This is a genomic window from Bartonella sp. B35(2025) (assembly GCF_053794465.1).
Genome location: NZ_CP200035.1, coordinates 57,672 through 115,342, shown reverse-complemented (window position 1 = coordinate 115,342; position 57,671 = coordinate 57,672). Strand labels below are relative to the sequence as shown.

Annotated in this window: 49 protein-coding genes, 1 tRNA gene and 1 pseudogene (2 of these 51 cut by a window edge); 8 read left to right on the top strand and 43 right to left on the bottom strand. The window is 35.0% G+C overall.

All coding sequences use genetic code 11. From position 1 onward, the window contains the following. Positions 1-118, top strand: partial view of a nucleotidyltransferase family protein gene (locus V4P56_RS00510; RefSeq protein ID WP_455482148.1) — the 3' end only. Its footprint begins 434 nt before the window's first position; the window shows 118 of its 552 coding nt (coding positions 435-552); the start codon falls outside the window, past its left edge; the stop codon is at positions 116-118. Positions 119-216: 98 nt separating this feature from the next. On the opposite strand, the gene V4P56_RS00505 is transcribed toward V4P56_RS00510, so the two are convergent. The 7 genes from V4P56_RS00505 to V4P56_RS00475 form a co-directional block, all read right to left on the bottom strand. Then, entirely contained in the window at positions 217-1,512 is a 1,296-nt protein-coding gene (locus V4P56_RS00505) for a helicase-related protein (protein WP_455482156.1), read from the bottom strand. Next, positions 1,509-2,153, bottom strand: a complete 645-nt coding sequence (locus V4P56_RS00500; RefSeq protein WP_455482155.1) for an SNF2-related protein — start codon at positions 2,151-2,153, stop codon at positions 1,509-1,511. The genes V4P56_RS00505 and V4P56_RS00500 overlap by 4 nt, the downstream gene beginning before the upstream one ends. 1,337 nt (positions 2,154-3,490) lie before the next feature. Next, entirely contained in the window at positions 3,491-3,799 is a 309-nt protein-coding gene (locus V4P56_RS00495) for a hypothetical protein (RefSeq protein ID WP_455482154.1), read from the bottom strand. Between the two features lie 529 nt (positions 3,800-4,328). After that, positions 4,329-4,889: a biotin transporter BioY gene (locus tag V4P56_RS00490; RefSeq protein ID WP_455482153.1), complete on the bottom strand. Its 561-nt coding sequence runs from the start codon at positions 4,887-4,889 to the stop codon at positions 4,329-4,331. A gap of 37 nt (positions 4,890-4,926) precedes the next feature. Further along, complete coding sequence (locus tag V4P56_RS00485; protein ID WP_455482152.1) at positions 4,927-5,541, bottom strand: energy-coupling factor transporter transmembrane component T family protein; 615 nt, start codon at positions 5,539-5,541, stop codon at positions 4,927-4,929. Next, on the bottom strand, positions 5,538-6,218 hold the full coding sequence (locus tag V4P56_RS00480; protein WP_455482151.1) for an energy-coupling factor ABC transporter ATP-binding protein: 681 nt from the start codon (positions 6,216-6,218) through the stop codon (positions 5,538-5,540). The genes V4P56_RS00485 and V4P56_RS00480 overlap by 4 nt, the downstream gene beginning before the upstream one ends. A 34-nt stretch (positions 6,219-6,252) precedes the next feature. Next, the gene (locus tag V4P56_RS00475; protein ID WP_455482150.1) at positions 6,253-7,686 is read right to left on the bottom strand and encodes an amino acid permease; all 1,434 of its coding nucleotides are present in this window, start codon (positions 7,684-7,686) and stop codon (positions 6,253-6,255) included. A 186-nt stretch (positions 7,687-7,872) separates the two neighbouring features. Between V4P56_RS00475 and V4P56_RS00470 the strand changes: the two genes are divergently transcribed. From V4P56_RS00470 to V4P56_RS00455, 4 genes are all read left to right on the top strand, one after another. Continuing rightward, positions 7,873-8,208 carry a hypothetical protein gene (locus V4P56_RS00470; protein WP_455482149.1) on the top strand — a complete coding sequence of 112 codons (336 nt, stop codon included), beginning with the start codon at positions 7,873-7,875 and terminating at the stop codon, positions 8,206-8,208. A 1,475-nt stretch (positions 8,209-9,683) separates the two neighbouring features. Then, a tRNA-Thr gene (locus V4P56_RS00465) sits at positions 9,684-9,759 on the top strand. A 569-nt stretch (positions 9,760-10,328) separates the two neighbouring features. Next, the gene (locus V4P56_RS00460) at positions 10,329-10,880 is read left to right on the top strand and encodes a nucleotidyltransferase family protein (protein ID WP_455482148.1); all 552 of its coding nucleotides are present in this window, start codon (positions 10,329-10,331) and stop codon (positions 10,878-10,880) included. Positions 10,881-10,924: 44 nt separating this feature from the next. Next, on the top strand, positions 10,925-11,227 hold the full coding sequence (locus tag V4P56_RS00455) for a HepT-like ribonuclease domain-containing protein (protein WP_455482147.1): 303 nt from the start codon (positions 10,925-10,927) through the stop codon (positions 11,225-11,227). A 479-nt stretch (positions 11,228-11,706) separates the two neighbouring features. Here V4P56_RS00455 and V4P56_RS00450 read toward each other — a convergent pair whose 3' ends face one another. The 13 genes and pseudogenes from V4P56_RS00450 to V4P56_RS00390 all read right to left on the bottom strand — a co-directional run bounded on the left by V4P56_RS00450 (position 11,707) and on the right by V4P56_RS00390 (position 26,585). Then, the gene (locus V4P56_RS00450) at positions 11,707-12,171 is read right to left on the bottom strand and encodes a DUF805 domain-containing protein (RefSeq protein ID WP_455482146.1); all 465 of its coding nucleotides are present in this window, start codon (positions 12,169-12,171) and stop codon (positions 11,707-11,709) included. A 141-nt stretch (positions 12,172-12,312) separates the two neighbouring features. Next, complete coding sequence (locus V4P56_RS00445) at positions 12,313-12,870, bottom strand: type ISP restriction/modification enzyme (protein WP_455481704.1); 558 nt, start codon at positions 12,868-12,870, stop codon at positions 12,313-12,315. Further along, the gene (locus V4P56_RS00440; protein WP_455481705.1) at positions 12,833-14,038 is read right to left on the bottom strand and encodes a type ISP restriction/modification enzyme; all 1,206 of its coding nucleotides are present in this window, start codon (positions 14,036-14,038) and stop codon (positions 12,833-12,835) included. The genes V4P56_RS00445 and V4P56_RS00440 overlap by 38 nt, the downstream gene beginning before the upstream one ends. Positions 14,039-14,049: 11 nt before the next feature. Further along, positions 14,050-14,451: a hypothetical protein gene (locus tag V4P56_RS00435; RefSeq protein ID WP_455481706.1), complete on the bottom strand. Its 402-nt coding sequence runs from the start codon at positions 14,449-14,451 to the stop codon at positions 14,050-14,052. A gap of 97 nt (positions 14,452-14,548) precedes the next feature. Beyond that, the gene (locus V4P56_RS00430) at positions 14,549-15,589 is read right to left on the bottom strand and encodes a hypothetical protein (RefSeq protein WP_455482618.1); all 1,041 of its coding nucleotides are present in this window, start codon (positions 15,587-15,589) and stop codon (positions 14,549-14,551) included. A 54-nt stretch (positions 15,590-15,643) separates the two neighbouring features. Further along, positions 15,644-17,190: pseudogene (locus V4P56_RS00425) on the bottom strand (restriction endonuclease); the annotation flags it as partial. 557 nt (positions 17,191-17,747) lie between these two features. After that, entirely contained in the window at positions 17,748-18,350 is a 603-nt protein-coding gene (locus V4P56_RS00420; protein WP_455482145.1) for a hypothetical protein, read from the bottom strand. A 256-nt stretch (positions 18,351-18,606) separates the two neighbouring features. Next, complete coding sequence (locus V4P56_RS00415; RefSeq protein WP_455482144.1) at positions 18,607-18,843, bottom strand: KTSC domain-containing protein; 237 nt, start codon at positions 18,841-18,843, stop codon at positions 18,607-18,609. Positions 18,844-20,203: 1,360 nt separating this feature from the next. Continuing rightward, on the bottom strand, positions 20,204-20,440 hold the full coding sequence (locus V4P56_RS00410) for a hypothetical protein (protein ID WP_455482143.1): 237 nt from the start codon (positions 20,438-20,440) through the stop codon (positions 20,204-20,206). A gap of 814 nt (positions 20,441-21,254) precedes the next feature. Next, positions 21,255-21,551, bottom strand: coding sequence for a hypothetical protein (locus V4P56_RS00405; protein WP_455482142.1), 297 nt, complete (start codon positions 21,549-21,551; stop codon positions 21,255-21,257). Between the two features lie 874 nt (positions 21,552-22,425). After that, positions 22,426-23,076, bottom strand: a complete 651-nt coding sequence (locus tag V4P56_RS00400) for a DUF3987 domain-containing protein (RefSeq protein WP_455482141.1) — start codon at positions 23,074-23,076, stop codon at positions 22,426-22,428. Between the two features lie 294 nt (positions 23,077-23,370). Continuing rightward, positions 23,371-24,519: an FMN-dependent L-lactate dehydrogenase LldD gene (gene lldD / locus V4P56_RS00395; protein WP_455482140.1), complete on the bottom strand. Its 1,149-nt coding sequence runs from the start codon at positions 24,517-24,519 to the stop codon at positions 23,371-23,373. 977 nt (positions 24,520-25,496) lie between these two features. After that, complete coding sequence (locus V4P56_RS00390) at positions 25,497-26,585, bottom strand: 2'-deoxycytidine 5'-triphosphate deaminase (RefSeq protein WP_455482139.1); 1,089 nt, start codon at positions 26,583-26,585, stop codon at positions 25,497-25,499. A 295-nt stretch (positions 26,586-26,880) separates the two neighbouring features. On the opposite strand from V4P56_RS00390, the gene mutL reads away from it, so the two are divergent. After that, positions 26,881-28,725 (top strand): DNA mismatch repair endonuclease MutL, encoded by a 1,845-nt coding sequence (gene mutL / locus V4P56_RS00385; RefSeq protein ID WP_455482138.1) that lies wholly within the window; start codon positions 26,881-26,883, stop codon positions 28,723-28,725. Between the two features lie 117 nt (positions 28,726-28,842). Then, the gene (locus V4P56_RS00380) at positions 28,843-29,079 is read left to right on the top strand and encodes a DUF2093 domain-containing protein (protein ID WP_455482137.1); all 237 of its coding nucleotides are present in this window, start codon (positions 28,843-28,845) and stop codon (positions 29,077-29,079) included. A 45-nt stretch (positions 29,080-29,124) separates the two neighbouring features. On the opposite strand, the gene lpxK is transcribed toward V4P56_RS00380, so the two are convergent. The 8 genes from lpxK to V4P56_RS00340 all read right to left on the bottom strand — a co-directional run bounded on the left by lpxK (position 29,125) and on the right by V4P56_RS00340 (position 37,712). Beyond that, complete coding sequence (lpxK, locus tag V4P56_RS00375; RefSeq protein WP_455482136.1) at positions 29,125-30,144, bottom strand: tetraacyldisaccharide 4'-kinase; 1,020 nt, start codon at positions 30,142-30,144, stop codon at positions 29,125-29,127. Then, entirely contained in the window at positions 30,137-31,456 is a 1,320-nt protein-coding gene (gene waaA / locus V4P56_RS00370) for a lipid IV(A) 3-deoxy-D-manno-octulosonic acid transferase (RefSeq protein ID WP_455482135.1), read from the bottom strand. The genes lpxK and waaA overlap by 8 nt, the downstream gene beginning before the upstream one ends. A gap of 826 nt (positions 31,457-32,282) precedes the next feature. Next, entirely contained in the window at positions 32,283-32,525 is a 243-nt protein-coding gene (locus tag V4P56_RS00365) for a DUF4170 domain-containing protein (RefSeq protein ID WP_455482134.1), read from the bottom strand. A gap of 45 nt (positions 32,526-32,570) precedes the next feature. Further along, positions 32,571-33,374 (bottom strand): 3'(2'),5'-bisphosphate nucleotidase CysQ, encoded by an 804-nt coding sequence (locus tag V4P56_RS00360; protein WP_455482133.1) that lies wholly within the window; start codon positions 33,372-33,374, stop codon positions 32,571-32,573. Further along, positions 33,361-34,692 (bottom strand): TldD/PmbA family protein, encoded by a 1,332-nt coding sequence (locus tag V4P56_RS00355; RefSeq protein WP_455482617.1) that lies wholly within the window; start codon positions 34,690-34,692, stop codon positions 33,361-33,363. Before V4P56_RS00355 ends, V4P56_RS00360 begins: the two co-directional genes overlap by 14 nt. Positions 34,693-34,904: 212 nt before the next feature. After that, on the bottom strand, positions 34,905-35,120 hold the full coding sequence (locus V4P56_RS00350; protein WP_455482132.1) for a hypothetical protein: 216 nt from the start codon (positions 35,118-35,120) through the stop codon (positions 34,905-34,907). Between the two features lie 653 nt (positions 35,121-35,773). Beyond that, positions 35,774-36,331, bottom strand: a complete 558-nt coding sequence (gene rsmD / locus V4P56_RS00345; protein ID WP_455482131.1) for a 16S rRNA (guanine(966)-N(2))-methyltransferase RsmD — start codon at positions 36,329-36,331, stop codon at positions 35,774-35,776. Continuing rightward, a complete protein-coding gene (locus V4P56_RS00340) occupies positions 36,312-37,712 on the bottom strand; it encodes a pseudouridine synthase (RefSeq protein WP_455482130.1) in 1,401 nt (466 codons plus the stop codon). The genes rsmD and V4P56_RS00340 overlap by 20 nt, the downstream gene beginning before the upstream one ends. Before the next feature lie 271 nt (positions 37,713-37,983). Between V4P56_RS00340 and V4P56_RS00335 the strand changes: the two genes are divergently transcribed. After that, positions 37,984-38,430 (top strand): nucleoside deaminase, encoded by a 447-nt coding sequence (locus V4P56_RS00335; RefSeq protein ID WP_455482129.1) that lies wholly within the window; start codon positions 37,984-37,986, stop codon positions 38,428-38,430. 861 nt (positions 38,431-39,291) lie between these two features. Here the strand turns inward: V4P56_RS00335 and ileS are convergent. The 15 genes from ileS to pstA form a co-directional block, all read right to left on the bottom strand. Next, positions 39,292-42,207, bottom strand: a complete 2,916-nt coding sequence (ileS, locus tag V4P56_RS00330) for an isoleucine--tRNA ligase (protein ID WP_455482128.1) — start codon at positions 42,205-42,207, stop codon at positions 39,292-39,294. A 254-nt stretch (positions 42,208-42,461) separates the two neighbouring features. Continuing rightward, a complete protein-coding gene (locus tag V4P56_RS00325; RefSeq protein ID WP_455482127.1) occupies positions 42,462-43,592 on the bottom strand; it encodes an outer membrane protein in 1,131 nt (376 codons plus the stop codon). Between the two features lie 137 nt (positions 43,593-43,729). Further along, complete coding sequence (locus V4P56_RS00320; RefSeq protein WP_455482126.1) at positions 43,730-44,584, bottom strand: outer membrane protein; 855 nt, start codon at positions 44,582-44,584, stop codon at positions 43,730-43,732. A gap of 137 nt (positions 44,585-44,721) precedes the next feature. Continuing rightward, a complete protein-coding gene (locus V4P56_RS00315) occupies positions 44,722-45,552 on the bottom strand; it encodes an outer membrane protein (protein ID WP_455482125.1) in 831 nt (276 codons plus the stop codon). Positions 45,553-45,684: 132 nt separating this feature from the next. Beyond that, the gene (locus V4P56_RS00310) at positions 45,685-46,530 is read right to left on the bottom strand and encodes an outer membrane protein (protein WP_455482124.1); all 846 of its coding nucleotides are present in this window, start codon (positions 46,528-46,530) and stop codon (positions 45,685-45,687) included. A 136-nt stretch (positions 46,531-46,666) separates the two neighbouring features. Next, entirely contained in the window at positions 46,667-47,500 is an 834-nt protein-coding gene (locus tag V4P56_RS00305) for a porin (protein WP_455482616.1), read from the bottom strand. Positions 47,501-48,741: 1,241 nt separating this feature from the next. Continuing rightward, positions 48,742-49,005, bottom strand: coding sequence for a hypothetical protein (locus V4P56_RS00300; protein WP_455482123.1), 264 nt, complete (start codon positions 49,003-49,005; stop codon positions 48,742-48,744). Between the two features lie 586 nt (positions 49,006-49,591). Further along, a complete protein-coding gene (locus V4P56_RS00295; protein WP_455482122.1) occupies positions 49,592-50,212 on the bottom strand; it encodes a ribonuclease D in 621 nt (206 codons plus the stop codon). After that, positions 50,213-51,601 (bottom strand): M20/M25/M40 family metallo-hydrolase, encoded by a 1,389-nt coding sequence (locus V4P56_RS00290; protein WP_455482121.1) that lies wholly within the window; start codon positions 51,599-51,601, stop codon positions 50,213-50,215. Between the two features lie 73 nt (positions 51,602-51,674). Then, positions 51,675-52,550, bottom strand: coding sequence for a bifunctional DNA-formamidopyrimidine glycosylase/DNA-(apurinic or apyrimidinic site) lyase (gene mutM, locus V4P56_RS00285; RefSeq protein WP_455482120.1), 876 nt, complete (start codon positions 52,548-52,550; stop codon positions 51,675-51,677). A gap of 47 nt (positions 52,551-52,597) precedes the next feature. Further along, positions 52,598-53,845 (bottom strand): aminopeptidase, encoded by a 1,248-nt coding sequence (locus V4P56_RS00280; protein ID WP_455482119.1) that lies wholly within the window; start codon positions 53,843-53,845, stop codon positions 52,598-52,600. 15 nt (positions 53,846-53,860) lie between these two features. Beyond that, positions 53,861-54,724 (bottom strand): cell wall hydrolase, encoded by an 864-nt coding sequence (locus tag V4P56_RS00275; protein WP_455482118.1) that lies wholly within the window; start codon positions 54,722-54,724, stop codon positions 53,861-53,863. Positions 54,725-55,927: 1,203 nt separating this feature from the next. After that, entirely contained in the window at positions 55,928-56,650 is a 723-nt protein-coding gene (phoU, locus tag V4P56_RS00270; protein WP_455482117.1) for a phosphate signaling complex protein PhoU, read from the bottom strand. A 21-nt stretch (positions 56,651-56,671) separates the two neighbouring features. After that, positions 56,672-57,430, bottom strand: coding sequence for a phosphate ABC transporter ATP-binding protein PstB (pstB, locus tag V4P56_RS00265; RefSeq protein WP_455482116.1), 759 nt, complete (start codon positions 57,428-57,430; stop codon positions 56,672-56,674). A gap of 41 nt (positions 57,431-57,471) precedes the next feature. Beyond that, a protein-coding gene (gene pstA, locus V4P56_RS00260) for a phosphate ABC transporter permease PstA (protein WP_455482115.1) crosses the window boundary here: on the bottom strand, positions 57,472-57,671 show its 3' portion. Its footprint extends 1,093 nt past the window's final position; only the last 200 of its 1,293 coding nucleotides appear in the window; its start codon lies off the right edge, out of view; its stop codon occupies positions 57,472-57,474.

The window sequence follows — 57,671 nt, the reverse complement described above, 5'->3', positions numbered from 1 at the left end:
TGAATTTATTGGCAAACTACAAGAAATGTTTGGGAAACGTCGCGTTGATGTAGTACGCCTTGAAATGGTTTATAAACGACTTAAAAAATCCATTCTTGATGGAGCAATTGAATTATGACCAAGCAAGATCCAAAGGCGTAGCAACGATACTAAGTTTTACTTTCTTACTGAAACCTTCTGCGAGCTTACTGTAATATTGTAGTATTCATGAATCTATCATTCTCTGCTATCCCAAGGCCTGCTGAGTGCATTTACGATATCATTACGCGAGAGAACAGTTTTACATTGCTCCCAAAGATTATCATCTGGATTTAGGGTATCCTGGTATTTAACAGAAAATGCATCCTGAGCCTTTTTACGCTCGTGTATATATTCGTCCATGTGTTTTTCTAGTTTTATCACATCATCGATCCACTCGTCTTTGATGGTATCCGGTAGACTGCCAAATATGTCGTAAACATCTCGAAATCGCTTAGATACCACGTCATAAATTTCTTCATCCAGCGTTTTGCAATACACGAGGTTAAGCAAATCCACAGATTTACGTACTTGACCGAAACGTTTGATTCGCCCAAGTCGTTGCTCTAACCGAGCAGGATTCCAGGGAAGATCAACGTTGATTAGTGTGCCGAGAGTTTGTAGATTTAAGCTTTCACATGCTGAATCAGTAGCCACAATTAAACGAATCTCACGATTCTTAACTCTAGATTTAATATCTTCACGCCCAACACTACTGAACTGCGCCTCTCTAAAAAAACCACTCTTACGCCCGCCTGCATAAACCGCCACCACTTCTTTTGTAAAGAATTTAGAAAGCTCTTTCGCTATCCATTCAACCGTATCGTAGTACTGATTAAAAATGATACAGCCTTGCTCCAGCCAAGTTTTTTCATCTGTTCTAAACTCAGATAAAAACCACTTCACTATATCGAGCTTTGTATCTACAGCCTCTGGTTTCGACAGCTGTGTTTTAATTTCCTCTAGACAAGCCACCTCTTCTAGCGTCATGTTCGAGAGAAGTGATTCACAATTTTTGACAATACCCTCCTCCTCCTCATCAGATATCGTATGCTGCAACATGTTCTGTATTGTTTTTAAGCCAGACGCAAAGCTAGAGCAGATTCGTCTCAGCATCAATGATTTTATAAAACCAGCATTTTTTGCACGACGCCGAAGTAATTTTGTAAATTCTTCGGCTTTTCTGTACGCTACTTGAAAAGGTGAATTGGTTAAAATACCAAGACCTGTAAAACGTCCCTCATACAGTGCAAGGTTTTTCTTCATTGGATGAATGTTAACCCCTATTTTTTCTAATAAGCCAATGTCTTCTAACTGCTTACGCTTTCTTAAAATTACATGACGAAGTACCGGATTTTCTTCTTTCAAGAAGTTATACTTCTGACATTCAGAGGTAAGAAACAATTGCGTCATGTCATCAAGATCTTTGAAGCGATAAGAACATTCAAAGGATTTCTCATCAATACCCAAATTACTACGCAGTGCCCCAATCATAGTATGTGTTTTCCTGGGAGGGAGCGGATTTTTAGCCAATCCAAGACCTCATCTGAAGTTAGTTGTGTTTTTCCAGTAATTATTTGAATGGCTTTCTCATGCTGATGCCACAAAGAATCTTGATCACCTAATACGAACATTGCGTTTTTGTTTAAAATTTCTAAAAGATCCCATAATTCACGTACATCTGTTTGGATTGGTGTTGCAGTACCCAATATCATGTGGCATGTACGCGCAGCTATCTTTTGCATGAAACGCATGAGACGGTTAGGTTTTAATTCTTGATTACCGGATACACGGTGAAAACGAGCTTTATGTGCTTCATCTAAGATAACGGTACCAAAGCGCTTCTTTAGAAGGAATCCCGATTCTTTCGTAAAATCTTCCCCCTCCCACTGATGTGTGATCAAACCTGTAGATACGATCGCAATTTGATAAGGGCATTTCTTGATGGAGGCCATATCACAACGAGGAGAAAGCTCCTGTCCTTCTACGCCTAACCAACACTTCTTTTGGGATGACCAAATGGCGGAAGGTATACCTAACTGATCTAGTATCTCGACTTGCCACTGAACAATAAGTGTGGCAGGAGCTAAAATCAAAATAGGAAAAGGAAAAAATGACCCAAAACGAACAATCAAACATCAATCTTCTGGGGTTCTTAGCTCATTTCGTGCTTAAAAAACTACCGTACAATCCCCATTAAAATACTTTTGAGGGATTTAAAGATTCTTATTTGAGAGCTTTTTATATTTTGACACAAATACGTTCATTGCGTCATACAGAAGATGAACATGAAAACAAAAAGTAAAAAGAAATAATCCTGACAAAAAGTGTATATGCAAGAAGCAAAGACAGTATGATCCCTTAATCTCATGTCCGGAATCTCGCTTATGTAGTGTGCACGCAACGTATACCTAAAACAAATGCTTGATCCCTTTCTTCCTATCTAAGATAGTGCGTGCTGCATCTAATATTCTTAAGAATATCGTTTGAGTATATCAGTAGCTGCTTTACGTAACTCTAGAAGGTTTTTGAAGATGATATTGCTCACAATCTTCGGATCAATATTATCTCCCAAATAATCATACATGATCAGGTTTTTAAAGCCTTTGGAGCCATTTACTGATATTACATACTTTTAAAAAAATAAAAATTACAGCGTATGATCTTTAACCTCTCTTCTATAGCATATTATGAATAAAAACTTCTTTTTGAGCTGTCTTAATACTCCAAAGTATTTTCATCACTAAAAAATAAAGCTTTTAATTTTTTTTGCCGTATCACAATCATTAAATATTAGTACAAACTTACTCTGAATATCTTTTAGGATGTATGCTATATTAATATTAATGAAATTATCTGCATTAAATTTATCTGTAAAATGATAATCGTTCTTGGAAAAACACGGTAAATCTAGATCAAATAAATCTTTGATGTATCCAAAAAAATCGACAGTATTCTCATAAAAAAATATAAAATGTTTGCATCAAACAGCTCTTCCTAATCTACCACATTCTCTTTCGTAAGTTTTACTAGATCAAAAATAGATTCCTTTTTTAAAGGATTTTAAACGCTTATAAACTTTATTCATCAGAAACAAAACAACATCACAAAAATAAAACCACACTGCCCTTTCAACTAAAGGCAAGTTGCTAGGATAATTTTGTACAAAATTAAGGAATAATTCTCCTGAGTAAACTGCTCCAATTATTGAACTAATATTGAGCTAAATCATCACAATTTCTGAATTTATTGAAAAATCTTGATGATCTTAACTACCGAAATCATTTACACTAATAAATAATTTCTGATATACTAAGTACTCAAATTACATATTCATACAACTGATAGCTGTATAAATAATCTATAAATTTTACCTTAATAATGAATATCCAAATTTCTTTTTTAAAAGTTTAAATGTATCGTAGGATATATTTTATATGTTACTATAAAAAATAATATGTACCCTATATCCCTACCAATTAAACACAGAAAATATGGAAGCATATAAATATTGCCCTAATTTAGTGTAAACAAGCTTCGCTTTCTGAAATATCGATGTTACACTTTTCCAAAATATGCCGTGATCGCTCGGATAAGCAGGTATGACAACTTCATTCAATAAAGAATTAACCTGTCTGTTAAAGCATGAATCTGTTTTAGAAACGGCAGAAGTAATTAAAACAGACGCTTCTTCATGAAGATCTGCACGATCAGATGCTTGCACGATAGAAGAAAAAATTAAAACAATAACATATATGATAAAAAAATACTTTATATTCATGACCTTATTTATATATATTTACCTTACTTAATAAAAACATGTATTGTATTTAACATAATATCATTATGTCTGTCTATAGAATAAATAATATAATTAATAAAAAATATTTTAATTTTTTATTAAAAAATCATTATGAATATAAACTATATTATATAATATACGGTTATAGATATATTACTCACCTCTAGCCAAAAACTCTAAATAAAATACAAGCAGAGAAATAATCGTTAATTTTCCTTCTTTATAAAGGTAATAAAAATTTACTTACAAAAGAATAACGATTTGCATGATTTTAATTTAATATGTTACCTAAATTTTAATAATACCATCATTTTTAATAAAACATAACAAAATAATCTATACAGCTTATCAATTGTAATATTTCTTATACTGTAATCAAATAATTTATACAGACTGTATGGTACTTCTCTTTAAAATGTTCCCCCAAACAACATGTAATAATTTTTTTATTTCACATTTTTCTTCTTTTTATTTTTAAATGTATCGCAATTATAAAATTTCATTCAAACTAAAAATTACCTTTTTGGGATAAAATAAGGGGAACAGATTTTCTAACAGTAAGTGTAATAGAGGATGCAAGCAATACTTTCAAAAAATCACCAATCAAAAAACCTAACGAACTCATTAAAGCTGTTAACAAAGAAACTTTAGTAAAATAAGCCATCCAAGGAACCCCGAAAAAATAAACAATCCCTATACCACCTACAGCATTGATAACAAATAATTTAAAAAAATTTAGTTGTTGCCAAAACAACTCAACCATCAAACCAATAAAAAATGCAGCAATTGGATAACCAATCATATAGCCACCACCAACCCCTAAAAAAACACCAATACCTCCACGCCCACCAGCCAATAAAGGCAACCCAATAGCAACAAGTACAAGAAAAAGAACTGATGCTAAAGCTCCTCTTTTCGCACCAAGTATAGACCCTGCTAACATTGGTCCCATAGATTGAGCTGTAATGGGAAGCCCAAGAAAAATAGGAAGATAAATAGGAGGAAAAAGGCCTAAGACTGCATAAATAGCTGCAAATAAAGAAATGTATGTTAGATCTTTTGTATTCATCAAACTATCCCTTTTATTATGAGTGTTTTTATCATTATTAGACTTTATCATTAGTATCACTATCGTACGAGCGTGCATCTAAAGCTTCGGCTACCTCTGAAGCTATCTTGATTGTTCGTATAATGAGAGGTATTGCAAGAGAAAACATGTTAGTATCAAATCCGCGTGCCTGCTGTGCTTCACGCACCTCGTGGAATTTCTCGCTAATAACTGGAATAAATCTGATTGCCATAGATAAAACCATACTAAATTTTGATGAATTTACCCCAAAATACTGAAGTGGTCTAAGACCTTTTTCAATTAAATTTACTATATCTGAAACTTTGGTTGTTAAAGAAATGAGTGAAGATAAAAAAATAAAAATGACCAAGCGTAATACAACTTCAAAACCTATAAACCAACTGTTAAAAACAACATGAAAAACAAATATAAGTGCTAAAAATAAACTTATTGATTTAAGTTGCTTTAATATATTACTAAAAGGAATCTTAGCAACTCCATACAATAAAGCTACAAATAATAAAAATGTTGAGAGAATAGGTATAGACGAAACTATAAATGTAATTGTTGTACATAAAGTAAAGAACAGCAGCTTAATTTCTGGTTTAAGCTTATGGATAAAAGTATCTCTAGGAAAATATAAACTGATCACAGCATTCTTCTTACATATTCCTTGATTGCAACAAAAGGTACATCATCAACGACTATTTTTCCTTTATCAAAAACAAGTACTCTGTCAAACTTTCTGAGAAATTCCAAATCATGTGATACAACAATCACTGTTTGTGATAATTCTTCTATAACTTGGGTAACACGATACTTATTTCGTAAATCAAGTAATGTTGTCGGCTCATCAAAAATAATATAATCCGGTTCCATTGCTACCACACCTGAAATAGCAACTAATTGTTTTTGCCCCCCACTTAATAAATGAACTGCATGATTTCTAAAAGCTTGAAGATCATAGCGCTGTAAAATTTCATCTACACGCTTCTTAATTTCATCCTTACCAAGTTTTAAATTTTTGAGACCAAAAGATAAATCTTCTTCTACTAATGGCAAAACGATTTGATTATCCGGGTTTTGAAAAACAAATCCTATTTTACGCTTTATTGCCTTTGCATCGCGCTTTGTGTCAAGCCCATCAACACTCACAACACCATTTGACGGTAATTGCAGCCCATTAATAAGGCGAACAAATGTACTTTTCCCAGAACCATTTGCACCAATAATTGCAATTCTTCTTTCCGTAAGCTGTACAGTAATATCCCTCAAAACGCACAAATCACCAAAGACCTGCGTCACCTTATCAAATTTTATGATTCCCAAGATTTATTCCAATCAATCCATTTATATTCCTCTTTTACCACCATTTCTTAAATCTATAGCTTAAAAATAAAAGCAAACACCATATGGGAGCGATAATAACTGCTAAACTCATATCAGGCATTTGCATAGGAATATATGATCTAATAAAAGTTACCCTTATCCCTGCCATATCGAAAAATTGAGACATTAATCCATTTTGCCTAAAACCACTTAAAAACATAATACAAAACAATAAAGCAAGAAAGATAAGGCAAAAATAGTTAGCATAAGGATATAAGCTAAATTTATAAATAAACGAACCTTTTTTTTCCTTATGTGCTTTTCGAAACTTTAAATGGACAATAACAATTATAGCCCAAGTAATAACCGCTGCCGCAGTTGCAAGAGCCATGATTCGCATAAATTTATTATCGGGGACAAAAGCATTAATAATAACAATTATTGCAGTGCAAGCTGATGAAAAAAGAATAGCAACGTACGGAACATGAAGAGTACTAAGTTTACTAAAAACATTTGGTGCATTTCTCTGCATAGCCAAACTATAAAGCATACGGCCATTAGAATAAATACTGCTATTATAAACAGAAATGGCAGCCGTAATAACTACAAAATTTAAAATATGACCAGCAGCTGGAATTCCTATAGATTCAAAAATCGTAACAAAAGGACTACCATTTTTCCCAATCATATTCCACGGATTTATCATCATAATAATGCTAATAGAACCAATATAAAAAATTACCAGCCTCCACATCACTTTACGAATAGCAGTTGGTATTGTTTTTTGTAGATTTGATATCTCTCCAGCAGCAATGCCAATAAGCTCTGTTCCACCGAAAGAAAACATCACCACACAAGTAGCAAAAATAATGCCTATTATACCATAAGGGAAAAACCCCCCATGATCCCAAAGATGGTGAATACTTGCTTGATTCTCACCCATTCCAGTAATAATGAGAAAAAGCCCCAAAATAATCATACCAACAACAGCAACTACCTTAATCAAAGCAAAACCAAATTCAAATTCTCCAAAAAAACGAACATCAAGTAAATTGATCAATGTAACCAATAAAAGAACGATAAAAGATGATTTCCAATGATCAATCAAAATCCAATGATCAAGATAAAATCCAATAACTGTAAGTTCGGTCATACTGACGAGAATATAAAGAAACCAATAATTCCATCCTGTTATGAAGCCAGCTAAATTCCCCCAATATTTATAAGCAAAGAAACTAAAAGTATCCGAAATTGGCTCTTCTACTAACATCTCACCAAGCATTCTCATAATGAAATATATAATAAGCCCACCGAAAAGATAAGCTAAAATAGCTGAAGGACCAGCTAATTGTATAGTTTCGATTGCCCCATAAAAGAGACCCGTTCCAATAACTCCTCCTAGAGCAATCATTTGAACGTGGCGATTTTGAAGATTACGCTTCAATTCATTGTACTTTTCTTCAGACATTATCCCCTCTTTATCATTATTTATTCTCATTGAATTTAAATTTTCACTGAGAAAATTCACTATAATTTTTGCGCATCTTTTTCAAAATTAACTATAAAAATGAATGTAAACGTATTCTTTTATAATAATGAAACTGTTTGTCTTTCTATACGTTATGCAAATATTCCATTAAATTAATAAAAAAATATGCTACGCTCTTTACTTAAATTAATTGCTTTTATTTTTGTTACGCTGACAATTATAGTACTAGCCATCGATATTGTGCACTCTGTGAGCACATCAAATTGGACAACAACGCCCCTAAACAAAATATTAGCAACCCTTCTGCAAACGGATATTTATAGTCTTAATCAGTCTATACATGATATTATTTCGCCCCCCTTATCATCAATTTGTATGACTTTGATTTGTTTACCAATATGGTCTATCTCTGGTGCTTTAGCAACAGTACTTTTTATCTTGAGTTACAAAAAACAAAAACCCTTTTATAATAGCTCTTATAGAAAAGAAAAATATGTTTGATGTTGATAAAATCTCTCTAAAACTTATTGTGTCATACAGACTGATATACCTTGGAGAAGCTTATTTTATTGAAATAACTGCAAAACTATTTTACGAATAAACACAATTTAAGAGTACCTCATGATAGACGTATATAGCTACCTCATAATCGCTATTAAGGAACTATGTAATGAGCTTATTTTGCTGAGCTAAAAGATATTTAATCACCAAGATTCAATCTTTAATTCTACTCACTCATGAGAAAAGTTTATATGTAGAAGCAGATATATTGAAAGTGGATAAAATTATTTACGATTGCTAATTTATCTTCTAAAAAAGCTCCTTGCTATCTTTTTTAATGCCTTTAATGCTATGATCGCATATTAAAAATGTACTTTAAAAAATAACATTAGCAATCTTTATAGAATAAAAACTTTTTAAAACAACAATGAAAATATGGGGAACACAAAAATTGTTTCACATATGTATTAATGTAGAGTGTGATGAGAGAATGATTATAATTGTGATAAAAAAATATTTGTATTACTGTAGTCTACTGTTCACTGTGTCTTGAAAAAACTGAGAGGATATCACAAGAAAAACTTGAGAGCTTCAATAAAAATATCGACTATATCATTGAAATAATTGACTTGGATAATATTATTTATGAATTCTGTTTGTAATGTTAATTTTCACTTTCATTGATAAGAAAATGATGCAACGATGACTTTAGAAAAAATTCCTTCTTCTAAATTTGAGTTAAAATATTAAGTTTTTGAATATTATATTTAAACTTTCCTACTAGTTAGTTCCCATACAAGAAAACTTTTTAATGCCATTTTCTTGATAAATTAGTTTAATTTTATTAGCTAATTTTCATCCGGTATAATATCTTATTGCACCTTAAATAGAAAAACATATCTGATTTTATTAAATGGCTTTTTTATCCTCATTCTTATAAAGCTGTAGTACTTAAAGATATGAATAAAGAGGCACATTCAGATATAAAGCTGTTCATGATTTAAATAGTTCTGACTATGCAAAAAATATGAAGTACCCTAAATTCTTCTAAAAAGCGCTTGTATAAATGCTTCTCTATTAATTGTATTCATCTTATATCTTTTTAATCAATAAAGACTTATAATATCTTTTTGTATCCCAAATAGTTCACCAAATAAATTTCCCTCTTTCTTAGAAAAACTATAAGTATCCTTATCTATATAAAGACATCTTGATATCATTTATTATTACAATAATGCATTTTTTATACCACCTCAAAGATTGAATACAATCATCAATTGAGAAAATATTTTATATGAACTTTATAGCATCAAAATCAAAAAACTATTCTTATCTTTGCTTCTGTATGCTATTTTTGTTACTTCAATGAGTACCTTACCTTTATACATCACCAAACAAAATGTACACTTGCTTTTGGATATTCTTTTAGTTATTACTCTGAAATTAATTTTTGTTTAATTAATGTATAAGCTTATGCCGCATTAGCTCAGTTGGTAGAGCACATCATTCGTAATGATGGGGTCGCTGGTTCGAATCTGGCATGCGGCACCATTTTATTTCTAATAATGCAATATAATCAATAATTTAGTCATTTTTATTATTTTTTAATCCACCTAACAATCCACCTCTTATTGCTTGATTAAAAGCGCTAAGCAGAACTCTAAACAAGCTATTGGAAATCTACAACTATGCTCTCTAAAAAACAATTGCTGGCGTAAAAGAAAGCCTTCCACACCAAAGATTCAAAATCTAATAATAATCCCATAAATAAAATATCAAATTTGCAAATCTGTATAACCGTATAGATAATTATTAAAAAATATCTGTTTTGGCTAAAATAAAAACCCTTTTGTCTAGAATACGAACCCTCAAAACCTTCAAAACTACTCTAAAAGGAGTTTTGAGAGTTTTGAAGGTTGCACTTTCAAAAATTTTTATAATTTTTTTGCACATCAAAGCAATTCTAAACAATAACATTTCGTGGATTCATTGATCTTTCTGCTTCAGCACAGCGGTTTTTCTTACTAGTGACAAACCATGTAGACTCACAGCTACTTTTCTTTCAAGTTTTAACATTACCTTATGAATAAAGGCATTGCTGAGAATCATTGAATCATTTCATGATCAAAAATATTAACAATTTTGCCATTTTAGCTACTTCTATAGAAATGGCACAAATTGAAAAGGAGCATTGTACTGTGCTTTCATTCACAGCAACAGAATTCTTCAGTAATCCAGGGCGACGCAATCAAGAAGTGCAAAGTGAACCAATTGAAGTAAAGAGTTATGGTAGGATAGTTGGCTATTACCTGTCACCATCAGAATATAATCGTTTAGTCAATGCAGCATGTCGTGCATCTGAGCCAGGGGCTTATAATTCGATCAAGGATCTTGTTCATGCACGCCGTCATGACATTCTATCTCTCGCCAAAAAATATGGAATAACCCGTATCCGATTATTTGGATCGGTTGCAAGCAGCGAAGATCAGCCACACAGCGATATTGACTTTTTGGTTGAATTTCCTGAAAACAAACCTTTTTCTGAAGATGATTTTGAATTTATTGGCAAACTACAAGAAATGTTTGGGAAACGTCGCGTTGATGTAGTACGCCTTGAAATGGTTTATAAACGACTTAAAAAATCCATTCTTGATGGAGCAATTGAATTATGACCAAGCAAGATCCAAAGGCGTAGCAACGCTATGCTGAACATATTTTGATTGCATCTGAGCGCATTGAACGATTCCGCGCAAAATATGAAACCGAAGACTCTGATGCTTTCAAGGATATTCTTTATCGGAATTTACATACAATTTCAGAGTCAGCCGATAAACTGCCAGATCACATCAAAAAGGAATATCCAGACATCGAGTGGTCTAAGGTGAAGGGTTTTAGAAATTTAATAGTTCATGATTATTTAGGTGATGATATTAACCCAAAGATTGTACGTAATATCGTATTCAGGAATCTTTCAGAACTACGCAACGCAGCAGCAGATATACTTAAACGCTATCCCTGAAAAAGCAGTTTTATAAAGAAGAAGAGCTTAGTTTGAGTATAGGGCTAATGATTTACCAAAAGCCTTTATTCAAAGCTCATTTATGTTACTACTTCAATAATATCATGAACCGATAATAAATGAGCTATATATGGCAAAAATCACACCATATTAATCAAGACCTGTTATAATAATAACAAGAAAAGCTCACTTAAATGGCTTTTACATCCGCTTCGATTTATTTTTATTATTCTCTGGAAGAGGTCTTTACTAATAATTTATTTTTCCTTACCGCTGGTAACGCTATAAAAAATTCTGAGGCTACATCAGTTTACTACATTGTAAAGTAATGATCTATTCTCAAAGATCATTTGCAGACCTTTCTTGCTATAGAAATAATAATCAAAGAAAACCAGCAGCGACCGATCTTGCTGTGCCCTTCCTTCGCAAAAGAACGGTCGCAAAACACTAACAGACACTCAAATCAAGGAATAAGTCTCTTACTTACTGTTTTGATTATCGCTATATCGATCAATTAAAACTTTCTTCGGATCCTCACCATATTTGTTGTCCTTGCGCTCTCCATCTTTGAAGAGAAGATAAAGCGACAAAGCAACAGTAAAAAATAATATGATTGCAAAAATAGCGGGCTCAGAAAATCCGCTTATTTGAGGCATTCCTTGCACAATGCTCAGAGACCCCATACAAAGAACCACCCAAAAACCTGAATGACCTAAATCATGCATCCGTCTTATAGACACAAATAAAATAGGTAAATAACATATCGCATAAATTATAAACCACACAAACCAACATAAGACCACAACAAATTCAGATGAATTTAACACTGCTAGCACCTGTAGTAGTAGAAAAATAGGCATCGTAATAAGATTAAATACAAACATGAACCAAAAATACTCAGCACGCATTGCACGTCCTTTCCATTGGAATGTCCGTGGTAGCACATAACAAAACCATCTAAATCCATTATACTATTTCAGTTTTTTCATTTTACTATCCTATATTTTAAAATCTGCGAATAACCACAATCACTTCAATAATTGTTTCTTTTCGCAACAGCTTACCGAATGAAGACGAAAGTTCTTTTAGACGACCAGCTTCAAAGGTATCTCTTTTTCTAAAAACTCTTCTTTGATATCTAATTGAGGAAGGTTCCGTACAATTTTGCATGTCTCCAAACTTACCGTGATCATTCGCAGGAATAATTCGAGCGGATAACGTGCATTACCCATAATCTCACAAGCCCAATCATTCGCATCATCCGCAATTCCAGAATTATTTTTCTTCTGCTTTTTTGGTTTGCTAGTTTGACAACCCATCACCTGTTCTAGAGCGGATTTTCCACCAACCACATATTCATAAGCTTCTTCAGGGATATTCTCGATAGTAATCCTACCGTTGTAAATAAGAGTTGTTTTATCATCGATACTCTTCCCTGTTTTGGGATCTTTTTTCTTGGCAAACTTCATTTGTTCAACACGAAAATCTGAATCATTCCCACCGATAACGCCTTGTTCTGTCAGTGCTAATCCCTCTAAGCGACTGACCAAACTAATACCTGTGTATAGAGGTACAGTTTCATAATTCAGATGGAGAGCAGCTAAATCACGACCGAGCTTGTGCGAAAGCAGAAAAATCCGCAAAGCTCTTTACACGCGGGATCCGTGGTATCTGCTTGTTGAGATTCTTGGCATAACGCTCTCGATATTCATCACTATGCAGCAAACCGTAAATGTAGTAAAAGAGGTCTTCTTTTCGGATTTTCTCTCCGGGATAAGCCTCTTGGAAGTGAGCCAATCCTTTATCGGTAATGGCATCTCTCCGTCGGTATTGCTCACCATTCTTGGCCCCTAAAGATAGCTGTCCTGAGGAATCTATAGGCTCATAAAGATACAATGGGAAACATTGACCCGATGAGATAAAAGAATAATCAGGAACTCCATCAACGATTAGCGTCGAAAATTTTTGTTTTGCCCCCAATCCTATCACAACAATCGCCCGATTTTCGCAGGACTCCTCTGGAAATACCTTTGGAATTTGATAGTGGCTCCAATTTAAGTTCTTATCAAAATACAGCATCTTTTTTATGAAGGGTCGATAAACAGATCGTCTCTCTTTGGGCTCATATTGGTGACATATCCCCTTCACAAAGCTCTTCTTCAATCGACCATCCCAGCTGATTTTTGTTGGATCGCGACTCACCACGTTATTAAATGTGTTTTCATTATTAACGGAAATCTTGTTTCGTTGAATTCTCTCCAACTCAGAGCTGTAGAAATCAATCATAAGCTTCATATTCTCACGTAACTTTTTGCGTGAGAAATTATAGCACCAGGAATCTCTGTTCGTCATAACCCCCTGTGAATAATTTTCAAAAATTGTGACAGAAGATTTATCTCTTTTTTCTCCCAAAGCAATATAGCTATTAAAATCAGTATCCCTCTGATTAATCCAATCGTTAAATTCATTGGGAATAATCCTTTCCCAATCTGCGATAGCCTTGATATTCCCAAGCTTTTTAATTTTATCTAATTTTTCCTCTGTTGTGAGATAGTCTCCTATATCCTTGAAATAAATTTTCCCCTTCTCTTGTGCCTCTGGGTTTTTGACGAGAATGAAAATGGCTATAGGCATTCGACTAGAATCTTTAAAGATTCCCCCGCCTTCTTTACGGCGCCTTTCCCCTGATGTATTGCAATCTCCACGCAAATGAAAAATATAGAGGCTGGTAAAGTCTTCCTTTAAACATGCCCTTAATCCATCCATCGATTTTGCATCGATAAAACTCGCATTTGTAACAAAACCAATCACACCACGATTGGCTATACGATCCGAGCTCCACTGAAAGGCACGAATGTAGGATCGTATAATGATCTCTTTAATCCCTTGCTTTGAGAACTTTTTATATACGTCTTTGCAATCCGATTGTCCAATTGGGGATATTTGAGATTCTTATTTCCGTCATTTTCACTCTTTTGTCCCGCAGAATAAGGAGGATTACCCACAATAACCGTAATCGGAAGATTAAATTGTCTCTTTCGTCGTTCATTATTTTCCGCTAAAATGCCCTCAAGACAATGACTATCTTCAGACAGCTGGAATGTGTTGGTCAAGCAAATCCCCTCAAATGGCGTATAAGAAAGTGACTCTGCGCTGATCCCATTACTTCCCCCCTGCTCTAAATGCTGTTCATTTACTAACAGCTTCAGGTGCATTTTTGGCATTTCTCTCTCTTTAAGCAGATTATGATAAACCGTTTCGATATTCACTGTAGCGATGTAGTAGGCTAACAAAAGAGTATCGTTGGCATGGATTTCCCGCTTATACTTCTGGGGGGAGTCTTTCCTCAGAGATAATGCCGCTTTGCAACAGCCGTGTAACGAAGGTTCCCGTTCCAACAAAAGGCTCTATGATATGGACATTATCCTCAGCCATACTGCTCTTAAATTCCGTTTTGAAAATATGCTCAACGGAATGCAAAACAAAATCAACAACTGGGATTGGTGTGTACGCAATGCCTAGTCGTTCAGACATTTTTGGGAAAGCACCTTGAAAGAATTTTTCGTAAAACTCCTTAATTAACTCCTGCTTTCCCTCAATATTATCGATCCCTTTTACCCGTTGTCTAACGGAATCATAAAATTTCTGCAAGGTATCACGCTCTTTCTCAAGACCATATTTATCAATCTGTTCGAGGATCTTTTGCATTGCTTGAGAGATCGGGTTTTTTTGAGAAAAATTATCTCCCTCAAACAAAGCATCAAATACAGGCCTTGTCACCAGATGTTGCCCTAACATCTCGATGACCTCCTCCTCACCAAGGCTTTCATTAATATTCTGCCGCATTTCTTTGAGGAATGTATCGAAAGTTGTTCTCTCTTTGACATTTTTCTCATTCTCTAGAATAGCTTTAATCCGATTAACATGGGTTTGTGCAATTTTTTCAATATCCTTGACCCAATCATCCCAATAGCGTTTATTGCCGCATTTTTCGACAATTTTTGCATAGAGAGCCCGTTCAAATTCCTCGCCAAAGAGATCCAGCACACCTTGTCCAACATGGGCAGCAACGCTAGAGATATAAGAATTTTGTCCATGATCTAATCCATCTCTGCAAGCCGCGCTTTTTCTATGGATTGTGTCTGTGACCGCAACAACTTCTATTTTGTCTTGAGCATAATCATTAAATTTAGCTTGATTCAATGTTGCATTAAAACGATCATCATGAGATCGCAAAGCATTCAAAACCTCCCAGACTACTCTATAAGAACTCTCTCTTAACAATTTATCTGGATCATATCCTTCTGGTACAACAACCGGCAAGATGACATATCCGAACTGTTTTCCTTCTGCTTTCCGCATGACACATCCCACGGCTTGAACGATATCTACTTTAGAAGAACGAGGGGTTAGAAAGATTACAGCATCGAGAGCAGGAACATCCACACCTTCGGAAAGACATCGCACATTGGTGAGAATTCTGCAGCAATTTTCATTTGGAGAGATTGGTTCTCTTAACCAATTGAGTAATTTTTCTTTGTCGTGAGCACTCATGGAGCCATCGACATGCTCTACTTCACACTCCATAGAGAGAACAGGATTTATTTTTGCAGCAGGATTATTTTCCAGTAAATCATGTTTTTCTTGTTTTTGATAGACTTCGACTACCCTCTGGAAATGTTTAGCAATAAGCTTTGAGCTGACCTTGTGCGTCTTAGTCTCCTTTTGAGGCTCAATTACTTGACAAAAAGCAACAGCACGGCGCATCGGATGAGAAGAAACAGTTTTCTCTTTAGAGATTCCATATTTTGCAAGAGCTTTCCAACAACCAACAATTTTTGCAGCATCATCGAGTTTGATCGAATTATTCGCATCTGCAAAAACTGACTGTAATGTTCGATTAATATGCCTTTCATCAACAGCTAGAATCATTACTTTATAATCGGACAACAAGCCTAAAGAAACAGCATCAGAGAAAGTCAGGGTGTGTAACGTCTCCCCATACCATGAAGGATCATCCATCGAATACAGTTCAACGTCATCCCTCTTTTTTGCCTTGTCTCCATAGATGCGTGGCGTTGCTGTCATGTAAAGTCGTTTCTTCGCAAGAATATAGTCATTATCGTGGACACGAACAAAATTAGAGTCTTCATCACCGAAATAAGTACACCCTGTTGTCCGATGTGCTTCATCACAAATAACAAGATCAAATTCTGGAAGAGGCTTCTTAGCATGATAGTGAGCCTGACGGATTACATCGATAGATTGATAGGTCGAAAAAATGACAGTCATTGCCTCATCATGATGCTGTGAAAACAACTCTTCCACCAAATCATCAGCACTCGTGGTTGCAGGATAGAAAAGCTCATGAGCCTGATCCACTTTTTTCTTCTTCCCAACAGTTTTATCTGAACAAACGGCAAAACTCGTCAGCGGAATACGCGCCTCTTGGCTCCATTCACGTAACGTCTGATCTAATAAAGCAAGGCTGGGAACCAAAAAGAGAACCCTTTTCCTCTTTCCGGCTAGTCGCTCAGCTATTTTGAGAGATGTAAAAGTCTTCCCTGTTCCACAAGCCATAATTAATTTACCACGATCAGAAACTTTTAATCCCTCGACAACATTATCAACCGCTGTTCTTTGGTGGGGACGAATCTCTTTTTGGGGTGTACGCTTGAGCCTGCCATCTTTAAGATACTGAGACCAATCAATAGAACTCTTCTCTAAATCCTGTAAGGTAATCTTCGTAACAGGAGGATTTTGTTTTTCCAGAGAAGCCTCAGCATTTTTAGACCAAGAAACATCTGTCGTTGTAACAATAATACGGTGCCGGAAATATTCCTTGCCTGACGCTGTAAAAAACTATCAATATCCCCTTTTTGAATGCTGTGATCTTCCCGATAATTCTTACACTGAATCGCATGAAACTGCTCATCACGCTTTGTAACAGCAACAAGATCAATGCCTGTATCTTGTCTCGATTCTATCCCAAGCCTCGCCCCATACTAATCAACCCAATCACTATAAAATAGGACCTTGCTGTAACGATTTTTGTAGCGGGGATCTTTCTGAAAATACTTCACCATGAGTTCCTAAAAAGCTCTCTCCCAATCATGTGGCTTATTTGAACGCTCACGTATTTTTGAAAGTATTTCCCTTAACGCACTCATAATGGCACCCATCTCTTATTTTCAGAATTATAAGAGGTGGGATATACAAAACGAACTTTATTTATTCAAATAAATAACAACTTAATATACAATTATTTTTACAATTTGATAATTTATTAAAGATAAGTTTTTGTTTTATAATGATAAATATCAATAACATAGTTATGTAACATATACAACTTTAGTTATTAATTATGTGTCATAATAATCATTTTGCATTAAAACTCATAACCACTACAAGAGTGCTCAAAAATATTACCACCATGAAAATAAGCAATTATTCTTAGAACGATTTTCAGTTCTGTATTTTTTATTAACCTGACGTGAGTCGATCAAAAAATCTTCTTTGTCTAGCGAATATCTTTTTTGGATTCCGGCATCATTATTTTGTGAACCTCTTTCATATCTAAACAAAAATTAGGATGCTTTCGAGCCCACTCTGGCTTGTGCTGCATATCATAAATCACACGACGTTTTTCATTTTCTACGTTATACCCTAAAGATACCATGTACTTTTCTACAGATTGCATGAGCTCTTGATCTTCTGAAATAATTGCGGTGCTTAGCCAATTAAAATGTAAATCTCTCCAACCAAAATCCCTGCGCAGAACCTTCCCTATATTAGTATTCAATATAGCTTGAGATATTTTGCATGAAAAAAACATTAAATGGCGATCTCTTGAAACATCATAAACTAAAAAATAGCTATTATGACCTCGCGCACTCATATACTCCCTCGCTATTTTTAGCTTCCTTGCATGTTCTCCTGGCGCATATTCCCTCTTTACATATTTTCTGTATACTTTATCATATTCTTCTAAACGTGGATCAGGTGTAGAACCATAAACAAAATAATGTGGAAGAAACTCATTTTCTACCTCTGAAGCACAAGCACTCCTTACGCTCAAACATGACACAAACGCCGTGGTTTGCGATATAATAGCTATAGCCAATAACACGTTTCGTAAGGGAAAATACATTAACTTTATCTCCTGAGCCTTCTTTCAAAGCAGCAATTTCAAAAATTTCTTTTTGATTATTATACAAATTTTCAAAACTCTTATTTAATTATTTTTAAATCCGCACTTAAGTCAAAAATAAATCTCCGTTATTTCGTTTTGAAGTTATAATAAGTTTATTTAATCACAAAAACAGCAAACAATTTTTTTATGGATATATTTCCTTTGATAATGGTATTTTACACATGAGTTAATTAGGTATTCCACCTAGCCGACAATCAAAATTACCCTTAATATTTCGAATATAAAATCTACCTTTTGAAGGTGAAACCAGCCAATTTTCTACGACATAGGAAGGAACTCGACAATAATGATAATAAGTGCTTTTCAAAAGCACCACGACATAATTTTGTTGCGGCTGATAACAAATACGGTGGACAAATGAACTAATTGTAGACTGGCACTGGAAATTATCTAAGTCCACCACCCCGTGGTATTTTACATGCACCGTTTCAGCCGAAGCAGCACTTGAAGCCAAGATGTTTCCTATCAAAATCGTTAAAACAAAAGATATTTTTTTCATATACTTCTCGAAGTAAAATTAAGAACAACTATTCCGTAAGTATTGATTCTTATTTTGAAGCTGATGCTCTAATTACGTGGTGTTAGCACCTTTTCACGAAAATGAGACAACGCCTCCATCAAATCACTTACAAATAGCAAATCCTGTTTATGATAATGAGTCATTCATTATCAAATAATATATTTTTATATAATACTAAATGGATTTATATTCACAATTTTATTTGAATATTTTAAAGCAGCAAAGCGTGAATAATAAGCTTTGTGCATGCCATAATTTTGCAAATTATATTAACTATTATGTATAGTAGTTATGAATTTGATTATAATGATGGAATGATTTTAAGATAGCTCTTTTAATAATTGATAAAATATTTCAATCCTATTTGGAGAGATAACAATGCTTTATTTTTAAGTCATCTCGTAAAAAATAAAGTAAGAAGAACAATAACGCTTCACATCAGTAGCGCCATTGTATTCTGAGTTTCTAGAAATTTAATTCATGGATCTCCTTATCGAGATCATGCAGTAACATCACTTCAATCAATCTAAATTCTGAAAAAAGCTTTTATATAATAAAAAGACATAGATGTTTCTTGTACACATTGAAAACGAAACACATGGTTCTCGATAAAAAACAATTAAAGATATTGTCAATGCTGTGGGTAGACTAGCAAAGCAAAAAAACTTAATTCACGAAAAAAATTCATGACTCAGATATCATGTATTTATTTATAAAAATTCTCTTCTACAGGATTACTTGATTAAATTTCTGCAATGAATTATGTGTAAACTCTGATCGTATTGTTCGATAAAATCTCAACTTTCTTAGTGAAATTGGATTCATAAAAGATTTTGTAGAATTTTGAAATAAGTAAAAAAAATTCACAAAACAACAGTTGAATCTTTGGGTTAATTTATATCATTGTTTTAAGATCAAATATTCACTCAAAATTATAAACAAAACATGAGAATTGAGGATATCTCAAAAAATAATAAAGATTGATGCTGATTTTTTCAGATTAAAGAACGAAACATCATAAAATTATACAATTTGATTTCATGCATCAATAATCTTGTAAAAACATGAAAAATATTTATGATAAGCTTCAAAATCAGTCCCTCTCCTAATTTAATTATTTTTGAAGGTTTTGAGGGTTCTTATTTTAGGTATTTTATAATTTTTTTTTAACCATATCTGAGAATAAAATCGATTTCAGCCTTTGAAAACTTAAGTATAATCCTGTCTCAAAGTTTTATACGCCTCACTGGTCTTTGTGCAGAGGCATTTGTGAAGTAAAGGGGAGAATCTTGATCTCAGTCACAGGTTGAGTCACTACTTTAAAAGCTGCTTCTTTATCCATCTTTTTTGCATCGATTTCCATGGCCTTAGCAAAAAGCGCAGCATAGACTGCTGGATGATCACGAGAAAGCCTTTGGAGCCATTTAAGTGTACCATCCTTCCCATTGCGTTCTAAAGCTTCTAAAACAAGCTTATACATCCCTCGCCTTGTGATGGGAGAACGGTCTCCTTTGGTACGACCAACTGGTTAATAAACCACCATTTCTTCCCAAGCGAAATCCTGATGGTATCGGTCTATGAGACTTATAGCTACTCTCCGCTTCGCAAGACGCGAGAATATCAACAGATTTAGAATTTTTTACCATTTTGTGAGAAGAATTATCTTTGTTCTGATTTAATTGAACACAAGGCAGAGCAACGATATTTTTAGGCATAAGCTATCCGTCAATTAAGGTTAAATTTACGCACTGTTCTGGGGAAAATAACCCCATCCTAGCGTAAAAAAATTATAATCAAATTTTTCTAGAAAAACCAGTATTTGTGTAAGATCTAACACGCAATATTTGCGTGACTTGAAAAAGGTTTGAAAGGGAGATAAACAAAATATTTGATAGAATATCTTAATATGATTATTTACATATGCTCTGAGCTATCAATCCAACAATTACGATACCTAAAAGGGCAAGTACCCCTTGAAAATTCCAAAAATAATAACTGAATCCCAACGCAAGAATAAATGATGCTCCACTACTTAAAATCACCGCAGTTGCTACCCAAGCTATTATTAAACCGATAACAGCAGCAATGATAAACAAAATAATAAAAATAATATTTTCAATGATACCTTATTTCGAGAACAATCCGTTGAAAATCATATTTAAAGTAAGATGTAAAACTATCTAATCAGCTAGTTTTTATTCGATTTTTTGTTTCTCTTCCTCGTAAACTATAAATCCAGACGATGATTACGATCACTATAAAGAGACCAAAAACACTTAAACCCCAGTTTTGGATTAATTTGTAAATACAACATCACTATTATTTGAAAGCACAACACAACCGGAAATCTTAGCATCACCGGAAATTTCAGCATTGTGACTAACAAAAGCATCGCCGTAAACCTTATCATCATTAAAAATCCAAGCACTGCCATCGTGGCTTAAATTGCTGCTTTTTTCTATCCAGCCCCCTATCGCTCCCTTGTCAACATATCTAAAATTTCTGAGAGCTTGAATTTGATACAGTTTGTAATACTTTCCGTTATCATAATGTGTTATTTGTTTACCAGTAAACCTATATTTATCCTGCATAGCTACAACCCTTTAATGCCAAACTTTAGTGAATTGTTTATGATTTTGTAGATTCTAAAACTGAGGGTGATAAGCTGTAAAAATACTTTCAACAGGCCACAAGCACTGCACAATATCCAAATTCATGGAAATCATTTGGTTTTCTTCTCAAATTTACTCATATAAATCTTTTTTACACTCATCAAAAGATATCATTAACTATCGTAATTTATATATAAATTGAATATTACATTAAAACATTATAGAGATTTATATCCACTGATTTTTGATATTTGATTAATTGTATTATTATTCATTACAAGCAATAACATTATGATTTCTTTAAAAGAATAATGCTCAAAAGTCATTTACAAGCTTTTCCTCTTACTTTTATTATTATCATAATAACAATTTTGATTAATATGAAATGACTGCAATCATATTCAGTATCTGTATTTCACCTTAAGAAGGAAAATAGCTCCATTCCTATTGCTGATAGTTTCCTTATTGAAATTGGGTTCATCTTATTTTAGTATGAGGGAAATGGTAAAATTCAATCCCTTATCTTTCCAGCCTTTATCGCTTTTTTCCTTGTATCGGATGGCTCCTCAAAGATTAGAGGTGTTATAAGAGAAAGTGCTCTTCGTAAAGATGAAACAAAATAATTTAAACAAGAATGAAGAGCAGATTTAAATAAAAAGTTTTATAAAAAATTATAAACATGCTTCAAATGATAACCCTCAAAATCCCATTTAGGTATTTTTGAAGGTTTTGAGGGTTCATGTAATAACCAAAAAGAGATTTTTTTCTGCTATCTTAAGCATGAAAGACAAAATAGCATTTGGCTCTTTTAAAACACATCTTTTTGGTAAGAACTTTTCTTAAGGAATAAAATCTACGCTGTATTATCATTATCACACAACATCGGATTCCATTCATAGTATACACTCGGTCGACCATTCATCAAGGTTTTAGTATCTGGCTTTTCGCGAATGATATTGAAATGATACAAAAGCTCCAAAGCATGTTGGACATCCTCATGTTTCACTAAATTGCTCCAGCCTCGCTGGTGAATATCCCACAAAGTAAAAACACAAGGAAGCTTCGTACGACGTTTCAGGATTAATCGTGCATTCTCTTCTATAAACATATTCCCTGATGCATAAAGTCGTTTTGCATGGCTCAACAGATACTTCTCCCATCGCAGAGCCTTCTCAAGGGAGACAACTTCAATTTTAGCACTCCCTCCTGTAACCAACTCAAAAATTAGTGAAAGACTTGCTATAGTCTTTGGTATTTTCAGTATGTGCGATTCCAGAGCAGAAGAGTATATTTCACTCTTCACTTTTTTATGAATGACTTGCATCCATTCACGAAAATAGTCCTGAGTTTTGGAGGAAAAACGCATAATATGGGGGTGTTCCGGAGAACCGAGTGGATTCTCATAAAAAGAACGAAACAGTGCCTCATAGGCTCTCCTTACCTCATTATCTGGTGCTCTATCAACCCATTCCCATTCTCCATGATCATCTGGCCACACCGTCATTTGTAAACGTTAAAGAAGACCGTCATCCCCTTTTTTGGAGAGGGCATTGTAGCACGAAGGGAATAATTCGTGATGGTTGAATCCCTCCAATCATCGATAAAATTGCATACTGAATATGAACAGTCCTGCACCCTATACGATAATAAGTAAATTGCCCATAACCATTAAAAGCATCATAAATTACTAAGGATGCTAAAAAAACAAAGTACCAAAAATTAGATTAAATTGTATTCTTTCTATATTCAATAAAAAATACTCCCTTTTCCGAAAAGAAAGCATGGGAACACTTCTTTATCAAACAAAAGCATCTGCACGTGCTAAATTTTCGTGGGTAATTTCTTTAATTGTGCGTACACCGGTTAATGTCATAGCTACCCGCATTTCATTAGCAAAAAGATCCAAGAGGTGTGCAACACCTTTCTCACCTGCTGCTGCAAGAGCATAAACAAAAGCACGGCCAATCATGACAGCATCTGCACCTTGTGCTATCATGCGTATAACATCAAGACCAGAACGAATACCAGAATCAACTAAAATAGCTAAGTCACCCTTTACAGACTCTGCAATTACTGGCAATGCTCGTGCAGTTGACAATACACCATCAAGTTGGCGCCCGCCATGATTGGAAACAACAATACCATCAGCACCAAATTGTACCGCTTCTCGCGCATCTTGTGGATCAAGAATACCTTTCAAAATCATTTTTCCTTTCCAAAAATCCCGAATCCATTGTAGATCAGACCAACCAATTGATGGATCAAAATTTGCACCAAGCCAACCAATATAGTCTTCCAATACAATCTTTTTTTGGAGATAGGTCGAAACATTTCCAAGATCATGTGGACGCCCCATAACACCAACATCCCAAGCCCAATGTGGATGAAGAACAGCCTGTAAAATACGGCGCAATCCAGCATACGGTCCAGACATCCCTGAATGAGCATCACGATAACGCGCACCAGGAACCGGCATATCAACTGTAAAAACCAATGTACGTACACCAGCTAACCAAGACCGCTCTAAAACATCACGCATAAATCCGCGATCTTTGAGAACATAAAGCTGAAACCAAAATGAACTTCCAACCTCTGCCTGCACTTCAGCAATAGGGCAAACTGAAACCGAGGATAGTGTAAAAGGAATGCCTTTTGCTACTGCTGCACGCGCAGCTTTTACCTCACCACGACGCGCATACATGCCGGTTAAACCAACAGGTGCAAGTACAATCGGTAGACCAAATATTTGATCAAAAAGCTTAATTGAAAGATCAACTTCACCAACCTGCTGCAAAATTCTTTGACGAAGTGCAAGTTTTTGAAGATCCGTACAATTACGCTGCATAGTTTCCTCAGCATAAGCTCCACCATCAATATAGTGAAAAAGAAAAGGGGGAAGACGACGTTTTGCTGCTCTACGGTAATCAAATGTTGAGGAAATAATCATGACGGTACCATTGTTCTTTAATGAAAAGCGAAAATATCATAAAATCAATAAACCCTAACCTGCACGCATCTTTATTAGATGCTCCAAAAGAAGATTCCATTCTGTAGATTCAAGTAAAAGCGATTGCAACTAAAAAAATTAACCAGTAAAAACAATGGCTTTATTTCTCTTTTTTAGATTAAAAAACTAATATTTCCCCACCTTAATCACCAACATACAAATACATACATTGTTAATATGTATCTAGAAGAATTGAAGTGTTCCCTTCATGATTGATTTTCTTTCAAGAAATATTGTTTTAGCCATTTTCTAATTTTTAAAGTTATGCCTTCCTGAAAAAATACCTCATATCACTGTTTGTAAAAGTATACTACCAATTATTAAACCCATACCATCTCCATTAAAACAAAAAAGGTAGATTCAATTAGAGATAACTTATTGAATGTATACATTTATCCTCTTACATCAGTATCCAAAACTTAGCAAATTCCCTGCTCAACAAATTTTAAAGACATATGTTTATGATTCGTGTAGGAAATTTAAAAAAGTCTTAAATATCAGTATGTATTAACATAAAAATTTCTACTTTGATTAAATAATTTTATAGATGCACTATAAATTAATTATATACACTGGAAGTAACCCAATAAACTTATCTAAAGTAACACTTTGGTCAAAAATTTGATATATTAAAAAAATCTATGAACAATGCTAAATTAGATTTTTTTATTTTTTTGAAAAATCCTGTTGCTTCACTGTAATTAAAAACCTATTTATCTGCGCTTTAATGATATTAATATAAGATAAAATTCATAATATTATCCACTGAAATTCTAAGAATAGAGCAAGCGATAGTACCCAACCTTACATATTAATTGGAAAAACACATAAACTGCTATGGTATCATATCCATGAAAAACTGAAGTACACCCCTCAACAGATATACTTTATCAAAATCAAAGCCAATATCCTTAAATTTACTTGAAATGCTTAGACAACTTTAATCCTTGTGCTTGATAGTGTGATCCAGCATCGTTCCCATAAAGTACCAACGGTTGATTAAGCATGTGCTCATATACTAAACGGCCAATAATTTGACCATGCTCCAAAATAAATGGAACTTCATGGCTGCGCACTTCTAAAACGGCTCTTGCTCCTTTTCCACCAGCCTCTATATGCCCAAATCCTGGATCAAAAAAACCTGCATAATGCACTCTAAATTCACCAACTAAAGGATCAAAAGGTATCATTTCAGCTGCATAAAGCGGAGGAACACAGATAGCTTCTCGCGAAGCTAAAATATAAAATTCATCAGGATCAAGAACTAATTCCCTTTGACCATGATCAAAAAGAGGTTCCCAAAAATCTAAAACATGAGCAACAGCACGTTTGTCAATATCAATAACACTTGTATGGTGTTTACCACGATAACCTACAAGCCCATTTTCATCACCTTCTAAATTAATGGAAATCCCAATACCACCATCACTAATATTAGGAAAATCATCCGATATCAACGCTTTTTCTTTATGTAAAGCGTGCAACTCGATTTCATTTAAATAACTTTGTCCTTTACGAAACCGAAGCTGAGACAAATATGAACCGGTACGCACCAAAATTGGGAATGTACGTGGGCTAATTTCAAGATAAAGTGGACCATGATAGCCTGCACAAATTTTATCAAATTCCCGAGCATTATCTGTAATCACACGTGTAAAAATATCTAATCGTCCCGTAGAACTTTTAGGATTAGCAACTGCAGATAAAATTTTTGGTAAAGCCAGATTTTCTAAAAGAGGAACAATATAAACACAACCTGTTTCTAAAACTGCTCCATCCTGCAAATCAAATTCGTGTAATTTTAATTGTTCAAGTTTATCCAAAACTTTTGTATTAGGCCCCGGCATAAAAGAAGCACGTACACGATATGCTTTATCTCCCAAACGAAGATCAAGACTTGCTGGTTGTATCTGATCCGCATCAAAAGGAAACAAAGCCTTAAGAATACCATTATCAATCAAAGCCTGTATATCGTTATCTGACAAAATACCGCTCGCACGCACCATCTATCTTACCTTTTATCTTTTCTTTGTTTCTTTTTTGACTCAGATAATTAATTGATACAAGCTGTTTTAAAGAAATAAAAATTATTCTTTATTGATCTTGCTAATCAATTTGCTATCATAATCAATAATAGGATACCATAAACAATGAAATGGCACTTGATAAAATATTATTTGAAAGTAAATTCAGCTTAAAGGTAATACTTTTCACACTCTCTTATCCTTGAATATTAAACAAATGATGTTATCATCATCTAAAGCTTCTTTATAGTACTCAAAAATTCCGTTAAAATTTATTATGATTATACGCCATCTCAGCGAAAATATTATTAATCAAATTGCCGCTGGTGAAGTTATTGAACGACCAGCAAATGTTGTTAAAGAGCTTGTTGAAAATGCTATTGATGCTAAGGCAACTCGAATTGAGATTGTTACAGCAAATGGTGGAAAAAACTTTATAAAAGTGATCGATAATGGATGCGGTATTCCCAAAGATCAGCTAACGCTAGCAGTGTCTCGCCATTGTACCTCAAAAATTACTGATGATATACATAATATCTGTTTCCTTGGTTTTCGAGGAGAAGCTTTACCCTCTATTGGTTCTGTTGCCAAACTTAAATTAACTTCACGAACACAGTATGCTGACAGTGCTACTGAAATTATCGTCACAGCAGGAAAAATTGTAGGACCAAAACCAGCTGCTGCCAATCCTGGCACTATTGTTGAAGTTCGTGACCTCTTTTTTATTACTCCGGCACGATTAAAATTTATGAAAACTGATAGAGCTGAAACAAATGCCATTACCGATATGATTAAACGAATTGCTATTGCATTTCCCCATATCCGCTTTTCTCTCTCTGGTTCAGATCGAACATCCATGGAATTACCTGCTACAGAAAATAATATGCAAGGACAATTACAACGCATTACACAGATTATGGGAAAGGAATTTGCTCCCAATAGCATCGCGCTTGATGCTGAATGCGAAGGTGTTCGTTTAACTGGATTTACCTGTTTACCATCCTTCAACCGTAGCAATAGTCTTCATCAATTTGCTTATGTTAATGGGCGTCCAGTACGTGATAAATTTCTCTGGGGAGCAATCCGAGGAGCTTATGCTGATGTCATAGCTCGGGACCGTTATCCTATATCTATTATTTTTATTAATTTACCACCTGCTGATGTAGATGTTAACGTACACCCAACCAAAGCCGATATACGATTCCGTGATCCAGGGTTAATTCGCAGTTTAATCATTAGAACAATTCATGAAGCATTGCACCATACTGGTGTCCGTCCCACTTCAAAAAACTCTGAAGCAATGCTAACTGCATTTCAAGCATCACAATCACTGAAAACTTTTAAGAGTACTCACCAGCCTTTTTCTTACGGCTTACAAAATAATCACTTTGCACCAGCAATCACATCAGAAGTTCACAAACCACTAAATATTACACACTCTCTTAATTTAAGAGAAAATAATACTCTTATTATGGAACATTTAGATACACCAAGTGGCGATGTACGTACTGCAAACACTATACCCTCATTGGAGGAATTACATTATCCACTAGGAGCTGCTAGAGCACAAATCCATAAAAACTACATTATCGCTCAAACTAAAGACAGTTTGATAATTGTAGATCAGCATGCTGCGCACGAAAGATTAGTCTATGAAGCACTCAAGAATGCACTTTATTCCAAACCGATTTCTTCACAATTGTTGCTTATCCCTGAAATTGTAGAACTCTCTGAAGAAGATGCAGTGTGCCTTTTAAACCACAAAGATACTTTGCAGAAATTTGGCTTAGGAATAGAATCATTTGGGCTTGGTGCAATCATCGTGCGTGAAACACCATCTATGTTAGGAAACACCAACGTACAAGCACTTATTAAAGATCTTGCAGATGAAGCAGCCGAATATGATACTACAAATAATTTAAAAGCAATGCTTGATTATGTTGCAGCAACTATGGCTTGCCACAGCTCAATAAGATCAGGTCGTCTTTTACATCCTGAAGAAATGAATGCACTATTACGGCAAATAGAAGCAACACCTAATACAGGTACATGTAATCATGGCCGTCCTACTTATATTGAACTTAAATTAGCTGATATAGAACGGCTTTTTGGTAGAAAATAAGCTACCATTTACCATTTAAGGAAAAAAATATTTTTTAATTTATTATCGACTTCATAAAGTATCTTATGGCATTCTGTTTGAATAATCTCTCATACCGATAGAAAGGAAGTATAAGGAATGTTTTTCAACGATGAACGCGAAGCAAAAATTCACTATTCCAGTAATGGATATAAAATTGTGAAATATGGAACCTATACCCTATGTGCTGTTAGCGGACAAAAAATTTCTATAGACGATCTGAAATATTGGAATCATCACCGCCAAGAAGCATATGCTAGCTGTGAAATTTCTTATAACCGCGAACTTGAATGTAATCCGTATCTCAGCCAATTGTTAAAAACACAAAAAAAATAACCAATTGAAAACTATACAGCTCAGTTTTTGCTTTCAAAATTCAAACTAAAGAGGGCATTCTCGTTTTACAAAACGAGCCATAACCTCCTCAAGTATCATACGACAAAAATCTTCTTGAACAAAATCGACTTTAACATCAAATACAACAAGATTTCTTAAGTTTTTTTGTACACTACTTGTTTGTATACGTGTATAATCCTTAGCAGTTGTAGCCAGCCATAAATTTTGATTTTTAGCTTTTTCTGAAAGATTTTTTAAATCCGTATCGGTAAAAAAATAGTGATCTGGATAAGAGTAAGCTTGCACAATATGCCCAGATAGCTCTTTAATTGATTTAAAAAATTTATCTGGGTTACCGATACCTGCAAATGCCAAAAATAACTTTCCTGCAACCTTATCAGACACTAATGGTTTCAGATAAGCACGATATAAAGGCTTTCCAGTACGAGCAACAAGAAAAGCGATATTATCATGAACCTCCGAATGACCAATCAACAAAACACTATCCATTAAAAAAAATTGTGTTTTTAACGATGTACGCAAAGGCCCTGCTGGAAAAACAGCTCCATTCCCAAATCCACGCATTGCATCCACAACAAGCAACGCATAATCCGTATAAAGACGACGACTTTGAAATCCATCATCCATTAAAATAAGATTACACCCTTCTTCCTTAAGCCGTTGTGCAGCAGCATAACGATTGGGCGATATAGCAACAAGAGCATGCCGTGCAAGCAAAAGTGATTCATCGCCAACATCACGGGCATTATCAAATTTTTCATTTACAAGATGTACTCCTTTAACCTTCCCACCATAACCACGTGATACAATGCCAGGTACTAAACCAAGCTCTTTAGCAACTTGAGCAAAAGCAATGACAACAGGCGTTTTTCCTGCACCACCTAATGTAAAATTGCCAACACACAAAACTGGTAGATCAATAACGGGAGGCTGATTTGCCATGCGACAACGTGAAAAATAACCATACACCCAAGAAATTGGCGTTAATAAAAGACTCAAAAAACTTTTACCTCGCCACCAAAAATGTAAGGCATTATTACGCATACCCACTCCGACGTTGACTTAAACTTGTCTGTATCACAAGTGGTTGTAAAAATGGATCAAGAAATTTTAATGTGCGCTCGAGTGCACCCGACATGCCTGTTGCTACTTTATGAGCTCTATCAACCATTTCTTGCCGTAATGTTTCATTTGTTAAAAGCTTATAAACTTGAATAGAAAGTTGCTTTGTATCTTGAACCATACATGCTGCATCATGTACTAGAAATTGCTCAAATATCTCTTGAAAATTTGAGACATTTGGCCCTGTCAAAATAGCTGAACCACATAAAGCTAATTCTAGTGGATTGTGTCCACCATATCCACACAACGACTTACCAATAAAAGTAACTTTCGATAAACGAAGAAAAAGTCCCATCTCTCCAATTGTGTCTCCCCACAAAATATCTGTATTCGCATCTGGAACAGTATTGTTGCTCCTACGAATAAAATGCAACCCCTTATTGCTGCATATCTTTATAAGATTTTCTGAACGTTCAGGATGACGAGGTACAATAATTGTCAATAAATCTGGCAAATAATTTTTAAGAATCTTATGAACCTCAAAAACAATCTGCTCTTCCCCCTCATGAGTTGAAACAGCAGCCCAAACCGGACGATTGCCAATAGCATTACGATAATGTGTGAGCAACGATTGATCTTCAAACAGAAAAACATCGGCCTTGAGATTACCAGAAAGTGCAACAGACTTTACCCCAAGCGTATGATAATACACCACATCTCTTTCATTCTGACCAATAGCCATATCAATATGCTGAAAAATATGTTTGGCAAGAACGTGCCATTTTTTCCAAGCTTTAAAAGAGTATTCAGACATATGAGCATTAACCAAAATCTGTGGAATATGCATTTTAGCAAGTTCTTTAATACGTAAAGGCCAAATTTCTGATTCACAAATCAATGCTAAATCAGGTTTCCAATGACAAATAAAACGACGCACTGCTAAATCTAAATCCAATGGAGCATATTGATGAATTAACCGATTCCCAAAATACTTTTTTACGAAAGAAGAAGATGTCACAGTATCAGTTGTCAATAATACATTGATTTTCAATGATAAAATATAATTAATGAGTGGAACAAGGGCAAGTGTTTCTCCAACACTAGCTGCATGAAACCAAATTAATGGGCTTTGTGGACGTGCTTTATGGCTTTTACCTAAACGCTCTTTTTGACGACCGCGCTCTTCTTTTCCACGTACAGAACGAAAAAATAAATAAAAAGGCACAACAGGACGTAAACAAAAGCCAACCATTCGATAAATTGAAAGAGCTGCACGTGCCTTTAGTTCCACCATTTAAAACCACCTCATTCACCTGTTTTAAGACTTCTGTAAATTTTTTTATTAAATAATTCATTATATCCGTCTTCTTTTAGTAAAACACCATGCCATATTTAGAAGATCAAAAATGCCTCACTCACAAAAACGATAAAATCTCCAAAAGAATGAAAAAATGTAATTGTATTTCGTATTTTTTTAAGAATTTTCTCCTATAGAAATCCATGTGCATAAAGTGTAATAGAGTAAGCAGATAATTTTGCTAACTAAATAATCTCTTCCCCAGTTTTATATATCTTTTTACATAAACCATCCTTAATTGTGGCTGCCTCTTTGCCAACTTTAAAAGCACTTTAAAGCGTACATAATGCTCACAATATCCTTATTTACATGATGCATTTTGCTTCATTTCCTTGAATCACCCATAATTGTAAATCTTAACTTTTTTGTAAATTATGTATTATTTATTTCTGTATTATCGGAATGAAAAAACATAGCAACAACTCCTCCACTCGAAAATGAAGAAAAAACCTAATGATATACCAACCATACAAAAAAGTGGTAATACATGGATTATCAATGCTATGTACCTTTGCAAGATTATTTAGGCTTTTCAACCATAGATTTGTTCAATAAATAACATGAAAATAACCCGCCATCACCCATACTATAAAACTTATGCAAATTACATTTTTATCAGCGAATAGAATTTCTTTCACCAAAAGCACTTTAAAGCACATTCCTCTTTTCTATATTATTTTACTCATCCTGATAATTAAGTCAGATAAATTCACTTTCACTGCACTAACCGTAACCAAGATAATGACCGAATGTTTAAACTTTATTATACTCCACCTGTTTCAGGGTCAAGAAGCCGATGTAAATCGACAATGTAATAGCGTTGTAATGCATTATCTACACTACTTTGTGCTTTTGCCCGCCATGCTTCTTGAGCTAACTGATAATTTGGAAAAATACCAACCACATCTAAATCATCAAGATTCTTAAATTGATTACTATTAAGATTTTTCAGCTCTCCCCCAAATACAAGATATAAATATTGTTTTTTTTCTTTAATTTCAGTCATATATGCCTCCATTTTATTAAGAAATTTTAACATGCTTTTATGTGATTAGACCAACTTTGTCTGACGAACAATATCTATTATATTTTGACAGCAATTATTTTTACCAGCAATTAAAAATCCATATTGATAAGGTTCAATCCTATAAAAAATAGAAGGGGCATCAAATGGCAGAAAACATCCACCGCATTCTTGCAAAATAAGATCAGCAGCAGCAATATCCCACTCATGACAATTCGGACGAACCAACACAACATCGATTTCATCCTGTGCAACAAGAACAATACGATACGCAAGAGAAGGAATATCACGGTAAAAACTAACTTGATTACAAAAATCTTCCGGCAATTTTTGAGCTATTGATTTATCAAGTGAAACTTTACATTTATGATTAATCTGAGATGCCAAAAGAGGAAGTTTTATGCCATTTAATGTCGCTCCTCCACCAGCAACAGCTGCATAAACATCCCCTTGAGCAGGACACTGTACAACACCCACGATAGGACGCCCATCCTCAATAATAGCAATTGAAATACACCAATAGGTATTGCCAGAAAGAAAACCACGAGTCCCATCAATAGGATCAACCATAAAATAGCGTTCATAAGCCTGTTGTTTCCGATTATCTTTTGTTTCTTCTGAAATCCATCCATAATTTGGACGCGCCTTTAGAAGTTTCTCTTTTAAAAAGCGATCAACTGCAAAATCCGCTTCACTAACCGGTGAATTACCATCTTTAATCCAAACATCTAACTCACATCCAAAATATTTCATGGCCAAATCCCCTGCTTCTCGACAAATATTAAGCAAAAGATCCAAATCAGAAGAATGATGTGTGTTATTTTCCTGCAAGTGTCATCCCTTCAATTAATAATGTCGGAGCAGATATACCATAACGCCGATCAATATCATTTGCAGGTGTTAAATGTGCTAACATATGCAGCAAATTAGAACCTAGCGTCACTTCACTCACTGGATAAGCAATTTCACCGTTTTCAATCCAAAAACCGGAAGCACCACGACTGTACTGCCCTGTAACAAAATCAATTCCATGCCCAAATAATTCTGTTACATAAAAACCACTCCGCAAATCTTTTATCATATCTCTAGGTAATATTAAACCTGGTTCAATAGCAAAATTGGTACTCGCTGGTTGAACCAATGATGCTGAACGTACACCATGACCATTGGTCTTTAGACCTAATTCACGGGCTGAAGATGATGAAAGAAGCCAATTTTTTAAAATCCCATTTTCAATAATATTTAATGTTTTCCCCTCTACCCCTTCTCCATCAAAAGGACGAGAAAAATTACCACGCAATCGCAAAGGTTGATCTGTCACATTCACATCAGGCTTCATCACTGCTTTACCTAAAAAATTTTGTAAAAGACTCGTTTTACGAGCAACTAATGCTCCATTAACCATACATGCGATATGCTCAGCAATTCCACGAGCTGTACGTGGATCAAAAATGACATCAACCATCCCTGTAGCTGCACGAACTGCCCCTAAACGTTGAACTGCCCTTAACCCCGCATTTTTTCCTACAATTTCTGCTGCCTCTAAATCAGAAAAATGTAAGGCAGTTGTATAATCATAATCCCGCTCCATCACAGAGCCTTTACTAGCAAGTGCGCTGCAAAAACGTGAAAAATAACTGGAACGGTAAGCCTCACAAAAATCATCGCTTGTTACAAGAATAAATCCACTATGGCCATAAACTGTTGTAGCTCCACCAGAATTACTTACCCCTTTAACATCAAGGGCGGCTGCCTCCATTTTCAAAGCATCTTCTGTTAAAAAATGACTGTGAGGAACAAAATTATCAAAAAGATCAAGATCTTTAGGATGAGTAACTAAAAACTCTTTATCTGCCAAACCTTCAAATAAATTATCTGGAGAAGCTTTAGCCATTGCAATAGCACGTTCTACTAATTCCTGCGAATAAGCTACTAAATTAGCAGAAACACTTGCAACTTTTTTACCAACAAAAACTCTCAATGTACAATCATCACTTTCTGAAGCTTCTATTGATTCTATTTTCCCTAAACGAACCGATACACGAGTAGAATGCGTGTGAATAATAACAGCATCAGCAGCATCTGCTCCAAAACACCTTGCAGTTTTAACTAATGATGCGGCTTTATCAACCTGGTTCTTATCAATCATCATGGGCTCCCTTTTATGATTCATCATCGGATAAGCAATTTGGCAAATTTACACAAAAATGTAACTCTTGTATGCCTATCGATAAAAATTACACATCATTAATGCACTCTTTTTTTCAGTGAATTGAGTAATTCTCTTTTGGCTTCTTCATGAAAAAATACCACGCGTTGTAAAATTTCTTTAGCTTTGAAAAAACTAAAATATGAGTATTATCAATAAAATGCTTCAATAAAAGATCCAACATTAAATACTGTAATGAGTACATTTTTTCCTCTAACAGCGGCAGCAATAAAGCTTTCAGCTACTGAAAAATGTCCGTTTCTATATTCAATTATTGGAAAACCAATAGTATCAATACCAATCGAAAAATCTACAAGATCAATAAAATGACCAAAAGGAAATGGATTACAAATAGCCCCGTTAATCAAAAAACTCTGATTGCGTAAAATAGGTTTAGATAAATCGAGAATAGCAAAAAAAACCGCTAAAGCTGAATGTAAATCTCCTTCCTAGATAACAACTGTTTTTGTGTTTGTAGCAATAGCATGAAAAGAAATTTTTAATGTACCAAAATTCCGTAGCAAATTATGTAGTAAAAATTCTCTAAAACTGGCTCTAAATTAAATTGAAAAAAGCGGAAACTGCACTCCCATAATTCTTTTTTCCATAAGGTTGGCGCCACAAACTATAAGTGATACAATACATTATTAAAATTAGAAAAAGCTGAAAGGTAATAATCTTTTCAATCTACTTCTATCATTCCGGAAACCAAACCTGCACCTAAAATCAAACCGATCGAAAACCCCGCAATAATATTTAGCTTTAAATCTAAATCATCAAAGACTCTGATAACCGAGAAATGGCCAGAATTGTGTACCTCTCTCCTCACTGAGCACTAAAAAAATTTTCATTTTCTCTCTCCTAGCTTATTCTTTTATCTCCCCTGAGAAAACATAAGGAGTGCTCATTCTTTGCTCAGAAATTTTTATAGTTATCAACAATGTATGAATATTTTAAACCTATATGAAATAATCTTTACTCTTCTATCAAATAGAATAAGAATCTCTCTTAAATTAAAAAATCATGATTGAAGTTTATAAATACGTATTACTGTATCACCATAAAAACGTTCATCATCCATATAAAATATATTAGGTAAATGAATAACCACATCTTTCTTTTCTTCAAGTACAAAGAGTGTATCAATTTTTGCCCACCCTCCCTTCAGAGCTTCCACAAAAGCACGTTCGCCTAAACAATGTCCATAAGGAGGATCCGCACAGATAACATCAAATGGAGGCATTGTCCCAATATTACCAAGCTTGGTTGCATCACGCCGCAAAACTCGTCCAATTGACTGTAATTCAAAAGATTCAAGATTTTTTTGTATCAATCCTCGTCCTTCAATTGAGTGTTCAACAAAAACTGCAGTCTTTGCACCACGTGAGAGTGCCTCAATGCCTAAAGCACCAGTACCAGCAAAAAGATCAAGAATACGCTTATTAATCCAAAATTGTTCTTCTCGGCTAGCAAGAATATTAAAAAGACTTTCTCGTGTACGATCGCTTGTTGGGCGAATTGATTGATCAATAGGAGCACACAAAATACGCCCCGCAAATTTACCGCCGATGATCCGCACGTGATCCTCTAAATAGTTTTGATTTTTTTGTCCTACCATTCGGTTTAGATTTTTTTATAGCATTATCATATAATTTCATTCCTTGCTTATTCTCAAAAGAATGCTTATTATGATTGCCTTTCATAGATTTTCCTTCTTTCTTTAGAAAATGATCCTTCTTGTTAGAAACACGCACCTCACCATAAAATGCTTTACCACATCTTTGATCAAAACTAATCTCTTTATCTTTTCGTAACTTACCTTCTTGTGGCTTCTTCTTACCTCTATGAAAAGATCTTTTTTCAGCTAAATCACTCTCATGATCATGAAGATTATCCTTACTATAGAATGACTTCTTATGTGTACTCTGTAGACGTGCACCAGGTGCCATCCAAACATTAGAACGGCGTGAACGTAGCAAAAAACGCTCTTCTTTTCCATATTCGCTCTTATCCTTACGCATAAATTTTTCATAAGGTTTTGTATTCAAGCGCACTGAACCATGCTCAATAAAACCGCCTCGCCGTCTGTGTTGCGTAGCTCCTCCACTCGAAGAAATCCAGCCATCATTCGCGACAAAAAGATTTTTGCTACTTTGTTTCTCCAAAATAACTGTAGAATTTGAAAACGGTTTAAGAATAGGAGCCTCAAAATCTGCATTAGCTTGCGCAATCAAACGCTCACCTAATTGATCACGTAACATTCGACTTTTTAATTCACGAACTGCTCCTCTTTCTAAGTCAGATAGCTGAAATGGACCATAAGATACACGAATTAAACGATTAACCAATAACCCTAGTGCACCCAAAACATTCTTTATTTCGCGATTTTTTCCTTCACGCAAAGCCACAGAAAGCCATATATTCGCTCCCTGTTCACGTTCAATCGATGCTTCAATCGAACCATAGAAAATACCATCAATTGCAATACCATTTTTCAAATTATCAAGCGCACTTTGTTTTATCTTTCCATGAGCACGTACACGATATTTACGCACCCACCCCGTTAAAGGAAGCTCTAATACACGTGCTAGACCACCATCATTGGTTAATAACAAAAGCCCTTCCGTATTAATATCAAGCCTACCCACAGAAAGAACACGAGGCATTCCTTTTGGTAAATTGCTAAATACTGTCGGCCTACCTGCAGGATCATGGTTAGTAGTGACAAATCCTGCTGGCTTATGATAAAGCCACAACCGCGTTCGTTCTATAGGAGATAAAGGTTTACCATCAACTGCAATAATATCAGAGCGAGTAACATTAAAAGCAGGTGTTGTCACAACTGTACCATTAACAACAACACGACCTGCAGTAATCATCATTTCTGCATCACGACGTGATGCAACACCAGCACGCGCCAATCTTTTAGCAATCCGCTCATTCTCACTATTTTCATTCATTTGCTTTTCACACCAACCTCTTCCTATACGCTCAGCAAATCATTCACACGTACTATACCTCTTATCCTGAAAAGGGGGAGTAGCACAATCGTTGATCATTTTCTATCCTTTGACAATAATAATACACCTGTTTACTTGCAAATTGATCTTAAACGCTCTAAAAAGTAATAATATCTCCTTTGTTACAAAATGGTAATAGCTCACTCACTTTGATAGCATCCTTCGATATGAAAGAACCTTTAACTCTCTACGATTCAGTAAAAAGAACATTATGACTTTAACTTTTATGGAAATAGCCCTTTTAGAAGCGCAATGGGCAGCAAAAAAAGATGAAGTTCCCGTAGGTGCCGTCATTACACACAACAATATAGTTATTGCACGTGCTGGTAACTACATAAAAACTGTATATGATCCTACGGGACATGCAGAAATACGCGTTATTCGTATGGCTTGTGAAACATTCCAAAATGAAAGACTTCCTGATTGTGACCTTTACGTAACGCTTGAACCTTGTGCTATGTGTGCTGCTGCCATTTCATTTGCACGCATCCGGCGCCTTTACTATGCAATAAGCGACCCCAAAGGTGGCGCCATCGAACATGGTCCACGCTTTTATCAACAACCAACTTGTCACCACAAACCTGAAATCTATTATGGTTTTAAGGAAAAAGAAGCTTTTCAACTGCTTAAAGATTTTTTTGTACAAAAGCGATATTAAAAATAATTCCTACGCTTGCTCACACATCTCCCCCATTCAAAGAATATCAAACCTCTTTTAAAAGGTAACTAATTCTTTCAACTAGAACCTGTTTCTGAAGCGCTTTTTCTCTCATACTTTTTTAATACTGTATCTTTATCCTGTTAACCAGCAAGTTCAATCCCTATCAGTTGACAACGGCTTAAAGGCAGCTCAGTAGAGATATAAATAATACTCTATACTTCTACTTTATTCCCTCTGCCGGCTCAAATATTTCTATTACTCCTTCATTATTTAACTATGTAATATCTTCCAAAATACTAATATTAGTATGTTAATTAACTGATGATACTTTAAAAAATAAGAATTTCACCACTATTAGGATCAAACTTCAATATCACAGTTCCACCAAGACGACCATCTTATGCTATATCTTGCTAAGGCAGCAATAAAACCACACATGAATCAAGTTCCGATACCACAAATTTTGAAGGAGATTTCATAACAAACTTATGATTGTTATTTATTAACCACAAATAAAGTAAGGTTAGCAAATATCTTACAGAAATTGTAACGAAGCTACTTTAATTTAATTTACACACTATTATAGGTAAGAAAAGGTGAATTACATCCTATTCAAACACAGCGCAGACCTAAGATACATATTAGAAATATTTTTACTTCACTTTTTTACTGCTTATCCATTTTTCTTAATATATGGCCAATTAATCTCTTCATAACTCATTAGAAATCATTTCCATACATAATAAATAGAATAATAGGAATTTGCCGCTATTATAAAAGATCACGCTCATCAATGACAGAACTCAAATGATAACAACGCTATTTACAATCCTGTATTTTCTCTCAGGATCCAAATTTTTAAATCTTACCAAGCATCTGTAATTCACGCAAAGCAGCCGCATCACGAGCAGATACATCAGGATAATCTGGATCGCTCCCAACATCTTGTGTGTAACGCCATGAACGAGCACATTTTGTACCTAAAGCCTTTCCTGGACACACACCAACACCTTCAACATCATTTAAAACAAAAGCATCCGAAGGCGGTGTATCTTGGACAATTGTGAGAGCACTGGTGATACAAATTTCTGCCATATCCAAATTTTCTAATGCTTCCAGCAAAACTGGATTAGAAATAAATACAATAGGTGCTGACTCAAGAGATGACCCAATATGCTTTTCGGCTCTCTCAAGCTCTAAAGCACCAGTTACAACTTTACGAACCTGCCGGACTTTTTTCCACCGTTCAGCCAAAACTTCATTCTGCCATTCTTTCTGTGCAAGCCGGAACTGCTCTAAATGCACCGAATGGCTTTCTGGATAACGCTCTAACCAAGCTTCTTCCATTGTAAAAGGCAACATTGGCGCTAGCCACGTAACCATTCGCTCAAAAATCTCACGGACAATCTGCAAAGAAGCCTTACGTTTTTTTGATGAAGGTGCATCACAATAAAGGGAATCTTTACGAATATCAAAATAAAATGCTGATAGCTCAATGATCGAAAAATCTAATAATGCACGCATAATCTTCTTAAAATCAAAATTATCGTAAGCTCGATTAACCAATTGATCAAGTTCAAAAAGCCTATGTAATATAAATTTTTCAAGATCAGGCAGCATACAATAAGATATTTCTTCTCCATCATCATGCGCTAGAATTCCAAGCATCCAGCGAATCGCATTACGCAGTTTACGATATAAGTCCACGTTTGTTTGCAGAATTTTTTTGCCTAAACGCTGATCTTCCCAATAATCAGTCGTCATTACCCAAAGACGAAAAATATCAGCACCGGATTTTTCAATAATCTCTTGCGGAACAATCGTATTCCCTAGAGATTTAGACATTTTCTTGCCATTCTCATCCAAAGTAAAACCGTGCGTCACCACTGCCTTATAAGGCGCACAAACGCGCGTACCACAACTTTCCAAAAGAGAAGACTGGAACCAGCCACGATGCTGATCAGATCCTTCAAGATAAATATCAGCAGGCCATTTTAAATCAGCTCTATCTTCTAGCACAAAACTATGACTTGCTCCAGAATCAAACCAAACATCAAGAATATCACGAACCTGAACCCAAGATTCATGCATACGTTCACCTAAAAAACGTTCACGTGCTCCTTCTGCAAACCATGCATCTGCTCCTTCCACTTCAAAAGCCCGCAAAATACGCTCATTTACTTTCTCATCTTTAAGAATGATGCCATCTTCATTCACAAAAATACAAATTGGAACTCCCCAAGCGCGTTGACGAGAAAGAACCCAATCAGGACGATCCGTTATCATGGAAGCCAAACGATTTTGTCCAGAAGGTGGTACAAAACGTGTCATCGAAACAGCTTCTAAAGCTCGACTACGTAAAGTTGAGCCATCTCCAAGATCTTTATCCATCGAAATAAACCATTGTGGGGTATTACGAAAAATAACTGGTTTTTTTGAACGCCAACTATGAGGATAAGAATGTTTTAAACGATCACGTGCAAATAATCGATCTGCTTTAATTAAAGCATTAATCACTTCCTTATTAGCATCACCCATTCTTCCATTATCATCAATAACACGTGCAGCTCCCCCTTCACGATCAGGCCCAAAACCAGGAGCATCTTTCGTATAAAAACCAGCATCATCAACGGGAAATGGTATAGATGAATCAATACCAGCCTGCTCTAATATAAGCTTAGACGCATTCCAAATTTCAAAATCTTCACGCCCATGGCTCGGTGCTGTATGAACAAAACCTGTACCAGCACTATCTGTCACATGTGAACCATCAAGCATAGCAATCTTATAATTATACCCCCCAGCTAAACCTTTAAATGGATGAGAAAGAACAAGGGCTTTAAGCTCGTCAGAAAAAACAGCACGTAAACGCTTCAAAACAAGTTTTGCTTTTTCTGCACAATTCATGGCCAGAGCATCAGCAAAAAGAAGTTTTTCTCCAACTTGAGGACCAAAATCATTTTCTGTACTTTCAACCTCATAAATACTGTAAGAAATCTGAGAAGAATAGCTCACTGCACGATTACCAGGAATCGTCCATGGAGTTGTTGTCCAAATTACGACATAAGAACCATATAAATCATTAGAACCCGCTTCAAAAACAGGAAACTTAACCCAAATAACTTCTGATTCATGATCATGATATTCAATCTCTGCCTCAGCCAAAGCTGTACGCTCAACAACAGACCACATCACAGGCTTTGAGCCACAATAAATCTGATCCGACATAGCAAATTTTATCAATTCACTAGCAATACGTGCTTCTACATGAAAATCCATGGTGGTGTAGGGAGTGCTAAAATCTCCTATAACACCAAGACGTTTAAACTCTTCACTTTGAACAGTTATCCAATGTTGTGCAAATTCACGGCATTCTTGACGAAATTTATTAAGAGGCACATCATTTTTATTTTTTCCTTGTGCACGATATTTCTCTTCAATTTTCCATTCAATTGGAAGTCCATGGCAATCCCAACCAGGTACATAATTTGCATTAAAACCGCGCATTTGAAATGAACGAACAATCACATCCTTTAAAACTTTATTCAAAGCATGCCCGATATGAATATTACCATTTGCATAAGGAGGACCATCGTGAAGAATATAAAGTGGACGATCTTTTGCTTGCTGACGTAATTGAGCATAAAGCCCCATATTTTCCCATCTTGCCATCAACTCAAGTTCTTTTTGTGGCAACCCCGCTCGCATAGGAAAATTTGTTTGTGGTAAATAAAGAGTTTTCGAATAATCCATTGTTTCATTTTTCACAGTCATTATGAAATATCCCTGTCCACTTTCATAATTTTATTGTTTACATAACTTCCTTAAACCCTGCAACTCTAGTTTTTTAATCCATGGGAAAAGCCGAAATAATCATTTGTATTAGGCAGTGATCAAGAAGACATATCATAATGTTTCGTGAGCTTTATCATGAAACTATTAAGAAAGAAAATCCCAAAATAACTCTATCAAAAGAATAAAGGCTCCATCCTAAATGGAGCCTCTTAGCAATTTGATCTTATAATAAATCAAAATTTATAAGCTACACCAACACGAACATCATTAGTTTTATACCTAACTTCAAGTTTTTCTTTTGCAAATTTCTTTTTACCAAAGTCTGAATAACGGTACTCCGCACGCACAATAACATTATCAAGTACTGCAAAATCGACGCCGCCTCCAAGAGTATAACCAACCATCATCTTTGTTTCATCTACTACATCCTTAGAGGAAACTTTTTCCATCTCTGATTTATTAGATGATGATGATATCGATATGGCATCTTGGAGTTGTGTATAAGCAACACCACCAGCAACATAGGGCATAATACGATCAGCAGCAAAACCAATACGGATCCGTGTAGTTCCAACCCAGTTTTGTTTTAAAGTATGATTAAAAATTCTAAATTTATCATTATCGAAACCAAGAGCAGAAGCCATATCCATAACTTGCTCTATACCATATACACTGTTACTTTTTTTATCTACATTATGTATATTTTGTGCATTACTCCCAGATACACTTTGTGCATTATGATGATAACTGCTGTGTCCTTCTCTATTAGACGCACCATGAGCATAAGAATGCCCTTGGGTAGCTCCATGTGATTTACCATAAGCTTGCAAGACTGGCGCTTTTACCGATGCTGCTGGTGCTGCTGCCGGTGCTGCTGGTGCTGCTGCCGGTGCTGCTTGTGCTGCTGCCGGTGCTGCTGGTGCTGCTGGTGCTGCTGATCTGCGAGCCCTTCCTACCACATTTTCTGCTAAAGCATTACCGGATACAAAATCACCTGTGAAAATAGTTTTTGTATTCTTTTTGTCAGCCCAAATGAAATCTGTATCAATACCAAGAACAAAGCTATCGCTAAGATCTATATTAAAACCCGTGTAAAGTCCTCCTGCAAGACCTGAAAGACTAGGTAACAAATCTTTACTTAGTGGAACAGTTTTATCTTTACTGATAAAATCCATATCAACCTTGCTTGAGAAACCGCTAACCTGGCCACCAAAATAAAAACCCGTCCATGTAAAATTAGGCACCACAACAGTTGATGGAGCAACTGGTTCTAAGTGATGCGAAACCCTCACATCAGCTGCCTGTGCTGTAGAAGCTGAAATCAAAGCAAAAATAGATGCTGTTATTAAACATTTTGTATTCATAAATTATCTCCAAATATCCAAAACGTGCTATATATAAAACATCTTATCTAAAATATCTGTAGTAAAAATGATACAATCGCAAAAAAATAGGCTCCATTAAAAACGGAGCCTCTTAAGTAACTTAATTTTATCTTAACTTAGAATTTATACGCTACACCAACACGAAAATCATTGGTTTTATATTTAAATTCAACTTGATCCTTTTTGAACTTCTTTTTACCAAAATCTGAGTAACGATACTCCGCACGCAGCACAACATTATCAGTCATTGCGAAATCAACACCACCACCAACAGTGTAACCAACCATCGTTACTGCATCATAATCCGTCTCAGCAGAAGCTACTTTAGTTTTTACATTTGCCAAATCTGCTGCATTTGCTCTTACTTTTGTTCCCACGACTATGGAAGTACCTTCCATCTGTGCATAAGCAACCCCACCAGCGACATAAGGTATAATATAATCAACAACTGAAAAACCGACACGTACCCGTGTAGCACCAGACCATTTCTCTTTATAAGTAAAAGAACCGATTACCTTATCACCAACCTGAAATTTATCATTATCATTTAACTTAATACCAACCTCTGCAAGTTGTTTATTAAAATTCTTAGCACCATTAGCATCAAGAACATTTGAAAAAATTATTTTTGTGTCTTCTCTACCAGCCAAAACTGCGTCTGTTTCAATACCCAAGATGACATTATTTCCAAGATCTATATTGGAACCTGCATAAACACCACCCACAAGACCTGAAGGATGAGGTGTTTTATCTTTACTTATAACCCCAACCTCTTTATTAAAATTGCTCATTTCAACTTTACTTGAAAAATGACCAACTTGACCACCAAAATAAAAGCCTGTCCAAGAAAATGCAGGGATAACAACAGCTGGTGCAGCTACTTCATGAGGAACTACGATGTCTGCAGCCTGTGCTACAGAAGCTGGAATCAAAGTGATAAAAGAAGTTGCCATTAAATGTTTTATATTCATAAGTTTTGCTCCTAATTAATGTCGCATACTTTGACATAGATATACAAAAAAATCTGTAGCAAAAATGATACAATTATAAAAAATAAAGCCCTGTCTTGAACAGAGCTTCCTAACTAGCAATTTGATTTTGCAGTCAATTAGAATTTGTATGCTACACCAACACGGAAATTATTGGTCTCATATTTGAATTCAGCTTGATCCTTTTTGAATTTCTTTTTACCAAAATCTGAGTAACGATACTCCGCACGCAATATAACATTATCAGTCATTGCAAAATCAACACCACCACCAACAGTATAACCAATTACTGTCATTGTACCATAATCTACCTTAGCAGAAATTTTCTTATTTGGTGGATTGTAATATGTTCCTGAAATCGTAGAGAAACCTTCTATATGCGTATAAGCAACACCGCCAACAACATAAGGCATAATATAATCAGCTACTGTAAAACCAACACGTACCCGCGTTGCACCAGACCATTTCTCTTTATAAGTAAAAGAAGCAGATCCTGTATCATTCGATACAAACTTATCCAAAACAGACAACTGAACGCCAGCTTCTATAAGTTGCTTATTAAGCTCATTCGCACTCTCATTAGTAAGATTCTCTAAATAAATCATTTTTGAGTCTTCTCGACCAGCCAAAACTACATCCGTTTCAACCCCAAGAATGAAATTATCTCCAAGATCTATATTAGAACCTGCATAAATACCACCTACAAAACCTGAAGGATGAGGAGCTTTATCTTTACTAACAACTTCTATTTTTTTATTAAAATTTCTTATTTCAATTCCACTCGCAAAGTTACCAACTTGACCACCAAAATAAAAACCTGACCAAGAGAATTCAGGAACAGCAACAACCGAAGCGGCCACCCCACGAGAAATCCCAGCATTGACAGCTTGCACTGTAGAAATTGAAATTAAAGCAACAAGTGCAGTCGCCATTAAACATTTTTTACTCATAAATTTGCTCCTAATTACTTCTGTATGGTGACACAAATATAAAAAAAAATCTGTAGTAAAAATGATACAATTATAAAAAAAACAAAGCCCTGTCTTTAACAGGGCCTCTTAATAATTTGATTTTGCAGTCAATTAGAATTTGTATGCTACACCAACACGGAAATCATTGGTCTTATATTTAAATTCAGCTTGATCCTTTTTAAATTTCTTTTTACCAAAATCTGAATAGCGATACTCTGCACGCAATATAATATTATCAGCCATCGCAAAATCAACACCACCACCAACGGTGTAACCGACCATTGTAGTTGTGTCATCATATATATTAGCAGAGATTGTTTTAATTGTTTTAACTGCCTGACCATTCCTTTCTTGTTTTTGTCCTGTAATTATAAAAATACCTTCCATCTGTGCATAGGCAACACCACCAGCAACATAAGGCATAATATGATTAGCTGCCCCAAAACCAACACGCACCCGCGTTGCACTAGACCATTTCTCTTTATAAGTAAAAGTACCAAATCCTGAGTCTTCCTGTGTAAATTTATCATCTTCACTCAAATGAACACCAGAATCTTCAAATCGCTGATTCATATCCTGAGCTGTAGGATCATCCTCAAAATCTTTTGCAAAAACCGTTTTTGTATCTTTCTTACCAACTGCAATTACATCCGTTTCAATCCCAAGTATGAAACTATTTCCAAGACCTATATTGTAACCTGCATAAATTCCACCCATAAAACCTGAAGGATGAGGTGTCTTATCTTTACTCAGAATTCCAGTTTCCTTATTAAAATCCTTTATCTCAACTTTACTTGCAAAATTACCAATTTGACCACCAAGATAAAAACCTGACCAAGAAGGTACAACAACAGCTGGTGCAGCTTCTTTATGGGGAACTACAATATCCGCAGCCTGTACTATAGAAGCTGAAATCAAAGAAACAATAGAAGTCATCATTAAATATTTTTTATTCATACATTTTGCTCCTAATTAACTTATGCATTAGAAGCTACACGACTATATAAAAAAAATCTGTAGCAAAAATAACACAGTTGTAAAAATAGAGGCTCTGTAAAAACAAAGCCTCCTAGCAATTCAATTATACAATAAATTAAAATTTGTATGCTACACCAACACGGAAATCATTAGTCTTATAGCTAATTTCATGTGTATCACGTGCGAATTTCTTTTTACCAAAATCTGAGTAACGATATTCTGCACGCATAATCACATTATCAGCCATTGCCAGATCAATACCAGCACCCAAAACATAGCCAACTAGCGACTTTTTTTCATCTGATAGATTACCAGAAGCAATTACGTGATCATTATTTTTTTGTGTTACCAATATTGATAATATATTTTGAAGCTGCGTGTAAGCAACACCACCTGCAATATAAGGCATAATACGATCAGCAGCAAAACCAATGCGCACTCGTGTAGCACCCGCCCACTTTCCTTTAATAGTGAAACCGCTAGCTCGTTTATCACCCTCTTTTATTACATCTTTACCAATATTCACCCCAGTCTCTTTCAGTATTTTCTCAACATATCCGATCTGATCTCTCGCAATTGTATATGTTTTCCCTGTTTTAGTATCACTTTTATTAGACCAAACAATATCTGTATCAACACCCAAAATAAGACCACTACCGAGATCAACATTAGAACCCACATAAAAACCACCCATAAAACCTGATAGTTTAGGTAGAAAATCTTCATTAATTAAAACATTTTTATCTTTATTGGAAATATTCATGTTAGTCTTGCTCGAAAAACCACCAATCTGACCACCAAAATAAAAACCTGTCCAAGAAAAAGTAGGAGCGACAATAACTGGTGCAATTGGTGATGGTTCTAAAGGAACCATAACATCTGCAGCCAGTGCTGCAGAAGCTGAAATAAAAGCAAAAGCAGAAGCAGTCACTAACCATTTTTTATTCATCATTTTTCTCCAATAGCTGATATTTGAATATGTGGCCTCATATAGGGCTCCAATTGCAGATATCTGTAGTAAAAATGATACACTTATAAAAAAATCAAGATCCTATCAAAGATACGCTCTTTAAATAAGTAAATCTGTAATAAATGGCTATCTGTAAACTACACCAATACAGATAATTGTTAATCTTTTCGTTCAATTCAATTTTATTTTCTATGAATTTTCACTAAAATCTGAACAACAATATTTCATGTGTAAGACATATTATGAATATTTTTAAGTGTAGTATTTCAACCAAAATGTATATAGAAAATATATTTGGATTTCATTATCTGATTACTGAAAAGTAACATTTAACTTGTTTGATTGCTCTATCATAATTCAAAAGAAAATCCTATTTCAGATATAGATAACACCAGCAATCATATAGAATGTAACATGATTTTCAAAAAATCATACACGTCCAATCTCCCCTAATCCATTTTTTCTTAAATACGAAAACAATTTTCGCATTGATCATTTTATTGAAATACAATCTGCTACTTTGTACATCCCCTATCACTCTCTCAGCTTTTCAAAAATCATTTTTCAGAATATTTGCATAATTTTGTAAAATAAGCTTACAAACTACCTTTTGTGCTTCCTTAAACCAAGCCTAATATAAATACCTAAAAATCACCACCACAATACATATTATAACATACTTAAAACAATCTTCGCGCAAGAAAATATAAGCATAATCCCCTTAAAAATAAGATAACTTCCCCCCCAAAATCTTAATCTCAATTCAACTCAAAAAGCCACCCCTTTGATCACTAATCAATCCGAAAAGATGATCAATACTAACGCGTAAAAAAAATAAAAGCGCTCCTTGTATGTTTGAAAAACATACAATAAGAAATAAAAATATCTTAAAAACAGGTACTTATAGTATTTTAAATTTACAAAAACTGCATTCTGCAGATCACATAGCTATAAAATCATAAAATTTTTAACTATTTGCAAATCTGCTATCATACTTTGATAATCACCTTACTGAATTCTAGATACCTCTATTTCAAAAAATACTATTAGCCACCACAAATCTGAATTACAATCAAAGATACAAACAGACTTCATGCTCACTCGATTTTACTTCTAAGCTAATAAAAAAAATCCACTCCTCAAAATTTAACTCCTTATTAAGAGTAAATCATACTTCTTGGAGTGGACTCTTTATTTATTTAAAACCTATTGGCTATTTATTAAAAACCCATTGGATTTCGTGCAGATAACCTTGGTCGTCCTACTTTGCCTTGAGGTTTTGAGAAATTTTTCTTCTTACCTGGAAACGCTACAGGCATAACATCAACAGATGCTTGCAGTTCTTTATCAACAAAATTTACTTGAAAATTTTTAGAAGAAACAGTAGAGGACATATCAAGAGCTAACCTCTGTGCTGCTATAAGACTTGTTCCTTGAGCAGCGTAAATCATAGCGATAACAAAGGCCGTAATAAAATATTTCATGTTCATAGATTTACCTTTCTATTAAAGATCCATAATGTATTTAACATAGTGCTCAATTTTAAATTTCCATAGAAAGGATTAAAGATATTTCTCAAAATGAGATTTTTGTAATGTTTTGATTTTTAAAATAGAAATTTTTAAGCCAGAATAACAAAAAAAATCACTAATTTGCTAACTAACACATACTTAGATATAAATCAAGCTACACGGGTGTGCTAACTTATTTTCTCTAGCAGTGATATTTTATCCTACATTACCTAACTCTATTTTAGGAATATTACATATACAAAATCTTCGATACAAAATTTATTGCTTATATTTTATCTGCTGATAACACCATCAATCAGTATAATTGTCTGCTTCCTTTTTTAATCAAATTTAGAAAAAGATTATCACAAGCACAAAAAATACATATTTATAAATATATTTTCTTGTACGATCTTCAACTTAAACAGTATCCACCATACAAAAATTTACCATAAGCACTAATAAAAGCTAAATTAAGAGAATAGAGAAGCGAAAATTCTATAACATATAGATATTTTTGTACCTCTCTATTCTCAGCTTAAAAAGCAAATTTTTAAGTTCAGCTATGTGCAAAAATATCAGCTTCTGGCCATCCCAAAAGATCAAGCTTTGCCCTCATAGGTAAAAATTGAAAACATGCCTTCGCAATATCTTCTCTCTCTTCACGCCTTAAACGTTCTTCAAATACACTTTTTAAACGATGCAAATATAAAACATCCGATGCTGCATATTCAATCTGTGCACGCGATAAAGTTTCTGCTGCCCAATCTGATGATTGTTGCTGCTTAGAAATATTAATATTCAACAATTCACTACAAATTTCCTTCAATCCATGACGATCCGTGTAAGTACGAGTGAGTTTTGAGGCAATCTTTGTACAAAAAACGATGTCTGGCATAACACCAAATGTATGTGCTAAAATAGCAAGATCAAAACGTCCAAAATGAAATATTTTAGTAATTGCATTATCTTTAAGCAATTTTACCAAATTAGGAGCATTTTTCTGCCCTTTTGCGATTTGAATAACATCAGCAGTACCATTTCCAGAAGAAAGCTGAACAACGCATAAACGATCACGGTGTGGTTGCAATCCTAAAGTTTCAGTATCAACCGCAACAGCATCAATTTTATAATTATCCAAATTTGGTAAATCACCTTGATGAACACGAATCTCTGCCATCTATCCTCCTATTTTTGCTAAAGTTGCAAGAATACGTACCCAGGACCGCTGTCCTTTATGAAATGATTTTAGATTATATTTTTCATTAGGCGAATGAATACGGTCATCAGCTAATGCAAATCCAACCAAAACAGTTTCCATATCAAGAATTGATCGAAAATCTCCAACGATTGGAATAGAACCACCCATAGCAGTCAACAAAGCAGGAGTCCCCCATTCTTGTGATAACGCATCTTTTGCTGCTTCAATAAAAGATGAATTATAAGAAAGCTGAATAGCTGGAGAAGCACCATGTTCTTTAAATGTAACCGTGCAATCAGCAGGAATAAAGCGGTATACATAATCACGAAAGGCCTGACGTATTTTTTCTGGATTTTGTTTATGCACTAAACGAAAAGAAACTTTTGCACTTGCCTGAGAAGCAATAACTGTTTTAATCCCCTCACCTTCATATCCCCCGCTAATACCATTAATTTCCGCTGTAGGACGAGCCCATATTTGTTCTAAAATACTTCGTCCTTTTTCACCAGAAGAAATAGAAAGACCTATAGAACCTAAAAATGTCTCAGCATTACAACCAAGTTCATTCCATGATTGCAAAATTTCTGGAGATGTTTCTTCCACACCATCATAAAATCCAGGAAGAGTTACCCGACCTTCTTCATCATGAAGACCTCCTAGAATTTTAGCTAAAATACGAATGGGGTTGGCAGCCGCGCCTCCAAAATAACCAGAATGTAAATCACAATTTGCTGCCGTAATAATAATCTCTTCTCCTAAAATTCCTCGAAGACCAATAGCAATTGATGGTGTATCTTTATCCCACATTGACGTATCACAAACCAATGCACAATCAGCCTTAAGTTCATTAATATTTGCTTTCAAAAAAGGAATAAGTGAAGGAGAACCGCTTTCTTCTTCACCTTCTAATAAAATAGTAACCTTAAGAGGAAGTTGGCCTGTCTCATATTTAAATGCACGACATGCTTCAATAAATGTCATGAGCTGGCCTTTATCATCTGAAGCACCACGGGCGCAAATGACCTTTTCTCCATCTCGTTCTTTTAAGGCAGGTTCAAATGGATCGTCTTCCCATAAATGCAATGGATCGACAGGTTGAACATCATAATGCCCATAAAAAAGCACATGCAAACAATTATCTGTAGGTCCTGGATGATGTCCAACAACCATTGGATGACCAAGTGTGTCACGACGCGAAGCTTCAAAGCCAATACTTTTTAAATCCTTCACTAGCCAATCAGCAGTTTTACGGCATGCATCTTTATAAGCTGAATCTGTAGAAATTGATTGAAATCGTAAAAGAGAAAAAAGACGTTCAAGGCTCTTTTCTATATTCTTATCAAGGTGTGCCAGCACTTTATTTAGCATAAAAATCTCTCAATCTTTGGAAAATTACTCCCATGACTTTAAGCCCGTTATAATATTTTGCAAGACACCTTATTCATTTTTGACACTGTGGACAGTAAAAACTTGAACGCCCAGATTGTAAAATACGTACAATAGGCACCCCACATTGTAAGCATTCTTTCCCTTCCCGCCCATAAACTGAAAAAGAATGCTGAAAATAACCAAGTGAGCCATCTGCATGCACATAATCACGCAAAGAAGATCCTCCAGAAAAAATTGCTTCCGTAATAACATCGCGTATATTGCGTGCTAAACATTCCGCACATTCGTGTGCACGCACATTTTTCAGCGCCAATGTAAGTGCACTACGTTTTGGTGATAAATGGCTACGCCAAAGTGCTTCACAAACATAAATATTTCCAAGACCAGCAATAATAGACTGATCAAGCAAAGCTGTTTTAAGAGATGTTTTTTTATTAGCAAAAGCTTTTTGCAAATAAGCACCGGAAAATACATTACTTGTTGGTTCGGGCCCTAACTTTTTTAAAAATGGATGCTCACACAATTTCACTGTATCGGTTAAATGCATAAATCCAAAACGACGAGGATCATTATAAGTCAAATGATAAGCTTGACCATTCTTTGCTTGAATATCCATAATAAAATGATCATGTGCAACCAATTTACCCACAGGAAAATATTTTTTCCCTAAAATATCATCTTCTATACGCCACGATCCTGACATTCCTAAATGGCTCAAAATTGTTTCACCCTGTGAAAGATGAAACAATAAATATTTTGCGCGCCGCCCTAGTCCTAAAATTTCCCTTCCTATAAGACGCTCAGAAAATGCTTCCGGAAAAGGAAACCGCAAATCTTGACGATTAAGTGTAACAGATATAATTTTTGCACCAGTCAAGACCGAATCAAGTCCACGACGAACTGTCTCTACTTCAGGAAGCTCAGGCATCCATTTTCTCAAGAATTAAGCATTTACAATTAAAACTACAACAATTTCTAAGCCCACTCACCCTTGCGAAATACAGGAACTTTCATGCCAGTCTGCGTGATACCATCTATATCGATTTCACCTGAGCCAATCATCCAATCAATATGAATCATGCTTTTATTGCCACCACGCGCAGCAATCTCTTCCGCCGTCAATGATGCACCACCCAAAAAGCACTTAGAATAACACTGCCCTAAAGCAATATGACATGCAGCATTTTCATCAAATAATGTATTATAAAAAAGGAGATCACTCTTAGAAATTGGAGAAGAATGTGGAACAAGAGCAACTTCACCCAATCTGCTTGCACCCTCATCACTTTGTAAAACCTGTTGCAAAACTTCCTGCCCCCTTGAAGCACGTGCATCAACAATACACCCCGCTTCAAAACGCATCTCAATATTATCAATCAATGCTCCTTGATAAGAGAGAGGCTTCGTTGAACGAACAAAACCTTCAACTTTATAAGCATGAGGAGTGGTGAATACCTCTTCTGTTGGAATATTAGGATTACAAACAACACCATTTTGAGCAATCGACGCCCCCCCATGCCATTCATGATCGTCTGCCAAACCAACCGTTAAATCAGTACCTGGCCCTGTAAAATGCAAAGCAGAAAAACGCTGCTCATTAAGCCAAGATGACCGTTGCTTTAAGGTTGTATTATGGATATTCCATACATACACTGGATCACCTTCTATAACGCGTGAAGCAGAAAAAATTGCATCAGCTAATTTTTTAATTGCTTCATTAAGTGGCAAAGTAGGAAACATTGCTGCAGCCCATCCTGTTGTTGGATAAGCAACTATTGACCAATTTATGGCAAAATTTGATATTTTTTTAAGAGCAGGCTGATAAGCCATCGAAGTAGCCTTATTCAAGCGTGCAACCTTATGCAAATCTTGATTAGAAAGCAAAAAAGGATCATCACCAGTGATAGCTAAACGTGCAGCCCCATTTTCAAAAGCCTTCGCTATTCCATCATAAAGCCAAGAAGGCGCACGATCAAAACTGCTATTGTATGCATTTTCAAAACGTGTAAGTGATAATACATCATCACTAAAAAGTGGTGTAATTACACCAGCACCAACCTTATAGGCATGATATGCAATACGCCGAACCAAAGGTAATGCTGTAACTGGAGCAGTCAAAACAAGATCCTGCCCCTCTTGTAAATTGAGTCCTACTTTTACTGTAAGTTCTGCAAGACGATTAAGCATCTCAGGCGAAATCGCCTCATGGAGGTCAAGGTCCATTACTAATATCCTTTTTTAATTGTGAAAAATTACCGATTTTTTTTGCTGCTCTTCTAACATTGCAATAATTAAATTTAATTGATTTTGTGAAGGTACAGTATATGCTACAACTATTTTTGTTTCACCTTTCTTATCTGTACGATCAGGTGCACGCGTAGGGATAGGAATCTTGTTAAGTCGTGTAACAGTAGAAAGTGTACTACGTATTGTATTCACCTGTGCTACCTCTATAAAAGGAGGTACCTTTTGTTTTTCCTTTTCTCCTGTTGCACTATCTAAGCTGAAATCCATAAAGTTTGGCACATTACCAGAACGTTCTTGAGCAAAAGCATAAGCAACATCATAAGGGCGATTATTGGTAGGCACTTGAAGCGACCCATCACGTGCTCGCTTTTCATAAAATGCATTACCCCCCGCAATACGAACATAATACATGTTTTTATAAGGGAAAGATAAACCAGCAGTATGAAAAAACATAGAATTTTTAACTTTCTTATCCCGTTCCCCGTGCAAAACAGCGTCAGCTGCCTCTTTAACACGAGCAACAGATGCAGGTTCAGTCATGGGACGTGTTAAAACACCGGGAGCAAACTGCTTGTGCTGACCAACAACACCACAAATCGTTTTTGGATAAGCAGTGGAATTAACGCGATTCATAACAACTGTTCCAACTGCAATCATTCCTTCACGGCTTGTACGATTTGATTCAAAATACATCGCCCGCATAAGACATTGACGCTCTGTCAATGGATATATCACTGTTTTCATTTTTTTATTATTATTTACTTTTCCAAAACGGAAATGATCTGCAGCACAACCCACGATAACCAACGGCATTATACAGTAGATGATAAAAATAATCCAAAAATCTTTTTTCATCTCATATAATATATTCCTATATCCCAAAAGCATTTAAAATTTAAACGAATTTCCAATACATCTTTAAAAAAATATACTGTTAATTATTATCGCTTAGTAAATTCTTAACATGGGCAGTAATTAAAATATAATTATGTGAAATAAAAAATCCTTAATTCAAAGCATTAATCTCTTCATAAGCTGTGCAAATTCAATCAATCTTACTATCATTAGTAAATTACTAAAAAAGCATTATACTTGTTAACACTGTCCAATAATTGCACATACGATAAAACAGTTTAGAAAATGTATAAAAAACTTTGCTAAACTATGAAAAATTTAGTACTTGAAAATTTATAAATTTGCTTAGTATCTGGTCTAAAAATTTATAAATATGTATTATCAAAATTAAGAATTATCCCCCGCTTAAGCACTAAAACTTTCTATATCAATATTGAAATTACTAATATACAGATTCTTCCCATTACAAGCTTTTATGAAATGATTAAACAGAGGTTTTTTCTGGCTAAAAAATTGCAAATGATAACATTATCTTATATTTACAGATATTAGATAATGTAAGCGATGTAACTTAAATTAATGCATAAGAATATTTAATATGCCGCACTAATCTTCTAAAATAATGCAAAGCTTCTCTTGCTTTTCCTGAACTTCCAGTACTTCATCAGCTTTTCGCTTAAGCTCGTGATACCAAGCAATAAAATACGAAAATTAATATCACAAACCGCTATGACGCCGTTACCTGAGTTGTGCACTGGATAGCATTTAAAATTACTAGAATCTTTCATAATAATAAAATTATAATCATAAGGATATGAAAGTAAATAACTAACGCGTTTAAAACTACAACAAATTTCTAAACTAAGTCATTTGTTGCTTTCAAAAATAATGAGAATCCCACTTTTCTAGAATGAAGATATTGAAGCTCATATCCAGTAAAGCAAAAAGAAGAGTACTTTCAGTCTCTTTAATAAAACCAATCATTCTCAATTTTTTAGCCAAGCCAATCAATTGACCACGACTTACAGAACCAATCTCAGCACTTTTTGTTAGTTTTTTTATAGGTATTTAGTAAAAACCTATTCACTTCTCCACTATTACCTATAGTGAAAATGTTTCTATCACAGCTATATTGTAAAAAAGTAACCAATATTTCTTATCTTTAATAGCAAAATCACTTTTATGCATTTTAAAGACAAAATCTTAATCTATTTTCTTCTCATCTACCCCAACTTTATATGTAAGATCATCGCGAGGACGCTCAAAATCCATATGGTAACCTGTTATGATATAATGCAATGTTTCAGCAATATTTGTAACATGATCACCAATTCGTTCAATATTTTTTATACAAAAGAGTAAATGTGTACAAACCGTAATATTACGCATATCTTCCATCATATAAGTCAAAAGCTCACGGAAAAGAGAGGTATACAGAGCATCAATTTTACCATCACGTTCACGTACCGCATCAACACGATTCAATAAGCGGCTAGTATAAGCACTTAATACCTCCTTTAACTGATTGAGTGCCAAAGCTGTAATCGTTTCAAACCCACAATAAAAAGCTGTGGATTGACGTGTTTCTGAAATAACAACTGTCCGCTTAGCAATATTTTTAGCCATATCGCCAATCCGCTCAAGATCAGAAGAAATGCGAATGGCGCCAACAATTTCACGCAAATCAACAGCCATCGGCTGGCGTTTGCAAATAATGGTAATCGCTTTCTCATCAATATCGCGTTCTGCTTCATCCAAAAATAAATCATCGGTAATAACTGTAGAAGCAAGCTGAAGATCATTACACACAATCGATGCTACAGAACGCTCAATCATTCTTTCCGCATGCTTCCCCATTGCCGTAATCTTTGCTTTCAAATATTCTAGTTCTGCATCATAAGAACGGACAGTATGGTTCATAGACATATCCTATACTCCTCAATTCGCCTATCCAAAACGCCCGGTAATATAATCTTGCGTATATTGCTCTTTTGGTGATGTGAATATCATTTCAGTTGCACCAACTTCCACCAAATGCCCCAGATGAAACATAGCAGTATATTGAGAAACACGTGCTGCTTGCTGCATTGAATGTGTTACAATGACGATTGTATAATTTTGCCGTAATGCATCGATCAGCTCTTCAATACGCGCCGTTGCAATTGGATCAAGAGCTGAACAAGGCTCATCCATCAAAATAACTTCAGGACTAACCGCAATAGCACGTGCAATACACAAGCGCTGTTGTTGTCCTCCTGATAAACTTGTCCCCGCTTCATGAAGACGATCTTTTACCTCTTCAAATAAACCTGCCTGTCTTAAACTTTTTTCAACCACATCATGCAATTCAGCACGTGATTTGACTAAACCATGAATACGTGGTCCATAAGCAACATTATCAAAAATAGATTTTGGAAAAGGGCTAGGTTTTTGGAAAACCATCCCAACACGCGCACGCAATTCCACAACATCAATTCGTGGATCATAAATATTTTCCCCATCTAAAGTAATAAAACCCGTTATTTTAGCACCTTCAATTGTATCATTCATACGGTTAAAACAACGCAAAAATGTCGATTTTCCGCAACCTGAAGGGCCAATTAAAGCTGTAACTTGATGTTCAGGGATATCAAGAGTAATTCCATGCAATGCCTCTTTATCTCCATAAAAAACCCTCACATCCTGACCACGCATTTTAATCTTCATTACAAAACTCATCTTACTTTAAGATACAAATCTTATCGAAGTTACCATCGCCGTTCAAATCGCCGACGTAAAAAGATAGCAGAAATATTCATAACAGCGAGAAAAAACATTAATACGATGATAGCGCCAGATGTCTTTTCAACAAAAGCGCGCTCTGCTTCACCCGCCCACATAAAAATTTGTACAGGCAAAGCTGTTGCTGGATCCATTGGTGTAGCAGGAATATTCACAACAAAAGCAA

What these genes read in the sequence shown, in the direction of transcription:
- V4P56_RS00295 (WP_455482122.1), bottom strand. Translation starts at nt 50,212, where the DNA reads ATGGCAGAGATTCGTGTTCATCAAGGTGATTTACCAAATTTGGATAAT.
- V4P56_RS00290 (WP_455482121.1), bottom strand. Translation starts at nt 51,601, where the DNA reads ATGCTAAATAAAGTGCTGGCACACCTTGATAAGAATATAGAAAAGAGC.
- V4P56_RS00435 (WP_455481706.1), bottom strand. Translation starts at nt 14,451, where the DNA reads ATGCCAAAAATGCACCTGAAGCTGTTAGTAAATGAACAGCATTTAGAG.
- V4P56_RS00275 (WP_455482118.1), bottom strand. Translation starts at nt 54,724, where the DNA reads ATGAAAAAAGATTTTTGGATTATTTTTATCATCTACTGTATAATGCCG.
- lldD (WP_455482140.1), bottom strand. Translation starts at nt 24,519, where the DNA reads ATGATTATTTCCTCAACATTTGATTACCGTAGAGCAGCAAAACGTCGT.
- V4P56_RS00340 (WP_455482130.1), bottom strand. Translation starts at nt 37,712, where the DNA reads ATGAATGAAAATAGTGAGAATGAGCGGATTGCTAAAAGATTGGCGCGT.
- mutM (WP_455482120.1), bottom strand. Translation starts at nt 52,550, where the DNA reads ATGCCTGAGCTTCCTGAAGTAGAGACAGTTCGTCGTGGACTTGATTCG.
- V4P56_RS00430 (WP_455482618.1), bottom strand. Translation starts at nt 15,589, where the DNA reads ATGCGGAAAGCAGAAGGAAAACAGTTCGGATATGTCATCTTGCCGGTT.
- V4P56_RS00505 (WP_455482156.1), bottom strand. Translation starts at nt 1,512, where the DNA reads ATGATTGGGGCACTGCGTAGTAATTTGGGTATTGATGAGAAATCCTTT.
- V4P56_RS00470 (WP_455482149.1), top strand. Translation starts at nt 7,873, where the DNA reads ATGCTACGCTCTTTACTTAAATTAATTGCTTTTATTTTTGTTACGCTG.
- V4P56_RS00490 (WP_455482153.1), bottom strand. Translation starts at nt 4,889, where the DNA reads ATGAATACAAAAGATCTAACATACATTTCTTTATTTGCAGCTATTTAT.
- V4P56_RS00300 (WP_455482123.1), bottom strand. Translation starts at nt 49,005, where the DNA reads ATGAAATATTTTATTACGGCCTTTGTTATCGCTATGATTTACGCTGCT.
- V4P56_RS00475 (WP_455482150.1), bottom strand. Translation starts at nt 7,686, where the DNA reads ATGTCTGAAGAAAAGTACAATGAATTGAAGCGTAATCTTCAAAATCGC.
- V4P56_RS00280 (WP_455482119.1), bottom strand. Translation starts at nt 53,845, where the DNA reads ATGGACCTTGACCTCCATGAGGCGATTTCGCCTGAGATGCTTAATCGT.
- V4P56_RS00495 (WP_455482154.1), bottom strand. Translation starts at nt 3,799, where the DNA reads ATGAATATAAAGTATTTTTTTATCATATATGTTATTGTTTTAATTTTT.
- V4P56_RS00325 (WP_455482127.1), bottom strand. Translation starts at nt 43,592, where the DNA reads ATGAATACAAAATGTTTAATAACAGCATCTATTTTTGCTTTGATTTCA.
- V4P56_RS00460 (WP_455482148.1), top strand. Translation starts at nt 10,329, where the DNA reads ATGATCAAAAATATTAACAATTTTGCCATTTTAGCTACTTCTATAGAA.
- V4P56_RS00405 (WP_455482142.1), bottom strand. Translation starts at nt 21,551, where the DNA reads ATGCAGGATAAATATAGGTTTACTGGTAAACAAATAACACATTATGAT.
- waaA (WP_455482135.1), bottom strand. Translation starts at nt 31,456, where the DNA reads ATGGTGGAACTAAAGGCACGTGCAGCTCTTTCAATTTATCGAATGGTT.
- V4P56_RS00335 (WP_455482129.1), top strand. Translation starts at nt 37,984, where the DNA reads ATGACTTTAACTTTTATGGAAATAGCCCTTTTAGAAGCGCAATGGGCA.
- ileS (WP_455482128.1), bottom strand. Translation starts at nt 42,207, where the DNA reads ATGACTGTGAAAAATGAAACAATGGATTATTCGAAAACTCTTTATTTA.
- V4P56_RS00365 (WP_455482134.1), bottom strand. Translation starts at nt 32,525, where the DNA reads ATGACTGAAATTAAAGAAAAAAAACAATATTTATATCTTGTATTTGGG.
- V4P56_RS00410 (WP_455482143.1), bottom strand. Translation starts at nt 20,440, where the DNA reads ATGTATAAGCTTGTTTTAGAAGCTTTAGAACGCAATGGGAAGGATGGT.
- V4P56_RS00390 (WP_455482139.1), bottom strand. Translation starts at nt 26,585, where the DNA reads ATGGTGCGTGCGAGCGGTATTTTGTCAGATAACGATATACAGGCTTTG.
- mutL (WP_455482138.1), top strand. Translation starts at nt 26,881, where the DNA reads ATGATTATACGCCATCTCAGCGAAAATATTATTAATCAAATTGCCGCT.
- V4P56_RS00380 (WP_455482137.1), top strand. Translation starts at nt 28,843, where the DNA reads ATGTTTTTCAACGATGAACGCGAAGCAAAAATTCACTATTCCAGTAAT.
- phoU (WP_455482117.1), bottom strand. Translation starts at nt 56,650, where the DNA reads ATGTCTATGAACCATACTGTCCGTTCTTATGATGCAGAACTAGAATAT.
- lpxK (WP_455482136.1), bottom strand. Translation starts at nt 30,144, where the DNA reads ATGCGTAATAATGCCTTACATTTTTGGTGGCGAGGTAAAAGTTTTTTG.
- V4P56_RS00305 (WP_455482616.1), bottom strand. Translation starts at nt 47,500, where the DNA reads ATGAATAAAAAATGGTTAGTGACTGCTTCTGCTTTTGCTTTTATTTCA.
- V4P56_RS00355 (WP_455482617.1), bottom strand. Translation starts at nt 34,692, where the DNA reads ATGATTGATAAGAACCAGGTTGATAAAGCCGCATCATTAGTTAAAACT.
- V4P56_RS00320 (WP_455482126.1), bottom strand. Translation starts at nt 44,584, where the DNA reads ATGAATATAAAACATTTAATGGCAACTTCTTTTATCACTTTGATTCCA.
- V4P56_RS00400 (WP_455482141.1), bottom strand. Translation starts at nt 23,076, where the DNA reads ATGACGGTGTGGCCAGATGATCATGGAGAATGGGAATGGGTTGATAGA.
- V4P56_RS00315 (WP_455482125.1), bottom strand. Translation starts at nt 45,552, where the DNA reads ATGAGTAAAAAATGTTTAATGGCGACTGCACTTGTTGCTTTAATTTCA.
- V4P56_RS00310 (WP_455482124.1), bottom strand. Translation starts at nt 46,530, where the DNA reads ATGAATAAAAAATATTTAATGATGACTTCTATTGTTTCTTTGATTTCA.
- pstB (WP_455482116.1), bottom strand. Translation starts at nt 57,430, where the DNA reads ATGAAGATTAAAATGCGTGGTCAGGATGTGAGGGTTTTTTATGGAGAT.